At 68.3% G+C, this 55873-nt stretch carries 55 protein-coding genes (2 of these 55 only partly in view); 23 read left to right on the top strand and 32 right to left on the bottom strand.

Going from position 1 to position 55873, the window contains the following annotated elements:
* The 5 genes from DT074_RS08885 to DT074_RS08905 all read left to right on the top strand — a co-directional run.
* On the top strand, positions 1-74 hold the 3' end of the coding sequence (locus DT074_RS08885; protein WP_119419480.1) for a TRAP transporter large permease. Its footprint begins 1216 nt before the window's first position; 74 of the gene's 1290 nt are visible here — the last part of the coding sequence; its start codon lies off the left edge, out of view; it ends in the stop codon at positions 72-74.
* A gap of 106 nt (positions 75-180) precedes the next feature.
* The gene (locus DT074_RS08890; protein ID WP_119419481.1) at positions 181-1452 is read left to right on the top strand and encodes an MFS transporter; all 1272 of its coding nucleotides are present in this window, start codon (positions 181-183) and stop codon (positions 1450-1452) included.
* Positions 1449-2615: an acyl-CoA dehydrogenase family protein gene (locus DT074_RS08895; protein ID WP_119419482.1), complete on the top strand. Its 1167-nt coding sequence runs from the start codon at positions 1449-1451 to the stop codon at positions 2613-2615. The genes DT074_RS08890 and DT074_RS08895 overlap by 4 nt, the downstream gene beginning before the upstream one ends.
* Positions 2615-3787, top strand: a complete 1173-nt coding sequence (locus DT074_RS08900) for a CaiB/BaiF CoA transferase family protein (RefSeq protein WP_119419483.1) — start codon at positions 2615-2617, stop codon at positions 3785-3787. Before DT074_RS08895 ends, DT074_RS08900 begins: the two co-directional genes overlap by 1 nt.
* A complete protein-coding gene (locus DT074_RS08905) occupies positions 3784-4260 on the top strand; it encodes a MaoC family dehydratase (protein ID WP_119419484.1) in 477 nt (158 codons plus the stop codon). Before DT074_RS08900 ends, DT074_RS08905 begins: the two co-directional genes overlap by 4 nt.
* Positions 4261-4267: 7 nt before the next feature.
* Here the strand turns inward: DT074_RS08905 and DT074_RS08910 are convergent, their stop codons facing one another.
* Positions 4268-5338, bottom strand: coding sequence for a homoserine O-acetyltransferase family protein (locus tag DT074_RS08910; protein WP_119419485.1), 1071 nt, complete (start codon positions 5336-5338; stop codon positions 4268-4270).
* Between the two features lie 30 nt (positions 5339-5368).
* On the bottom strand, positions 5369-6016 hold the full coding sequence (locus tag DT074_RS08915) for a glutathione S-transferase family protein (protein ID WP_162914743.1): 648 nt from the start codon (positions 6014-6016) through the stop codon (positions 5369-5371).
* Between the two features lie 79 nt (positions 6017-6095).
* Between DT074_RS08915 and DT074_RS08920 the strand changes: the two genes are divergently transcribed.
* The 3 genes from DT074_RS08920 (at position 6096) to DT074_RS28685 (ending at position 7727) form a co-directional block, all read left to right on the top strand.
* Positions 6096-6764 (top strand): HAD-IA family hydrolase, encoded by a 669-nt coding sequence (locus DT074_RS08920; protein WP_119419486.1) that lies wholly within the window; start codon positions 6096-6098, stop codon positions 6762-6764.
* Between the two features lie 10 nt (positions 6765-6774).
* Complete coding sequence (locus tag DT074_RS08925) at positions 6775-7281, top strand: O-acetyl-ADP-ribose deacetylase (RefSeq protein ID WP_119419487.1); 507 nt, start codon at positions 6775-6777, stop codon at positions 7279-7281.
* A 104-nt stretch (positions 7282-7385) separates the two neighbouring features.
* Entirely contained in the window at positions 7386-7727 is a 342-nt protein-coding gene (locus tag DT074_RS28685) for a methyl-accepting chemotaxis protein (protein ID WP_119419488.1), read from the top strand.
* Positions 7728-7760: 33 nt separating this feature from the next.
* On the opposite strand, the gene DT074_RS08935 is transcribed toward DT074_RS28685, so the two are convergent.
* The 4 genes from DT074_RS08935 to DT074_RS08950 form a co-directional block, all read right to left on the bottom strand.
* Complete coding sequence (locus DT074_RS08935) at positions 7761-8207, bottom strand: hypothetical protein (protein ID WP_162914744.1); 447 nt, start codon at positions 8205-8207, stop codon at positions 7761-7763.
* Between the two features lie 41 nt (positions 8208-8248).
* Positions 8249-9757, bottom strand: coding sequence for a M81 family metallopeptidase (locus DT074_RS08940; protein WP_119419490.1), 1509 nt, complete (start codon positions 9755-9757; stop codon positions 8249-8251).
* A gap of 157 nt (positions 9758-9914) precedes the next feature.
* The gene (locus tag DT074_RS08945; RefSeq protein ID WP_119419491.1) at positions 9915-10337 is read right to left on the bottom strand and encodes a VOC family protein; all 423 of its coding nucleotides are present in this window, start codon (positions 10335-10337) and stop codon (positions 9915-9917) included.
* Positions 10338-10387: 50 nt separating this feature from the next.
* Positions 10388-10927 (bottom strand): SRPBCC family protein, encoded by a 540-nt coding sequence (locus tag DT074_RS08950; protein WP_119419492.1) that lies wholly within the window; start codon positions 10925-10927, stop codon positions 10388-10390.
* Positions 10928-11107: 180 nt separating this feature from the next.
* Here DT074_RS08950 and DT074_RS08955 point away from each other — a divergent pair, with 180 nt between their 5' ends.
* From DT074_RS08955 to DT074_RS08965, 3 genes are read left to right on the top strand one after another with little or no spacing between them, the layout of a single operon-like run.
* Positions 11108-12283: an acyl-CoA dehydrogenase family protein gene (locus DT074_RS08955; RefSeq protein ID WP_119419493.1), complete on the top strand. Its 1176-nt coding sequence runs from the start codon at positions 11108-11110 to the stop codon at positions 12281-12283.
* Positions 12280-13380: a CaiB/BaiF CoA transferase family protein gene (locus DT074_RS08960; RefSeq protein WP_119419494.1), complete on the top strand. Its 1101-nt coding sequence runs from the start codon at positions 12280-12282 to the stop codon at positions 13378-13380. Before DT074_RS08955 ends, DT074_RS08960 begins: the two co-directional genes overlap by 4 nt.
* A complete protein-coding gene (locus tag DT074_RS08965) occupies positions 13370-13876 on the top strand; it encodes a MaoC family dehydratase (protein WP_119419495.1) in 507 nt (168 codons plus the stop codon). Before DT074_RS08960 ends, DT074_RS08965 begins: the two co-directional genes overlap by 11 nt.
* Positions 13877-14014: 138 nt before the next feature.
* On the opposite strand, the gene ilvD is transcribed toward DT074_RS08965, so the two are convergent.
* The 3 genes from ilvD to DT074_RS08980 form a co-directional block, all read right to left on the bottom strand.
* Entirely contained in the window at positions 14015-15739 is a 1725-nt protein-coding gene (gene ilvD / locus DT074_RS08970; RefSeq protein WP_119419496.1) for a dihydroxy-acid dehydratase, read from the bottom strand.
* Between the two features lie 107 nt (positions 15740-15846).
* A complete protein-coding gene (locus DT074_RS08975; RefSeq protein ID WP_119419497.1) occupies positions 15847-16920 on the bottom strand; it encodes an FIST signal transduction protein in 1074 nt (357 codons plus the stop codon).
* 46 nt (positions 16921-16966) lie between these two features.
* Entirely contained in the window at positions 16967-17263 is a 297-nt protein-coding gene (locus DT074_RS08980) for a hypothetical protein (RefSeq protein ID WP_119419498.1), read from the bottom strand.
* A gap of 118 nt (positions 17264-17381) precedes the next feature.
* On the opposite strand from DT074_RS08980, the gene DT074_RS08985 reads away from it, so the two are divergent.
* Positions 17382-18644: an FAD-dependent oxidoreductase gene (locus DT074_RS08985; protein WP_119419499.1), complete on the top strand. Its 1263-nt coding sequence runs from the start codon at positions 17382-17384 to the stop codon at positions 18642-18644.
* Here the strand turns inward: DT074_RS08985 and DT074_RS08990 are convergent, their stop codons facing one another.
* The 12 genes from DT074_RS08990 to DT074_RS09045 form a co-directional block, all read right to left on the bottom strand.
* Positions 18645-19736, bottom strand: coding sequence for a potassium channel family protein (locus tag DT074_RS08990; RefSeq protein WP_119419500.1), 1092 nt, complete (start codon positions 19734-19736; stop codon positions 18645-18647).
* The gene (locus tag DT074_RS08995; protein WP_119419501.1) at positions 19736-20338 is read right to left on the bottom strand and encodes a pyroglutamyl-peptidase I; all 603 of its coding nucleotides are present in this window, start codon (positions 20336-20338) and stop codon (positions 19736-19738) included. Before DT074_RS08995 ends, DT074_RS08990 begins: the two co-directional genes overlap by 1 nt.
* Positions 20339-20368: 30 nt before the next feature.
* Positions 20369-21040: a thiaminase II gene (tenA, locus tag DT074_RS09000; protein ID WP_368744553.1), complete on the bottom strand. Its 672-nt coding sequence runs from the start codon at positions 21038-21040 to the stop codon at positions 20369-20371.
* A 4-nt stretch (positions 21041-21044) separates the two neighbouring features.
* Positions 21045-21239: a Fe-S cluster assembly protein IscX gene (gene iscX, locus DT074_RS09005; RefSeq protein ID WP_119419503.1), complete on the bottom strand. Its 195-nt coding sequence runs from the start codon at positions 21237-21239 to the stop codon at positions 21045-21047.
* Positions 21240-21261: 22 nt separating this feature from the next.
* Positions 21262-21597, bottom strand: coding sequence for a ferredoxin family 2Fe-2S iron-sulfur cluster binding protein (locus tag DT074_RS09010; protein ID WP_119419504.1), 336 nt, complete (start codon positions 21595-21597; stop codon positions 21262-21264).
* A 28-nt stretch (positions 21598-21625) separates the two neighbouring features.
* Positions 21626-23515, bottom strand: a complete 1890-nt coding sequence (hscA, locus tag DT074_RS09015) for a Fe-S protein assembly chaperone HscA (protein WP_119419505.1) — start codon at positions 23513-23515, stop codon at positions 21626-21628.
* 2 nt (positions 23516-23517) lie between these two features.
* Entirely contained in the window at positions 23518-24153 is a 636-nt protein-coding gene (gene hscB / locus DT074_RS09020) for a Fe-S protein assembly co-chaperone HscB (protein ID WP_162914745.1), read from the bottom strand.
* 80 nt (positions 24154-24233) lie between these two features.
* Complete coding sequence (locus DT074_RS09025) at positions 24234-24572, bottom strand: HesB/IscA family protein (RefSeq protein ID WP_119419507.1); 339 nt, start codon at positions 24570-24572, stop codon at positions 24234-24236.
* A gap of 9 nt (positions 24573-24581) precedes the next feature.
* Complete coding sequence (iscU, locus tag DT074_RS09030; protein WP_119419508.1) at positions 24582-24971, bottom strand: Fe-S cluster assembly scaffold IscU; 390 nt, start codon at positions 24969-24971, stop codon at positions 24582-24584.
* A gap of 44 nt (positions 24972-25015) precedes the next feature.
* The gene (locus DT074_RS09035; RefSeq protein WP_119419509.1) at positions 25016-26272 is read right to left on the bottom strand and encodes an IscS subfamily cysteine desulfurase; all 1257 of its coding nucleotides are present in this window, start codon (positions 26270-26272) and stop codon (positions 25016-25018) included.
* A 20-nt stretch (positions 26273-26292) separates the two neighbouring features.
* On the bottom strand, positions 26293-27432 hold the full coding sequence (locus tag DT074_RS09040) for a cysteine desulfurase family protein (protein ID WP_368744554.1): 1140 nt from the start codon (positions 27430-27432) through the stop codon (positions 26293-26295).
* A 23-nt stretch (positions 27433-27455) separates the two neighbouring features.
* Positions 27456-27908 (bottom strand): Rrf2 family transcriptional regulator, encoded by a 453-nt coding sequence (locus tag DT074_RS09045; RefSeq protein WP_119419510.1) that lies wholly within the window; start codon positions 27906-27908, stop codon positions 27456-27458.
* Between the two features lie 273 nt (positions 27909-28181).
* On the opposite strand from DT074_RS09045, the gene DT074_RS09050 reads away from it, so the two are divergent.
* Positions 28182-28835, top strand: a complete 654-nt coding sequence (locus DT074_RS09050) for an alpha/beta hydrolase (RefSeq protein WP_119419511.1) — start codon at positions 28182-28184, stop codon at positions 28833-28835.
* Positions 28836-28839: 4 nt separating this feature from the next.
* Here the strand turns inward: DT074_RS09050 and DT074_RS09055 are convergent, their stop codons facing one another.
* A complete protein-coding gene (locus DT074_RS09055) occupies positions 28840-29910 on the bottom strand; it encodes an anhydro-N-acetylmuramic acid kinase (protein ID WP_438503675.1) in 1071 nt (356 codons plus the stop codon).
* A gap of 38 nt (positions 29911-29948) precedes the next feature.
* Positions 29949-31910 carry an AsmA family protein gene (locus DT074_RS09060; RefSeq protein ID WP_162914746.1) on the bottom strand — a complete coding sequence of 654 codons (1962 nt, stop codon included), beginning with the start codon at positions 31908-31910 and terminating at the stop codon, positions 29949-29951.
* Positions 31911-32023: 113 nt separating this feature from the next.
* Between DT074_RS09060 and DT074_RS09065 the strand changes: the two genes are divergently transcribed.
* The 6 genes from DT074_RS09065 to DT074_RS09090 all read left to right on the top strand — a co-directional run bounded on the left by DT074_RS09065 (position 32024) and on the right by DT074_RS09090 (position 38456).
* On the top strand, positions 32024-32908 hold the full coding sequence (locus DT074_RS09065; protein WP_119419542.1) for a LysR family transcriptional regulator: 885 nt from the start codon (positions 32024-32026) through the stop codon (positions 32906-32908).
* A 94-nt stretch (positions 32909-33002) separates the two neighbouring features.
* Positions 33003-34082, top strand: coding sequence for an NAD(P)H-dependent flavin oxidoreductase (locus DT074_RS09070; RefSeq protein WP_119419513.1), 1080 nt, complete (start codon positions 33003-33005; stop codon positions 34080-34082).
* Between the two features lie 76 nt (positions 34083-34158).
* Entirely contained in the window at positions 34159-35181 is a 1023-nt protein-coding gene (locus DT074_RS09075) for a S1C family serine protease (RefSeq protein ID WP_162914747.1), read from the top strand.
* Between the two features lie 99 nt (positions 35182-35280).
* Positions 35281-36165 (top strand): alpha/beta fold hydrolase, encoded by an 885-nt coding sequence (locus tag DT074_RS09080; RefSeq protein WP_119419515.1) that lies wholly within the window; start codon positions 35281-35283, stop codon positions 36163-36165.
* A gap of 72 nt (positions 36166-36237) precedes the next feature.
* The gene (locus DT074_RS09085; RefSeq protein ID WP_119419516.1) at positions 36238-37404 is read left to right on the top strand and encodes a serine hydrolase domain-containing protein; all 1167 of its coding nucleotides are present in this window, start codon (positions 36238-36240) and stop codon (positions 37402-37404) included.
* Positions 37405-37451: 47 nt separating this feature from the next.
* Entirely contained in the window at positions 37452-38456 is a 1005-nt protein-coding gene (locus DT074_RS09090) for a TauD/TfdA family dioxygenase (protein WP_119419517.1), read from the top strand.
* Positions 38457-38494: 38 nt separating this feature from the next.
* On the opposite strand, the gene DT074_RS09095 is transcribed toward DT074_RS09090, so the two are convergent.
* The gene (locus tag DT074_RS09095) at positions 38495-39514 is read right to left on the bottom strand and encodes a methionine synthase (protein ID WP_119419518.1); all 1020 of its coding nucleotides are present in this window, start codon (positions 39512-39514) and stop codon (positions 38495-38497) included.
* Between the two features lie 222 nt (positions 39515-39736).
* Between DT074_RS09095 and DT074_RS09100 the strand changes: the two genes are divergently transcribed.
* A complete protein-coding gene (locus DT074_RS09100; protein ID WP_119419519.1) occupies positions 39737-41197 on the top strand; it encodes a PAS domain-containing sensor histidine kinase in 1461 nt (486 codons plus the stop codon).
* A 9-nt stretch (positions 41198-41206) separates the two neighbouring features.
* Here the strand turns inward: DT074_RS09100 and DT074_RS09105 are convergent, their stop codons facing one another.
* The 4 genes from DT074_RS09105 to DT074_RS09120 all read right to left on the bottom strand — a co-directional run bounded on the left by DT074_RS09105 (position 41207) and on the right by DT074_RS09120 (position 45870).
* Positions 41207-42442 (bottom strand): metal-dependent hydrolase family protein, encoded by a 1236-nt coding sequence (locus tag DT074_RS09105; RefSeq protein WP_119419520.1) that lies wholly within the window; start codon positions 42440-42442, stop codon positions 41207-41209.
* A gap of 35 nt (positions 42443-42477) precedes the next feature.
* Positions 42478-43524, bottom strand: coding sequence for a galactose-1-phosphate uridylyltransferase (gene galT, locus DT074_RS09110; protein ID WP_119419521.1), 1047 nt, complete (start codon positions 43522-43524; stop codon positions 42478-42480).
* Positions 43525-43554: 30 nt separating this feature from the next.
* Positions 43555-44796: a glycosyltransferase gene (locus DT074_RS09115; protein WP_119419543.1), complete on the bottom strand. Its 1242-nt coding sequence runs from the start codon at positions 44794-44796 to the stop codon at positions 43555-43557.
* Positions 44797-44865: 69 nt separating this feature from the next.
* Entirely contained in the window at positions 44866-45870 is a 1005-nt protein-coding gene (locus DT074_RS09120) for a 2-hydroxyacid dehydrogenase (RefSeq protein WP_119419522.1), read from the bottom strand.
* 267 nt (positions 45871-46137) lie between these two features.
* Between DT074_RS09120 and ppsA the strand changes: the two genes are divergently transcribed.
* Complete coding sequence (gene ppsA, locus DT074_RS09125) at positions 46138-48537, top strand: phosphoenolpyruvate synthase (RefSeq protein WP_119419523.1); 2400 nt, start codon at positions 46138-46140, stop codon at positions 48535-48537.
* 11 nt (positions 48538-48548) lie between these two features.
* Here ppsA and DT074_RS09130 read toward each other — a convergent pair whose 3' ends face one another.
* Positions 48549-49406: an LLM class F420-dependent oxidoreductase gene (locus DT074_RS09130; RefSeq protein ID WP_162914748.1), complete on the bottom strand. Its 858-nt coding sequence runs from the start codon at positions 49404-49406 to the stop codon at positions 48549-48551.
* Between the two features lie 255 nt (positions 49407-49661).
* Here DT074_RS09130 and DT074_RS09135 point away from each other — a divergent pair, with 255 nt between their 5' ends.
* Positions 49662-51551, top strand: coding sequence for a hypothetical protein (locus DT074_RS09135; protein WP_119419525.1), 1890 nt, complete (start codon positions 49662-49664; stop codon positions 51549-51551).
* Between the two features lie 22 nt (positions 51552-51573).
* The gene (locus DT074_RS09140; protein ID WP_119419526.1) at positions 51574-53208 is read left to right on the top strand and encodes an alkaline phosphatase D family protein; all 1635 of its coding nucleotides are present in this window, start codon (positions 51574-51576) and stop codon (positions 53206-53208) included.
* A gap of 16 nt (positions 53209-53224) precedes the next feature.
* Here DT074_RS09140 and DT074_RS09145 read toward each other — a convergent pair whose 3' ends face one another.
* From DT074_RS09145 to DT074_RS09155, 3 genes are all read right to left on the bottom strand, one after another.
* Positions 53225-54472 (bottom strand): pyridoxal phosphate-dependent decarboxylase family protein, encoded by a 1248-nt coding sequence (locus tag DT074_RS09145; protein ID WP_119419527.1) that lies wholly within the window; start codon positions 54470-54472, stop codon positions 53225-53227.
* Positions 54473-54573: 101 nt separating this feature from the next.
* Positions 54574-55005, bottom strand: coding sequence for a universal stress protein (locus DT074_RS09150; RefSeq protein ID WP_162914749.1), 432 nt, complete (start codon positions 55003-55005; stop codon positions 54574-54576).
* A 23-nt stretch (positions 55006-55028) separates the two neighbouring features.
* Positions 55029-55873 carry the end of a cation-translocating P-type ATPase gene (locus DT074_RS09155; protein WP_119419529.1) on the bottom strand. Its footprint extends 1651 nt past the window's final position, so 845 of the gene's 2496 nt are visible here — the last part of the coding sequence; its start codon lies off the right edge, out of view; it ends in the stop codon at positions 55029-55031.

The following is a 55873-nucleotide window of genomic DNA, read 5'->3' on the forward strand; positions in this document are numbered from 1 at the left end:
TCGTCGTCGCCGACGTCATCACCATCAGCATCCTGACCGCGTATCCGGGGCTGGTCACCTTCATCATCGACTGACGCCGCGTCGCAACCGCTCGCAGGGCATGCGCGCGCAGCATGCTGCCATGCCCCGCCGCCGCTCGCGCCGGGCGGTTCCGCGGCCTAGTTTGGCGGCGGTGACGGGATGCAGCAGCGCTCAGGGCCGATCCAACAGAATGTGACGGAGGCGACGGCCGGAGCCATCGGCGTGGTGGCGCTGGTGTTCTGCCTCGGCATGCTGGGCCAGGGGCTGAACGGTGCGTTTCCGGTCTTCGTGCTGCCGATCACCCAGGCGCTCGAGCTCGACCGCGCCGCCTTCGTCGGCCTCTACGCCATCAGCATGCTGGTGCTCGGACTCTCGGCGCCGGTGATCGGAACGGTGTTCGACCGCGTCGGCCCGCGCGCCCTGGCGCTCGGCGGCGTCGCCTGCATGGGCGGCTCGCTCACCGCCGCCGCCTTCGCCGATCGGCTCTGGCAGCTGCAGCTGACGCTCGGCCTTGGCTGCGGCCTTGCCATCGCGGCGCTCGGCTCGGTCATGCAGGCCGGCTTATTGACGCGCTGGTTCCGGGCGCGGCTTGCCACCGCCATTGCGGTCGGCTTCTGCGCCGGCGGGATCGGCGTGCTGATCTTCTCGCCCTTCGCGCAGCTCCTCATCGAATGGGGCGGCTGGCGCTTCGCCTATCGCCATATCGGCATCGGTTTGCTGGTGCTGGTGGTGCCGCTTGCGCTGCTGCCCTGGCGGCGCATCGCGGCCGGCAATCCGGCGTTGCCGCACCGCGTTCGGGCCAATGGCGCGCCGGCCGAAGGCCCGCGTCTCGGCGCGGCGATGCGAACCCTCGCCTTCTGGGCGCTGATCTGGTCCTTCGCCTTCACCTCGGTCGGCGTCTTCTCGCTGACGCCGCAGGTCGTCGCGCGCCTGGTCGAGGCCGGCTTCGCGCCGATCCAGGCGGCGTCGATCTTCGGCTTCACCACCATGCTGACCCCGGTCGGCATGATCGGCGCCGGCTGGCTCGCCGATCGCGGCGGGCGCGAGATGTCGCTTGGCCTCAGCTACACGGCGACCATCGTCGGCGTCATCGCCTTCGCGCTGATCGACGGCCCGGGCGATGTCGTGCCGCTCGCCGTCTTCGCGCTGCTCTACGGCTCCACCATGGGCTCGCGCGCGCCGGTGATATCCTCGCTGGCAAGCCAGCTCTTCGCCGGCCGCTCGTTCGGCCGCATCCTCGGCTCGATCAGCCTGGCGCAGGGCGTCGGCGCCGCCTTCGGGGCGCAGATGGGCGGCCTGATCCATGACTGGACCGGCAATTACCAGGCGCTCTGCGCCTTCTCGGCCGTCGCCTTGCTAGTCGCCGCCACCCCCATCTATGTTCTCGCCCGCCGGCTGCGACAACGACCGCCCGGTGGAGGAGCCCAATGAATTTCGAGTTTACCGAGGCGCAGGAGGCGATCCGCGACGCGGTCGCCAAGCTCTGCGCCAAGTACGGCCCCGATTACTGGCTGGCGCGCGACGAGGACGGCCGCTTCCCCGAGGAGTTCGTCAAGGATCTGGCCGCCGGTGGCTGGCTCGCCATCACCATGCCGCCCGAGCTCGGCGGCTCCGGCCTCGGCGTCACCGAGGCGGCGCTGATGATGCAGACCATCGCCCGCTCGGGCGCCGGCTTCTCCGGCTGCTCCGCCATCCACATCAACCTGTTCGGGCCGATGCCGGTGGTCGTCTACGGCACCGAGGAGCAGAAGCGGCGCATGCTGCCGCCGATGATGCAGGGCAAGGACCGCACCTGCTTCGGCGTGACCGAACCCGATGCCGGGCTCGACACCTCCAAGGTGAAGACGCGCGCCGTGAAGGACGGCAAGCACTACATCGTGCACGGCCAGAAGATCTGGACCTCGACGGCGCAAACCGCGACCAAGATCCTGCTGCTCGCCCGCACCAAGCCGATCGAGCAGTGCAAGACCGGCTTCGACGGGCTCTCGCTGTTCTTCACCGATTTCGACCGCAATCACGTCGAGGTGCGCGAGATCCACAAGATGGGCCGCAAGGCGGTGGATTCGAACCAGGTGTTCTTCGACGGCATGAAGGTGCCGGAGGAGGACCTGATCGGCAAGGAAGGCGAAGGCTTCAAGTACCTGCTGCACGGCCTGAACCCGGAGCGCATCCTGATCGCGGCGGAGGCGACCGGCCTCGGCCAGGTGGCGCTGGAGCGCGCCACGCAATACGCCAAGGACCGCGTCGTGTTCGGCCGGCCGATCGGGCAGAACCAGTCGATCCAGCATCCGCTGGCGGTGAACTGGATCGAGCTGGAAGCCGCCGAGCTGCTGACCTACAAGGCCGCCTCGCTCTACGACGCCAAGCAGAATTGCGGCGCCGAGGCGAACTCGGCCAAGTACTTCGCCGCCGAGGCCGCCTTCAAGGCGTGCACCCAGGCTGTCATGACGCATGGCGGCATGGGCTATGCGAAGGAGTTCCATGTCGAGCGCATGATGCGCGAGGTGATGATCGCGCGGATCGCGCCGGTCAGCCGCGAGCTGGTGCTCTCCTACGTGGCGGAAAAGGCCCTCGGCCTGCCGAAGTCCTACTGATGGCCGGTCCCCTGAGCGGCATCCGCGTCGTCGACCTGACGGCGGTGGTGCTGGGTCCCTACGCCACCCAGATGCTGGCGGATTTCGGCGCCGAGGTGATCAAGGTGGAGCCGCCGGAAGGCGACCTCAACCGCAACCTCGGCCCGCAAAAGACGGCGCTGATGAGCCCGATCCATTTGGGCGTCAACCGCGGCAAGCGCTCGGTCACGCTCGACCTGAAGAAGCCGAAGGCGCGCCAGGCGCTCTATCGCATGGTCGAGGGTGCCGATTGCTTCGTGCACTCGATGCGGCCGAAGGCGGCCAGGAGCCTCGGCATCTCCTATGACGACATTCGGAAGATCAACCGGGGCATCGTCTATGCGAGCGCGCTCGGCTTCGGCACCGACGGGCCGAACGGCGACCAAGCGGCGTTCGACGACATCATGCAGGCCGCCTGCGGCGTCGCCGCGCTGATGGCGGAAACGGTGGGCGAGCCGCGCTATGCGCCCACCATCATCGCCGACAAGTCGGTCGGCCTCGCCTTCGGCAATGCGATCCTGGCCGCCCTGCTGCACCGCCAGCGCAGCGGCCAGGGCCAACAGGTGGAAGTGCCGATGTTCGAGACCATGGTCGGCTACATCATGGTGGAGCATCTCTGGACCAAGACGACCGATCCCGTGGACGGCAAGGCCGGCTATCCGCGCGTGCTGGCGCCGAGCCGCAAGCCCTATCGCACCAAGGACGGCTGGATCGGCATCCTGCCCTATTCCGACGCGCAGTGGCGCAGGCTCGCGGAGCTGATCGGCCGGCCGGGCCTGCTGGAGGAGCCGGAATTCCGCACGCTCGCCGATCGCACGCGCAACGTGAACGAGCTCTACGGCATCCTGGAGCGCGGCGTGGCCGGCCGCACGACGCGCGAATGGCTCGAGATCTGCGATGCGAACTCGATCCCCGCCGCGCCGGTGAACGGGCTCAACGACCTGTTCAACGACCCGCATGCCAAGGCGGTCGGACTGTTCCAGAAGATGGAACACCCGACCGAGGGGCCGATGGTGACGGTGCGCCCGGCCGCGCGGTTCGGCGCGACGCCGCTGGCGCTCGGCCGGCCGGCACCGAAGCTCGGCCAGCATACGGTGGAGGTGCTGCGCGAGGCGGGCCTGAGCGAGACCGAGATCGAGGAGGCGATGCAATGAGCAACGAAGAGATCCCGACCGTCGGTCTCGGCTTCTACTGGGACGACCTGAAGCTCGGTCAGAAGTTCAAGACCGTCGGCCGCACCGTGACGGAAGCCGACATCACCAACTTCGTCGGCGTCACCGGCATGACCGAGGTGCTGTTCAACAACCTGGAATTCCTGCGCACCGAGAGCGCGATCAAGGGCCGCCCGGCGCCGGGCGCACTGACCTACAGCTTCGCCGAAGGGCTGCTGGTGCAGTCAACCATGCAGGGCACCGGCTTCGCCTTCCTCAACATGACCTTGGACGTCAAGGCGCCGGTCGTCGCCGGCGACACCATCCATGTCGAGTGCGAGGTGGTGGAGATCCGCCCCACCTCGAAAGGCGGCCGCGGCCTGGTGCGCACCATGAACCTGGTGAAGAACCAGCGCGGCGAGGTGGTGATGACCTACAACCCGCTCCGCATGATGAAGGGCCGGAAGGGGAAGTAGCGGCGCCCTACTTCGGCAGTCGCTCCAGGAAGGTGCGGAGCAGCGGGGCCCATTGCTCGGCATCGGCGTGACTGGCGAGATGGCCCTTGTCGGTAACCAGCTCCACGTAGGTGATGTCGACGCCGGCCTTGCGCAGGTCGGCGGCGTAGCCGGGGCCGATCGAGCCCGGGAACAGCTTGTCGTTCGGCGCGATCACGTAGAGCAGCTTGGCGCGGATCTTGTCGTACTCGCCGGTGATGTCGAAGCGGCCGATCGCCTTGCGCAGCACGACCAGCGAGTGGCCGTCGTAATTGGCCGCCCAGGCCTTGGCGGTGGAGCGGATCGCCGCCTCGCGCGCGGCGGGGTCGGGGATGGTCGGCGCCAGCAGCTCGCGCTGGCCGTATTGCACCAGCGTCTCGTAGCGGATCTCCTCCAGCACCTTGCCGATGCCGCCGTTCTCGTAATACCAGCCGTCGTTCCAATTGGGATCGGTGGCGAGGCGCGCCCGCGTTGCCTCCGCCGCATCGACGCCCGCCCGCATCTTCGGCGCCGTCACGGTGGCGACCACGCCGCGCATGAAATCGGGATAGGTGACCGACCACTGGAAGGCCTGGAAGCCGCCCATGGAGGGGCCCGCAACGGCGTGCAGCCGCTTCACGCCCAGGCTGTCGAGCAGCAGCTTCTGCGCCCGCACCGAATCACGCAGCGTCACTTCCGGAAAGGTCGGGCCATAGGGCTTGCCGGTGCGCGGGTCGATGGTGTTCGGCCCGGAGGAGCCATGCGCGGAGCCGAGCGCATTGGAGCTGACCACGAAATAACGATCGGTATCGATCGCCTTGCCCGGGCCGACCAGCGGCTCCCACCAGCCGAGCGCGTCCTCGGCCACGCCGCGCGCCGCCTTGCCGGGGGCAAAGCGGCCGGCGACATGCCCGCTCGATGTATAGCCATGCGTCATCAGGATGGCGTTGTCGCCGGCCGCGTTCAGCGTGCCGTGCGTCTCATAGGCCACATGGCATTCCGGCAAAGTGCCGCCGAGATCCAGGGCGAAGTCGCGCGTCGTGAACACGCGGCTTTCGACGGCATCGAGCTTTCCTGCCATTAACCTCTCCTCCGAACCTGCGAAGCGGGGCTAGCCCCGCTTCATCCGCTCGGCCAGCGCTTCCGCCATTTCCTTCAGCACGCGGGCAATGCTCGCATCCTTCTGCACCGCCGTCCAATAGGCGCCGACCTTGGGCGTCGAGGCGAAGGGCTCCGCCTCGCCGATGCGCGGCAGGATGGCGCTGATGAAGAAGAGCGTCGGCGCCACCATGCAATCGGCATGGCTGAGCTTGCCGCCGACGGCATAGGCGCCGCTTTCCACATAATGCTCGAGCAGGCCCAGGCCCTTCTTCGCCTCGGCCGCGCCCTCGGCGATCTTGGCGGGATCGCGCTCGGCGGCGCCGAGCTGACGGAAGATGGTGCCGAGGCCCGGCGCGATATAGAGATCGGCGATGCGGCCGATCAGCCGCGCCTTGGCGCGCCCCTCCGCCGTGCCGGGCGTGAGCTTCCCGCCCGACTTCTCGTCGAGATATTGCACGATGACGTCAGATTCGGGCAGCACCGTGCCATCGTCCAGCGCCAGCGCCGGCACCTTGCCGATCGGGTTGACCTGCTGCTTGTAATCGTCGGAGCCGAGCGGAGCCGGCGGCGGCAGGATGTCGACGTTCAGGCCGGTGGCGTAGAGCGCGATCCGGCAGCGCGACGCATAGGGCGACAGATTGGCGTTGTAGAGCTTCATCGGGGCGATCCCTCCCTTGCCGATGCGCGGGGTTATAGCCGATGATCGGCGCTTTCCGCAGTGAAACCACAGCAAAGTGATGTCCAGCCAACAGCCAATCCGACCTGCTCCGATCAAGGCCGTCTTCTGGGATTTCGGCGGCGTCATCCTCACCAGCCCGTTCGATGCCTTCAACCGCTTCGAGGCGGAGCGCGGACTGCCGAAGGACTTCATCCGCGGCGTCAACGCGCGCAACCCGCATACCAATGCCTGGGCGAAGCTGGAGCGGAGCGAGGTCGACCCCGCCGGCTTCGCCGCTTTGTTCGAAGAAGAGAGCGCCGCCCTGGGCCACCGCCTCTCCGGCCACGAAGTGCTGGCGCGCATCTCCGGCGACGTGCGGCCGGAGATGGTGACGGCGCTGAGGAAGGTGAAGGCCCGCTACCGGATCGCCTGCCTGACCAACAACGCCAAGGTCGGCGAAGGCCCAGGCATGACGCGCAACGTGCAGCGCGCGGCGCAGATCGCCGAGATCATGACCCTGTTCGACGCGGTGATCGAATCCAGCAAGGTCGGCATCCGCAAGCCCGAGCCGCGCTTCTACGAGATCGCCTGCGAGACCTTGGGCGTGCGGCCGACCGAGACGGTGTTCCTCGACGATCTTGGCATCAACCTGAAGCCCGCCGCCGCCATGGGCATGCGCACCATCAAGGTGACCGGCCCCGCCCAGGCGCTGGCCGAGCTGGAGGCCGTACTCGGCCATCCGCTGTAGGAGGTCCGCCATGAAGGGCATCGAGATCCACAGCGGCGACATCACGCGCCTCGAGGTCGATGCCATCGTCAACGCCGCCAACGAGCAGCTGGCGCCGGGCGGCGGGGTCTGCGGCGCGATCCACCGCGCCGCCGGCCCGGAGCTGGCGCGCGAATGCCGGCAGGCCGGCCCCTGCCCGACCGGCGATGCCCGCATCACGGCCGGCTACGACCTGCCGGCCAAATGGGTGATCCATGCCGTCGGCCCGGTCTGGCATGGCGGCGGCGCGGGCGAGGATGCCGCGCTGGAAGGGGCCTACCGCGCCGCGATGCGGCTCGCCGCCGAAAAGGGCCTCACCTCCCTCGCCTTCCCGGCGATCTCGACCGGCATCTTCGGGTTTCCCTTGGAGCGGGCAACGGCGATCGCGGTGCGCACGGTGAAGGAGGAGATGGCGAAGCCAGGCGCGCCGGGCCATGTCGTGTTCTGCTGCTTCGGCGCCGACGCGGAAGCGGCGTATTGGCGCGCCCTCGCGCAATAATCCGCAAAAAGCCGCCGCTTCAATCTCCGTTAACCGACCCCGTTTAGGAAGGAATCGCACCGCGATGTTCGCGGGCCCAGATACCCGCCGGGGGAATTGCGCGCATGTCCGTGTCTTCGCATAACGACAGCAGCCAGGGCCAGGACGCCTTCGGCACCGAGATCACCGGCCTGTTCGGCGACATCCAGGTGGTCGAGCAGGTGGCGAAGCAGATCGAGGCGATCGCCGCCCAGACCAACCTGCTGGCGTTGAACGCCACCATCGAGGCGGCACGCGCCGGCGAAGCCGGCAAGGGCTTCGCGGTCGTCGCCTCCGAGGTGAAGCAGCTGGCCGGCCAGACCCGCAAGGCGACGGAAGAGATCGGCGCCACCCTGGCGCGCCTGTCGGAGCGCGCCCAGCGCCTGCGCGACTTCACCGCCAACAGCGCCTCGCAGCAGGCCGCCTGATCTCCGGCTGATATTCCCGGACTGCCCGCGTCCTCAGCGCGGGCAGACCAGGTTCGCCTCCGCCTCGGCGCGCGCCGCCGGGTCCAGGCTCTTGCCCCCGCACTGCTTGTTGTACTTGTCCGCCGCGGCCGAATAGGCCGCCACGGCGGCGTTGTAATCGGGGATCTTCTCGTCGTTCAGCGCCCTGCGCGCCGGCTCTTCCTGCGCCAGCAGCGTGGTGAACTCGGCCAGCGCATTGGCATCGGCCGGATCGACCAAGGGCCGCCGACGCTCGATCTCCGTGCGGATGCGGGTGAGCTCGGCCTCGGCCGCCTGCATGGCGCCGCGCGCCACCGACATCTGGGCATTCTGGAAATCCACCGCCTGGCGCAGGCACAGGCAGTCGCGCACCGCCTCCGGCGAGACCAGCACATTCTGCGCCGCCGCGGGCGCGGCCATGGCCATCAGGGCGATAGCGACGGGGACCACAATCGATCGCATTCTTTTCTCCCTCAGGTCTCCCCCGCCCCTCACGCGCTCTTCTACGCGCCGCCATGTTCCGGCCCAAGGGGGCCGAGCCTGACCCCGGCGCGCAGGTTCTTGTAGGGCAGATTCGCCGGCCGGTCGACGAAGGCGCCGGGCGCCTCCACCACCAGGATCTCCTCGGCGATCGGGGCGAAATCGGCCCGGAAATGCACCGTGCTCTTGAGGCCGAGGATCTTCACCTCCTCCGGCTCGATGCCGACATGGCGGAACATCTCCTTGTCGGCCGCCTGCATGCGCCCGCTCGACACCACGACGCGGACGTCGCCGATCCGGAGGCAGGCGGTGGGACCGAGATTGGTCCGCGTGCCGCCATAGAACGGGCCGGTGCAGAGGAAGCGGCCGTCGCCCAGCGCCTCCACCGTGAAGCGGCCGCGGAACGGCGGGTCGCCGGCGCGGAACACCTTGCCGCCGATCTCGAGCTCGATCTCGGCGCCGATGCCGGCCGCGTGCGCGGCCTTCGCCGCCGCCGGGTCGTAGACCACGCCGAGCGCGGCGCCGCGGGCCTCCGCCGCGACCAGCGCGGCGAGCAGGCCGGTGGTGTCGGCGGTGCCGCCGGCGCCGGGATTGTCCTGTACGTCGGCCAGCACGACGGGCTTGCGCGCCTGGTTGGAGAGCCGCATGGCATGTGCCACCGCCGATTGCGGCGTCATCAGGCCGACGGCAAAGGCCTCCTCCTTGTCGACGATCGACTTGAGCACGGTATCGGCGGCGGCATCGGCGGCGGCCTGATCGTCGCCGTAGCAGAACACGGTCGGCCCGCATTCGCGGATATCGGCTGGCGGAAAGCCCGGCGTGTAGTTGACCAGCAGCACACCGTCCCGCTCCAGGCCGTCGAAGGCGTCGTAGATGCCCTTGGACGGCTCCGCCATGGTGCACTGGAAGGTGAGTGGCAGCAGGAACGGCACGCGGCGGAACGCCTTGGCCGGCACCGGCCGCCTGCCGGTCAGGACCTGGTGCAGCATGCGCGCGGTGCGCGCGCCGGTCGCCGCCATGTCGATATGCGGATAGGTGCGGTAGGCGCAGAGCAGGGTCGCATGTTCGACCATGCCCTCGGTCACGTTGGCATGCAGGTCCAGGCTGACGGCGATCGGCATATCCGGGCCCACTTCCGCCCGCACGCGCGCCAGCAGCTCGCCCTCGCCGTCCTCGTGATGCTCGGCCACCATGGCGCCGTGCAGGTCGAGATAGACCGCGTCGAACTCGCCGGCATGGGCGCGCACGCCCTCGACGATACCGCCGGCGATGCGCTCATAGGCATCCTCGGTGACGTAGGAGGACGGCACCGCCGCCGCCCACAGCACCGGCACCAGCTGGTGGCCGAGCCGCTGCGCCTCCTTGATGAAGCCGCCGGAGGAGATGTTCATCGGCGGCAGCACCTCGAACATCGCCGCGCCGCGGGTCAGGCCCGGCCAGCCCTCGCCGCGCTCGAAGAACTCGTACTCGGCCTTGACCGGCGCGAAGGTATTAGTCTCGTGCTGGAAACCGGCAATCAGGATGCGCGACAAGTGATGATCCCCCTCGGGCCACGAAGGCCGAGAGCCTAACGTCCCGTCGCCCCGCCGCAAGCAAGGCCAGCGCAGGCCTGCCAGCCGCCGAGCGCGGGCTCGGCGGCTTTCATCTCCTCCGCTCTGAGGGGCCGAGAGCGCAGCAGTTCCGGGGAGGCTACTGCGCCGGCTGGTCGACGATCACCATCCAGCTGACGCCGAACCGGTCCGCCACCACGCCAAACTTCGGCGAGAAGAAGGTCTTGGTCAGCGGCATCTGCACCTGGCCGCCGTCCGAGAGCGCGGCGAAGCGGCGATCGGCCTCCGCCTCGTTGGCGACGGAGAGCGTCAGCGAGATGCCCTGGAAGGTGCCGTTGCCGGCGCAGCTGCCGTCGGAGCCCATCAGCACCGTGTCGCCGACGCGGAAGCTCATATGCATGATCTTGTTCTCGGTGCCCGGCGGCATCGCGCCCGGCGGGGCCGGCTCCGGGCTGTCCTTGAAGCGCAGCACCATCTCCGGCTTGGCGTCGATCGCCTTGCGATAGAATTCGAGGGCCTCCTCGGCGCGGCCGTCGAACATCAGATAGGACTGGACGTGCATGCTGTCTCCTTTCCGTCTTTCGGGAATTGCGCTGCTGCACTCGGCGGCCGCTAGCCTTCGGCCAGCGCCTTCAGATTGGCGAGGCCGGTCTCGAATTCCTGGCCGATCATCCGGTCCATGTCGAAGAACATGGTCATGACCTTCGAGATATAGGGGCTGGGACCATAGATCGCCCAGGTGACGGTGGTGCTGTCGCCGGCGGGCTGCAGCACGAACTCGGCCATGTTGTGGGCCTCGAACGGGCGGATGAAGTCCAGCTTCATGAGAACCCGCGACGGCGGCACCGCTTCTGCGATCTCCATCCGACCCTGGCCGATTTCCTTGTTGCCGTCCCATTCGTAGGTGGCGCCCTTGCCCGCCTGAGGCCCGCTGAAGCTGCGCTTCATGCCGGGATCCTTCTTCTCCCAGGGCGACCAGGCACCATGCGCGCGCAGATCGTTGATCTGGGCGAAGATCTTCTCCGGCGGCGCCTTGATGCTGGCGCTGCGCTGAACCCGGAAGCTGTCGGGCTTGGTCGCGGCGAAGATGAGGAGGCCAGCCACCGTGACCACCAGAATGCCAGCAAACCCGAGCAGAACTGCCTTCAGCATCGAACCCTCCACCGCCGCCCGCTTGCGTCGGCGCTGTATATAACCGTGCGGTTAAATATATGCCGGGCCATGCTATGTCAAGCGTTGGCGGGCGCCATGCCGGCCGGTTTGACGCTGGATGCACCCGCACCTAGCCTCCGCTGCCAGGGGTCGCGTTTCGCGCGCCCGGGAGGACGCCAGATGGATGCCGAAATCGGCCGGCGCCGGATCGATCCGGCGGAAGAAGACGCGTTGCTCGCCAGCATCGACAAGTGGCTGGAGCGCGACGTGCGCCCGGTGGTCAAGGAATTCGACCACGCCGATGCCTATCCGACCGAGATCGTCGAGCAGATGAAGCGCTTCGGCCTGTTCGGCGCGACCATCGGCGCCGAGTATGGCGGCCTCGGCCTGCCGGCCACCACCTATGCCAAGCTGGTGATGAAGATCTCCAGCGTCTGGATGGCGATCACCGGCATCTTCAATTCGCACCTGATGCTGGCGCTGGCGATCGAGAAATTCGGCACGGCCGAGCAGAAGACGCACTGGCTGCCGAGGCTCGCCAGCGGCGAGGTCCGCGGCGGCCTCGCGCTCACCGAACCGGATGCCGGTACCGACCTGCAGGGCATCCGCATGACCGCCCGCCGCGACGGCGACACCTACGTCATCAATGGCACCAAGACCTGGATCTCCAACGGCATCGAAGGGTCCTGCTTCGCGCTGCTGGTCAAGACCGACCCGAACGCGACACCGCGCCATGCCGGGATGAGCCTGTTCATCGCGCCGAAGGGCAAGGGCTTCACCACCGGGCGGAAGCTGGAGAAGCTCGGCTACAAGTCGATCGATTCCGCCGAGCTGATCTTCGAGGATTTTCGCCTTCCCGCCGACCATCTGATCGGCGGCGTCGAGGGCAAGGGCTTCTACATGGCGACCGGCGGGCTTGAGCTCGGCCGCATCAACGTGGCGGCGCGCGGCGTCGGCATCGCGGAAGGCGCGCTTAGCCTGTCGACGCAATACGCCCAGCTCCGCAAGACCTTCGGCAAGCCGATCTGCGAGCACCAGGCGATTCAGCTCAAGCTCGCCGAGATGGCGACGCGAGCCCGCGCCGCGCGGCTCCTGACGCTCGACGCGGCCGAGACCTTCGACCGCGGCGAGCGCTGCGACATGGAGGCCGGCATGGCGAAGTACTTCTCGTCCGAGGCGGCGCTGGAGAACGCGACCGAGGCGCTGCGCATCCACGGCGCCTATGGCTATTCCAAGGAGATGGATGTCGAGCGGCTGTATCGCGACGCGCCGCTCACCTGCATCGGCGAAGGCACCAACGAGATGCAGCGCATCGTCATCGCGCGCCAGCTGGTGAAGCGGAATCCTGCCGCATGAAGCTCAAGGGCCTCAAGATCGTCGACTTTTCCTCCTTCCTGCCGGGGCCGTATCTCACCATGACCCTGGCCGATCACGGCGCCGAGGTGGTCAAGGTGGAGGCACCGGGCGGCGATCACGGCCGGCAAGTCGGCCTCTCGGACGGGCCGGTGACCGTGTTCTTCCGCAACCTCAACCGCGGCAAGCGGAGCGTGGTGCTGGACCTCAAGACGGCGGCGGGGCGCGAGGCAGCGCTCGCGCTGACCGAGCGGGCCGATGTGGTGGTCGAGACTTTCCGCCCCGGCGTCGCCGACCGGCTCGGCATAGGCTACGACGCGGTCGCCGCCCGCAATCCGCGCGTCGTCTATTGCTCGATCAGCGCTTTCGGGCAGCACGGTCCCTATCGCGACCGCCCGGCGCATGATCTGGCCCTGCAGGCGGTGAGTGGCGTGCTCTCCCTCACCCGCGGCCAGGACGACCAGCCCGCCATCCCGGCGCTCGCCGCCGCCGACCACCTGAGCTCGCTGCAGGGCCTTTCCGGCATCCTGATGGCGCTGCTGGCGCGGGAGAAGACCGGCCGCGGCGACTATCTCGACATCGCCATGCACGACGCGACCCTCGCGGCCTGCGCCAACCTGATGGGCCCGACTTTCGCCGAGAACCGCCAGCCGGTGCCGAAGCATGAGCGGACCACCGGCGGCGCCGCCTTCTACCAGGTCTATGCCACGAAGGACGGCCGCCACATCGTGCTGGCAGGACAGGAGCGCAAGTTCGTCGAGAACCTGCTGGGCGCACTGGGACGCTCCGATCTCGTGCCGCTCTGCGATCAGCCTGGCCCGCATCAGCAGCCGGTAACCGATCTCCTGCGCGGAATCTTCGCAGGGCAGACCCTGGCCGAGGCCATTGCCTTCCTGACACCGCTCGACGTCTGCTTCGGCCCGGTCAGCACGTTGCCCGAGGCCTTCGAGGACGCGAACGTGCTGGCGCGCGGCATGGTGCTGCGCGACGCGGAGGGCCGCCGCCACATCGCCCCGGCGATCCGCTTCCGGCACGAGCCGCCAACACCGGACCTGCGCGCGCCAGCGCTCAACGAGCATGGAGACAAAGATGGTCGCTGAATCCGTGAAGGTCGGCCCGAACCGCTACCGCGAATCCTATGGCCGCTATTACGAGGACTTCACCATCGGCGACATCTACGAGCACCGGCCCGGCCGCACCATCAGCGAGGCCGACAACACCTGGTTCACGCTCGCCACCATGAACCAGCACCCGCTGCATTTCGACGCGGCTTACGCGGCGAAGTCGGAATTCGGCAAGCCGGTGGTGAACTCCTGCCTCACGCTCTCCATCGTGGTCGGCATGAGCGTCAGCGATATCAGCCAGAAAGCGATCGGCAATCTCGGCTGGAACGACATCCGTCTGGTGGCGCCCGTCTTCAACGGCGATACGATCTACGCGGAAACCGAAGTGCTCTCGAAACGCGAATCAGCCAAACGCCCCACTCAGGGCGTCGTCACCGTGAAGACCACCGGCCGGAAAGCCGACGGCACAATCTTCATGACCTTCGAACGCACCGTGCTGGTGCCGAAACGCGGCCACGCGGTGGACGATTGACGGACCGCCCTCACCCTTCGAGACGGCCATGTTCCATGGCCTCCTCAGGATGAGGGCTACTCCCAGGTTTCAGTCGGTCACCTCATCCTGAGGAGCGCACCGTGGTGCGCGTCTCGAAGGGCGAGGTGACCGTCTGGATCACAAATCCGCGTAGACGTGGGTCTCGGCCTTGGCGCCGGGATGCGTCACCGCGCCCTTCTCGGCCGGGCCGACGAGCTGAGCATATTTCCAGAGCGCACCGGCATTGTAGTTGGTCTTGCGAGGGCGCCACTTCTTGGCGCGCGCCGCCAGCTCCTTCTTGGGGAGCTTGACGTTCAGCGTGCCCTTGGTGGCGTCGATCTCGATGATGTCGCCGTTCTTGAGCAGCGCGATCGGGCCGCCGACCGCCGCCTCCGGACCGATATGGCCGATGCAGAAGCCGCGGGTGCCGCCGGAGAAGCGGCCGTCGGTGATCAGCGCCACCTTCTCGCCGACGCCCTGGCCGTAGAGCGCCGCCGTGGTCGCCAGCATCTCGCGCATGCCGGGGCCGCCCTTCGGGCCCTCGTAGCGGATCACCAGCACGTCGCCGTCCTTGTACTTCCGCGCCTGGACGGCGGCGAAGCACGCCTCCTCGCTGTCGAACACGCGGGCCGGGCCGGAGAATTTGAGCCGCTCCATGCCGGCGATCTTCACGATCGCCCCTTCCGGCGCGAGATTGCCCTTGAGGCCGACCACGCCGCCGGTCTTGGAGAGCGGCTTCTTCACCGGATAGATGATGTCCTGGTCCTTCGGGATCTTCACATCCTTCAGGTTCTGCTTCAGCGTCTTGCCGGTGACGGTCATGCAATTGCCATCGAGCAGGCCGCCGTCCAGCAGCACCTTCATCAGCACCGGCACGCCGCCGATCTCGTAGAGGTCCTTCATCACGTATTTGCCGCCGGGCTTCAGGTCGGCGATGTAGGGCGTCTCGCGGAAGATCTTGCAGACGTCGTGCAGGTCGAACTTGATCCCCGCTTCGTGGGCGATCGCCGGCAGGTGCAGGCCAGCATTGGTGGAGCCGCCCGAAGCGGCGACGATCACCGCCGCGTTGCGGAGCGATTCCTTGGTGACGATGTCGCGCGGGCGGATGCCGCGGCGGAGCAGCTCCATCACCGCCTCGCCCGACTGGCGGGCATAGCTGTCGCGGCTCTCGAACGGCGCCGGCGTGCCGGCGGAGCCCGGCAGCGCAAGGCCGATCACCTCGGAGACGCAGGCCATGGTGTTGGCGGTGAACTGGCCGCCGCAGGAGCCGGCCGAGGGGCAGGCCGAGCATTCGAGCAGCTCGAGCTCCTCGTCCGACATCTTGCCGACGGCGTGCTGGCCGACGCCTTCGAACACGTCGACGATGGTGACATCCTTGCCGTGGAACTTGCCGGGCAGGATGGAGCCGCCATAGAGGAAGACCGACGGCACGTTGAGCCGCACCATGCCCATCATCACGCCGGGCAGCGACTTGTCGCAGCCGGCGATGCCGACCACCGCGTCGTAGCAATGGCCGCGCACGCAGAGCTCGATCGTGTCGGCGATCGCCTCGCGGCTGGCCAGCGAGGACTTCATCGCCTGGTGGCCCATGGCGATACCGTCGGTCACGGTGATGGTGGTGAACTCGAACGGCGTGCCGCCGGCGGCGGTGACTCCCTTCTTGGCCGCCTGGGCCTGGCGCGACAGGGCGATGTTGCAGGGCGCCGCCTCGTTCCAGGTCGACACCACGCCGACGAAGGGCTGGGCGATCTCCTGCTTGGTCTTCTCCATCGCATAGTAGAAGGCGCGCGCCGGCGCGCGGTCGGCGCCCACCGACACATGCCGGCTCGGCAGCTTCGCCTTGTCCCAGGTTCTCGCATCCATTCCGTCGTTCCTCCCGACCCTGAATTCCGGTTGCGCCGCAGGCCGGCGCGGGGCCGCGAGCATAATCAGGTCGGCCGCGCCTTCCTAGCCGGTCGGGTCCCGGCCGATCAGGTGAAGACGGAGAGCACCCCGGTATAGGTGTAGAGACGGGCCGAGGAGATCTCGCCGCCGGCGAAGAAGCCGACCACCGGCGCATCGCCCAGCGCCGCCTTGACGCGGCCGAGCTCGTGGCCGCCCTCGCCGAACAGATGCGGGCCACGGGCAACACAGCTGACATAGACGGCGCCCTTAGGCTTCCGGCCGTCGAGCCGCTTCTCGACATCGTCCAGCATGCGGTCGAGATCCAAGATCGCCGAATGCGCGTCGCGGGCGCAGAATTGCAGCCGCTGGCCCTGGCGCAGCAGGGCGCCGATGCCGAGCAGGCCGCGCTTCCGGTCGATCCCGGTGAAATCGCGCACCAGGTAATCCGGCCGGTCGGCATCGGCGATCGGCAGCGCGGCGGCGAGCGGGCGAGTCAGGATTTCCGGATCGGTCGCATGCGCGGCGCGCAGGTCGCTCTCCAGCACCGCGAGCGCCGGCTGGCCGTCGATCTCGATCGCGATGTTGCGGTCGCAGGCGGTCACTTCGTGCACGGGTCCGAACAGGTTGCAGCCCTGGGTCAGGCCGGTCGCCACCGCGACGGACTGGTTGAACAGCACGCCCGAGACCGGCTTGCCCGCCAGCCCGTCGGCGAAACGGATGCCGCCTTCAGCCGCCGCCGTCAGCCCGCCGACCAGGAAGGCGCCGGTCGCGTCCTCGAGCCGGGTCAGCTCCTCTGGCAGGCCCGGATCGGCGGGATCGGCATGCACGATGCCGAACCAGTCGGTGCCGGCGCGCGGCGCGCCGTCAAACACCTGGAAGGCGCCGGTCGGCAGGTCGGCCGCCATCGCCGCGATGGCGGGGCGGGCGAACAGCTCCTCGGCGCCGGCGGCGATGCCGGGCGCGACACAGCCGACCCAGTGCTCGATGCCCGTCTCGGCAGCCAGCCGGTCGCGGATCGCCACGGCGTTGGCCGTGTGCGTGTCCGTGAGGTAGAGGAACCCGAGCGTCGCCGGCCGCCGGACCAGGCCCGCAGCCACCTCGGCGACCGCCAGCGCCCAGTCCCGTTCGGTGGAGCAGCCGAAGGCGAAATCGTCGCTCATCGTCGTCCTCCGTCGATGGTGGCTTCGTCTGCGACCCGCGAGACGGTCAGAAGATCCCGCCGCTCCGCGTATAGCCCTTGGCCGACATGCATTCGTCGATCAGCCGACGCTCGCGGTTGCGGTACTCGGTCTCGAATTGCTGCCGCCGCAGGGTCGGCGAGAAGCGGTCATCCGGTCCGAGATCCTTCGACTGCTCGAACACGTCCTCGCGCCAGCGGATGTCGCGCCGGCTCTCATATTGCGCGAGCGCCCGGCATTCGCGCTCGTCGGTACGCGTCTGCTCGGGTGTGGCGCTCGCCCGTTGCCAGGCACCCCGGTCGGCACAGGCGGCCAGTCCTGCCACCGCGCACGCAAGCCATAGAATCTTTCGCATGTTGGATCAGAGACTAGTGCCCCGGGGGAAGCACGGCAAACGCGGTCGCGGGATGGACGCAAGCGGCCGCAACCGCTAGGCAGGGCGCATGCCGAGCGAGATCGCCCCTCGAATCGCCATCGTCGGCGCCGGGCCGGCCGGCCTCTATTGCGCCGACGGGCTCTCGCGCAACCTGCCGGAGGCGCGGATCGATGTATTCGACCGGCTGTTCGCACCGTTTGGCCTGGTGCGCTATGGCGTCGCGCCGGACCACCAGGGCACCAAAGCCGTGACGCGCCTGCTCGACCGCCTGATCGCCAAGGGCAATCCGCGCTTCCTCGGCCAGGTGACGCTCGGGCGCGACGTCGCGCTGGACGAGCTGCGCCGGCACTATCATGCGGTCGTGCTGGCGACCGGATGTGCCGTCGACCGGCGGCTCGGCGTGCCCGGCGAGGACTTGCCCGGCGTGATCGGCTCCGGCGCCTTCAGCCGCTGGTACAACAGCCATCCCGATGGCGGCACCTGTCCGGCCGAGCTCGGCGCCGTGCGTCGGGCCGCCGTGATCGGCAACGGCAACGTCGCCATCGACGTGGCGCGCCTGCTGGCCAAGTCGTCGGCGGAAATGGCCGCCAGCGACCTGACCGAGGGACCGCGCGCCGCCTTTGCCGCCTGTCCGGTCGAAGAGATCGTCGTTGTCGGACGGCGCGGCCCCGTCGAGGCGAATTTCACCACCGCGGAACTGGCGGAGCTCGGCCGCCTCGCGCGGGCCATGCCGGTCGTCGAGGCGGACGACCTGCCGACGGAAATCGGCGAGGCCGGCGGCGACCGCCGGACGAAGGAAGCCAATCTCGCGACCTTGCGCGGCTTCGTGGACGTTCCGGTCAAACCGGTGCGCATCCGCTTTCTGTTCCATCGCGCGCCGATCGCATTCGAGGGCTCGAGCCACCTGTCGGCGATCCGCCTGCGTCGCGCCGATGGCGGCGAGGAGAGCTTGCCGGTCGATCTCGCCGTCACCTGCATCGGTTATCGCGGCGAAGCGATCGACGGCGCGCCGTTCGATGCCGAACGCGGCATCGTTCCGAATGTCGAGGGGCGCGTGGCGCCGGGCCTTTACGTCGCAGGGTGGGCGGCGCGTGGCCCCTCAGGCGTCATCCCCACCAACCGCACCGACGGCATGTCGCTGGCCGGGCGGATCGCAGCGGATATCGCCGCCCTGCCGGCACCGGCGGATGACGGCGATCTCTTCGACCGGCTGCGCGAGCGCGGTGTCGCCGTCGTCACCTACGACGACTGGCATCGCCACGATCTGGCCGAGATCGCCACGGCACCGCAGGGTGCGCCGCGGCGCAAATCGCCCGTCCTGCTGCGCTGATCAGGCCAGCGCCCTGCGGACGCGCTCGGCCGCGTCGTGCTGGCCTTCGTGGGTGACCACGAACAGCGCGGCCGCTTCCACTGCCTTCCTGTCCACCGGGTTCATATGCACCTTGCCGGCGGCGTCCTGGAAGGCGAGCGGCGTGCCGATGCCGCCGCCGACCAACCGCATCACCAGATCCGTCCACTCGCCGCGCCAGGGCGCAGCGAGCTCCACCCGGCGGCATTCGTCGCCCTTGACCGTGAACAGGTCCTCGATGATCGCTTCCGAGCCCGGGGCCACCAAAGCGCGGACCAGCATGCCGGGATAGGCGCGCATCGGCCGCACGATGGAGCGCGCGCCGGCGCGGCGCAGCCGGGTACGGTCGGTGTCGTCGACGCATTCCGCCACGATCGGCGCCGTGCAGCCGGCCTGCACCAGCCGGTCCACCGTGTCGAAGGTCTCGCCGTCGCAGGCGGGATCGGATTGCGCGCGGGCCAGCACGAGGACGGCATGGGCCGCCTTCGCGTTGACCGCCGACAAGGCCTCGCGGTCGCCAGCGGCGCCGCTCCAATGCACGACGCCGAGATCGCCCAGCACCCGCGGCAGGGCCTGCTCGCCATAGCAGGTGGTGAGCAGCTGGATCGACTTGGTCGCGATATCCGGCGTCTCGCGGATGGATTCCACCAGCCGCTCGAAGAACGCCGTGGCATGCCGGTCCGGGCTGCCGATGACAAGGATGTGGTCTTGCATGTTCCACCTCCAGGCGCCGCGCAGCTTGCGGTCGGCCTGTTCCGTCTTGAGCTCGATCAGATCGTTCACTGCCTTGGCCAGCACGAAGATGGCGCCGGCATAGAGCAGCACCATGGTGGCGATGCGTCCTTCGACCGTCTTGGCGAAGAAATCGCCATAGCCGACCGTCACCACCGTGGTGGCGGTGAGCCAGACCGCGTCGAACAGCGGCAGGCCTTCCAGCAGCATCATCGCCGCGACATGGGCGATAAGGATCAGCACCAGGTAGAGGGCGAGCCGCGCGAAGCGGCGGTTGCCCTGGGCGACGAAGGTGCGATAGCGCCCGCTCTGCCCGCGCAGGCGGAAGAAGAAGGCGAGCATCAGGCGCCGGCGCCGGCCGCCGCCTGCAGCGCGGCACGCGCCGCCGCGACCAGGTCGTCGAGCCCGAGATTCGACTTCGCGGTCGGGTCGATCACCTGCGGCACATGCAGGAAGCCGATGCGCGTCGCATGGCCCTTGGCCGCCGCGTGATGCAGCGCCGCGTAGAGCACGTGGTTGCAGACATAGGTGCCGGCATGGTTCGACACCTCGACCGGCAGACCGAGTCGCCCGATCGCCGCCCGCATGGCGAGCACCGGCAAGGTCGCTGCGAGCGCAAGCGGCCCGCTCGTCACGATCGGCCGCGCCTCGGTGGCGAAGCCGGCATTGTCGGGCAGCGCGGTGTCGTCGAGATTGAGGCCGATGCGCTCGACGGAGATCACGCTGCGGTTGGACGCCACGCCGATCGAGAGCAGGAGGTCGGGGCGATGCGCGTCCAGCAGGCGGCGGATCTCGGCACCCGCCGCGGCGAAGACGGTCGGCAGTTCGGCGGTGACAAGGTCGAATCCGGCGACGCCTTCGGCGCCGAGCCTGCGCACGATCAGGCGCGACGGATTCTCGGCATGCTCACCGAACGGCTCGAAGCCGGTGACCACGACCTTCATGACGGACAGCCCCCCACTGGCTCTGGCCCTCTACAGACTCTGGTCGATCCCCATCTGCCAGAAACCCGCTTCCAGCCTACAGGCTTGCGCGAAGGTCTCCACCAGTTTCGGCCAGCGCGCCTCGGTCAGGCGGCGCGCGCCGAGACGCGCGATCTGCCCCTTCGCACCCTCGGCGACCTGCTGATACTCGGCCCCGGCATACATGGCGATCCAGGGCTCGTAGGGGTTGCCGGCCCGGCGTGTCCGTGGATCGGCGGCCAGCGCCTTGGCGATCTCACCATAGCCGATCACGCAGGGCGCCAGCGCCACCTGCAGGTCCAGCACGTCGCCCGCCATGCCGCGCTCCAGCACGAAGCGCGTATAGGCCATGGTGGCGCGCGCCTCGGGCTCCGCCGCCATCTGCGCCTCGCTCAAGCCCCAGCCGGCACAGAACTCGACATGCAGCTTCATCTCGACATTCAGGATGCCGTGCAATGCCGCCGCGGCGCCGCGCATGTCGTCGAGATCGTCGCCCTTGTAGACGGCCAGCGCATAGGCGCGGGCGAAATGGATCAGGAACAGATAGTCCTGCTTCAGGTAATGGCGGAAGCAGGCCTCCAGCAGCGTGCCGGCGGCCAGCTCGCGGACAAAGCGGTGTTCGGTATAGGCCCGCCAGTCGTACGCCGCGGCGTCGCGCAGGCGATCGAACAGCGGCGGGCTCACAGGACTAATCCCGCTCGTCGAGCCAGGCGGCCTGGATGGCTTCCAGGATCTTCTCGTTGGAGCGCTTGGGATCGTCGTCGAAGCCGGGCAGCGCGCAGACCCATTTGTGCAGATCGGTGAAGCGCAGGTTCACCACGTCCGCCTCGGGATGCGCCTCCTCCAGCTCGATGGCGATGTCGCGGATATCGGTCCACTTCATGGCGCCCCTCCCCGCCCGCCGCCTAGTCGCCGACCATCATGTTGCGGGTCGCCGCCGGCAGGGTGACAGTGAGGCCGTCCAGCTCCTCCGACATGATGATCTGGCAGCCGAGCCGCGAGGTATGGGTGAGGCCGAAGGCGAGGTCGAGCATGTCCTCCTCCTCCTCGGTCGCGTCCTTCAGCCGCTCGTAATCCTCCTGCGAGACGATGACGTGGCAGGTGGAGCAGGCGAGCGATCCTTCGCAGGCGCCTTCGAGATCGATGTTGTTGCGGTGCGCGATCTCCAGCACCGAGAGCCCGACCGGCGCGTCCACCTCGGTGCGCTTACCGTCCGGGCTGATGAAGGTCATCTTCGGCATAATTCGCTGTCGTTCCTCTCGGTCGAAACTAGTCGGCGGCGCCGCCCATACGGCGCTCGAGATCGTCGAGCGCCCGGCCGGAGAGCGCGGTACGGATGCCGCGATCCATCCGCCGGGCGGCGAATTCCTGGCTCGCCTGGTCCAGCGCCTCCTGGGCGGCGGCGATGGCATGCCTGTCGGACCCTTCTATGGCGCGGTCCAGCACCGCCGCCAAGCCCTCGATGCTGCCGCCTTCGGTCGCATCCAGCAGGTCTGCGTCCACCTTCAGGGCGGCCCGAAGGGCGAGCAGCAGGCGGCGGCCTTCCACCTGGGCCTCGACCAGCAGGCGGCGCTCCATGTCCTCGGCGCCGTGTTCCATGCTGTCGCGCAGCATGCCGATCATCTCGTCCTCGGTCAGACCGTAGGAGGGCCTGACCTCGACCGATTGCGAAACGCCGGTCATGCGCTCCTCGGCCGACACCGTCAGGATGCCGTCGGCGTCGACGGCGTAGGTGACGAGGATGCGCGCCGCCCCGGCCGCCATCGGCGGGATGCCGGTCAGGGTGAAGCGGGCGAGCGAACGGTTCTGCTCGGCAAGCTCGCGCTCGCCTTGCACCACATGGATCGCCATCGCCGTCTGGCCGTCCTGATAGGTGGTGAATTCCTGCGCCTGCGCCGTCGGGATCGGCGAATTGCGCGGCACCACCTTCTCGATCAGCCCGCCCATGGTCTCGATGCCGAGCGAGAGCGGGATGACATCGAGCAGCAGGGTGTCGGAACCATGCGTCAGCGCCTCCGCCTGCAGCGCGGCGCCGAGCGCGACCACCTCGTCCGGATCGATATCGCCGAGCGGCTCGCGCCCGAACACCTCGGCGACGCGCCGGCGCACCAGCGGCACGCGGGTCGAGCCGCCGACCAGCACCACGCCCTTGATCTCCGCCGAGGCAAGATCGGCATCGTGCAGCACCGCCTTGGCCGCCGCGATGGTGCGATCGACCAGCGGCGCGATCATCGCCTCGAATTCGGCACGGGCGAGCTTGTGGCGGGTCTTGGCTCGCGCGAGGTCGAGCTCGATCTCGGCTTGGCTCGCCTGCGAGAGCTGCTCCTTCACGCCGCGCGCGGCCTCCAGTAGCCGCTTGGCGTCGCCCGGCGCGAGCTGCGGGCCGCCACGCTCGGCGGCCAGACGCTCGGCGATCAGGTGATCGAAATCGTCACCGCCCAATGCCGCGTCGCCGCCGGTCGCCAGCACCTGGAACACGCCTTTCTCCAGCCGCAGGATGGAGACGTCGAAGGTGCCGCCGCCGAGATCGTAGACCGCGTAAGTGCCCTCGGCGCCCTTATCGAGGCCATAGGCGAGCGCCGCCGCGGTCGGCTCGTTGACCAGGCGCAGCACCTGCAGGCCGGCCAGCCGCGCGGCATCCTTGGTCGCGGTGCGCGCGGCATCGTCGAAATAGGCGGGCACGGTGATCACCGCCTGCGTCACCGGGCGGTCCAGCGCCAGCTCGGCGCGATTCTTCAGCGCGCGCAGGATATCGGCCGAGACCTCGACAGGGGTCACCACGCGGCCACCGACCCTGAGCCGCACCATGCGCTCGGCCTCGCCGGGCTCGACCGTGAACGGCAAGGTGCCGGCCAACGCCTTCACGTCACCGTATCCCCGGCCCATCAGCCGCTTGACGGAACGGACGACGCGGTCCGGATGCTCGCCGATCAGGGCCCGCGCCTCGTGGCCGACGACTGGCTGGCGGCCGTCGAGATAGGCGACAACGCTCGGCAGCAGCGCCTCGCCATGCATCAGGCGCAGCACCTCGGGCCTGGTGTCGCGCGCGATCGCCACCAGCGAATTGGTGGTGCCGAGATCGATGCCGACGGCGAGCTCGCGCTCCGCCTCGTGCGGCAGCGGCGTCTCGCCCGGCTCGTGGATTTCGAGGATCTGCATACTCACCGGTCGAACCTCCGACGGCGCTCGCGCGCCTCGTCGATCAGCTTGGCCGCGTAGCGCAGACGGAGCGCCAGCTTCTGGGCCGCGGCGAAGTCGCCGGCGGCGAAGGCGTGGCCGAGCTTCCGCTCCAGCGCCGCCGAATTCGCACGCGTCTCGGCCAACAGCGCGTCGACGGCGGCGGCGGCGGCGGCTTCCGACAGTCGCTCGCGCAGCTCCATCGCCTCCATCAAAAGCTCGGGATCGCTCACCGTCTCGGCGCCGTCGGCCCGCACCGGGCGGCCGGCCAGCGACAGCAGGTGCTCGGCCCGGCCGAGCGGGTCCTTCAGCACCTTGTAGGCCTCGTTCAGCGCGGTCGCGTGGCGCAGCGACAGCGCCTTCTCCTTGGCGCTCCGGGCCGCGAATCGGTCGGGATGGAACTGGCGCTGCAGGGCGAAGTAGCGCCGCTCCACATCGGTTGCATCGATGTCGAAGCGGGGCTCGAGGTCCAGCCGCGCGAAGTGGTCGCCGGCGACCGGTTCCTGCACCAGGCCGCAAGTCGGGCAGAAGCGCTCGCGCGCCGGCACCGGCCCACGGCAGGACCAGCAGGCCCTGACCGCCTGCGCCTCTCCTCTCGCTGTCGCTTCCGCCGTGGTCACTTCACCGGCTCCTAATGCAGGCGGGGGACCGTGCCGGCCACGGCCCCCCGCGATTTGGTCCATTCGCCCAGCCCTAAGGGCTAGACGTGGAAGGATTCCCCGCAGCCGCAGCGACCCTTCTCGTTCGGGTTCGAGAACACGAAGCCCCGCTTCAGCTTGTCCTCAGTCCAGTCCATGGTGGTGCCGAGCACGAACATCAGCGCCTTGGGATCGATCAGGATGGTGACGCCGCCCGCCTCCACCACCTCGTCCCACTTGCCCTTCTCGTCCGCGTATTCGAGCGTGTAGGAGAGCCCGGAGCAGCCCTTGGTGCGCACGCCGATGCGCACGCCCGCCGAAGGCTTGCCGCGCTTGGCGAGCAGCGCCTTGACGTGCTCCGCCGCCGCCTCGGTGACCGTGATCGGTGCCGGTAACGCCATGGTGGCCCCTCAGGCCTTGCCGTCGCGCTTGGTGCGGAAATCGGCGATCGCCGCCTTGATGGCGTCCTCCGCCAGCACCGAGCAATGGATCTTCACCGGCGGCAGCGCCAGGTGCTGCGCGATCTCGGTGTTCTTGATCTTCTCGGCCTCGTCGATGGTCTTGCCCTTGACCCATTCGGTGACGAGGCTGGACGAGGCGATCGCCGAGCCGCAGCCGAAGGTCTTGAACTTGGCATCCTCGATGATGCCGTCGGCGCCGACCTTGATCTGCAGCTTCATCACGTCGCCGCAGGCCGGTGCGCCGACCAGGCCGGTGCCCACGCTGGTATCGCCCTTGTCGAGCGAGCCCACGTTGCGCGGGTTCTCGTAGTGATCGATCAGCTTTTCGCTATAGGCCATGACACGCTCCCGATGCGTTTAATCTTGTGTTTCCGTTCGACCGATCAATGGCCGGACCACTCGATCGACTTGAGATCGATGCCCTCCTGGGCCATTTCCCAGAGCGGGCTCATCGAACGCAGCTTGTTCACCTTCTCGACGATGGTCTGCACCGCATAGTCGACTTCCGCCTCGGTGGTGAAGCGGCCGAGGCCGATGCGGATCGAGGTATGCGCCATCTCCTCCTCGACGCCGAGCGCCCGCAGCACGTAAGAGGGCTCGAGCGAGGCGGAGGTGCAGGCGGAGCCGGACGACACGGCAAGGTCCTTGATCGCCATGATCATGCTCTCGCCTTCGACATAGGAGAACGAGAGGTTGAGGTTGCCGGGGATGCGCTGCTCGCGATCGCCGTTCAGGATCACCTCGGGCACCTGGTTCATGATGCCCTGGTAGAACCGGTCGGCCAGCATGCGCAGGCGCTCGTTCTCGGCGCCCATCTCGCGCTCGGCGATGGCGCAGGCCTCGCCGAGACCGACGCAGAGCGGCGGCGACAGCGTGCCGGAGCGGAGGCCGCGTTCCTGCCCGCCGCCGGAGAACAGCGCCTCGAGCCGCACGCGCGGCTTGGAGCGGCGCACGTAGAGCGCGCCGATGCCCTTCGGCCCGTAGATCTTGTGGCCCGAAATCGACATCAGGTCGATGTTCATCGCCTCGACGTCGAGCGGGATCTTGCCGGCGGCCTGCGCCGCGTCGGTGTGGAAGAAGGCGCCCTTCTCGCGGCAGATCCGGCCGATCTCGGCGAGCGGCTGGATCACGCCGATCTCGTTGTTGACCGCCATGATGGAGACCAGCGCGGTCTTCTCGGTCACCGCGGCGCGGAGCTCGTCGAGGTCGATCAGCCCGTTCTGCCGGACCGGCAGATAGGTGACTTCGAAGCCCTCCTGCTGCAGGTGGCGGGCGCTGTCGAGCACGCATTTATGCTCGGTATTCGCCGTGACGAGGTGGTTGCGCTTGCCCTTGTAGAACCGCATCACGCCCTTCAGCGCGATGTTGTTCGATTCGGTGGCGCCGGAGGTGAACACGATCGACTTGGCGTCGGTACCGATCAGATGCCCGACCTGGGCGCGCGCCTTCTCCACCGCTTCCTCGGCATCCCAGCCGAAGGAATGGCTGCGCGAATGCGGGTTGCCGTACTTCTCGGTGAAATACGGCATCATCGCGTCGAGCACCCGCTTATCCATCGGCGTGGTCGCCTGATAGTCGAGGTAGATCGGCAGCTGGATGTTCGGCTTCAGCTTCGCTGCGGTAACCTGGGTGTCGTTCATCGACCGGTGCTCCCTCGATTTCAGGCCGCGGCGCGCGCGGGACCAGACCCGGCGCTGCGCGCGACGAATGTGGTCCAGGCGTCGGCCATGCGCTCGCCGTCCGCCGCTTTGCTGTTCCAGCCGAAGCTGATGCGGATGGCGGCGGTCGCAGCCGCTTCCGTCGCCCCCATGGCGCCGAGCACATGGCTTGCCTGCACCTTGCCGGAAGAACAGGCGGCACCCGCGCTGATCGCGATACCGGCCAGATCCATGGCGATGACCTGGGTCTCCGACTTCTGGCCGGCAAGGCTGACACAGCTGGTATTCGGCAGCCGCGGCGCATTCTCGCCCCAGACGACGAGGCCGGGCATCGCCGCCTTGAGCCGTGCTTCCAGGCCATCGCGCCAGGCTCGCGTCGCCTGCAGGCGCGCGGTCGTGTCGCCGATCAGCTCGGCCGCCGCGCCGAAGCCGGCGATGCCGGGCAGGTTCTCGGTGCCGCCGCGCAAGCCGCGCTCCTGTCCCCCGGCGACCAGCGGCGCGATCTCGCTTCCCGACGCCAGGACCAGCGCCCCGACGCCCGGCGGCCCACCGATCTTGTGCGCGCTGACGCTCGCGCTGTCGGCGCCGAGCGCGGCAAAATCGAGCGGGATCTTGCCGAAGGCCTGCACGGCATCGCAGTGCAGCCGTGCGCCGTGCCGCCGTGCGGCCGCCGCGATCTCCGTGATCGGCTGGATCACGCCGGTCTCGTTGTTGGCCAGCATGACCGCGACCAGGACGGGCTTCGGCGCCTCGCCCAGCAGGCGCTCCAGCGCCGCCAGATCGGCCACGCCGTCACGCGTGACGGGAAGGATGAAGACCGGCAGGCCGCGCGCCTGCGCGGCGGCCCGCACGCTCTCGTGCTCGATATCGCCGACGATCAGGCTCGCTGCCGGCAGGCCGCGCAGCGCCAGATGATTGGCCTCGCTGCCCCCCGAGGTGAACACGACATCCGCGCCGCCGGCGCCGAGCGCCGACAACACGGCCGCACGGGCGTCCTCGACCAAGCGCCGCGCCGCACGCCCGGCGCGATGCACCGAGGACGGATTGCCGCCGGCTTCCGCCGCCGCGACCATCGCCGCCAGCGCTTCGGGCCGGATCGGCGTCGTCGCGTTGTGATCGAGATAGGCGATGTCGGTGTTCACGGGACGAACCTCGCGGGCCTGCCTCAGGCCGCCTGCGACACCGAGGCCGGCCCCTGCAGGGTCAGCACCCGGCGCTCGACCACGTCGGCGAGCGAGACCGAGTTGAGATAGAGATGGATATGCTGGCCCAGCGCCTCCCACAGGTCGTGGGTCAGGCAGCGCCCCGGATTGCCCTGGCATCCACGGCCGCCGTTATCGGCACAGGCGGTCGCCTTGAGCGGCTCGTCCACCGCCAGCACGATATCGGCGATGCGGGTGTCGTCGGCGCCGCGCGCCAGCACATAGCCGCCGCCCGGGCCGCGCACGCTCTTGACCAGCCCGCCGCGGCGCAGCTTGGCGAAGAGTTGCTCTAGATAGGAGAGCGAGATCTCCTGCCGGGTGGCGATATCGGCCAAGGTGACCGGCCGGCCGGCCGAATGCACGGCCAGATCAGCCATTGCCATGACCGCATAGCGGCCTTTGGTGCTCAACTTCACGGCGCGACCCCGACCAGCGCCCCGTGCATCGCCGAAAACCTTGAAACGGCGAGGCTCGGATCGCTATCTTGCGGCAACGGCGAAGGCCGGCCCGATGCCGGAGCGCCGATTGCCTGTCTGGAAGGATACCTAGGATTCCCGACTGGGCTAGTCAAGTATCGAGTCGCCATCCATTGTCACGGCAATGACTTACGGGGTCTGCAAACCCCACTGCGTCGATGGGCTTTCTGCCGTGGAGACATCCCGCCGCGCCCTGAAGGTACGAAATCGAACATGCCCGATGTGATCTTTACCGGCCCCGAGGGTCGCCTCGAAGGACGCTACCAGCACGGCAACAGCGAAACCCGGCAGAATGCGCCGCTGGCGCTGATCCTGCATCCGCACCCGCTGTATGGCGGGACGATGAACAACAAGGTCGTCTATACGCTGTACCAGACCTTCGCCAAAAACGGCTTCTCGGTGCTGCGCTTCAACTTCCGTGGCGTCGGCCGCAGCCAGGGCGGCTATGACCAGGGCCAGGGCGAGCTGTCGGACGCTGCCTCGGCGCTGGACTGGCTGCAGGCCTACAACCCGAACGCCTCGCAATGCTGGGTCGCCGGCTTCTCGTTCGGGGCCTGGATCGGCATGCAGCTGTTGATGCGCCGGCCGGAGATCGCCGGCTTCATCTCGGTCGCGCCGCCGGCCGGCAAGTTCGATTTCGGCTTCCTCGCGCCCTGCCCCTCGTCCGGCCTGATCGTGCACGGCACGGCCGACGACCTGGTGCCGGAGCCCGAGGTGGCGAAGCTCGCCCAACGGCTCGCCAATCAGAAGGACATCACGGTCGAGTACCGGACCATCCCCGGCACCGGCCATTTCTTCGAGAACAAGCTCGAAGAGCTCGGCGGCATGGTCGACAAGTACCTCAAGAAGTCGCTGAAGCCGAAGTGACGGCCTAAGCGGCTGGATGCATCCGGCCGCCGGTCATCGGCGCCGGCACGCCAGTCGTGCCCGGAAAGCTGATCGGCAGGCCCAGGCGGTGACGCACGGCCATGAAGGCGAAGGCCTCCGCCTCCAGCGCGTCGCCGCGCCAGCCCACCGCCTCCACCGGATCGACGGCGACGGCCAGGGCGGATCGCAACGCTTCCATCAAGGCGACGTTGTGCCGGCCGCCGCCGGTGACCAGCCAGCGGCGCGGCGGCGCCGGCAGGTGCGGCCGCGAAGCGGCCACGGTCGCGGCGACGATCGCCGCCAGGGTGGCCGCGCCATCCGCCGCCGATAGCCCATCCGCCATCCGCCAGGTGAAGTCGTCGCGGTCGAGCGATTTCGGCGGCGGCGCGGCGAAATAGGGCTTCGCCAGCACGGCCTGCACGCGCGCCGCGTCGATGCGGCCCGCTTGCGCCAGCGCGCCGCCGTCGTCGCGGGCGGCACCGGTCTGCCGGCGCACCCAGTCGTCGATCGGCGCGTTGGCGGGACCGGTGTCGAAGGCGAGCAATGCGTCTCCTTCACCGATCCAGGTGACATTGCCGACGCCGCCGAGATTGAGCACCGCCACCGGCTTCGGCAGGTCGGCCGCCAGCGCGGCGTGGTAGACCGGGGCCAGCGGCGCGCCCTGCCCGCCGGCTGCGACATCGGCCGAGCGGAAGTCGTTCACCACCGGCAGGCGGAGCCGCGCGGCCAACCGCGCGCCGTCGCCGATCTGCCAGGTCCGGCGCTGCTCCGGCCGATGCAGGATGGTCTGGCCGTGAAAGCCGATCAGGTCGATCGAGGCGCGGTCGATCCGGTGCTCGGCCAGCAGACGCTCCACCGCCTCCGCATGGCGCTCGGTCAGCTCGCGCTCCACGGCGGCGACCGGGCCTGTCCCGCCGAGCGTGCCGCGCAGCCGGTCGCGGAATGCGTCGTCATAGGGCAGCGTCGTCCACGGACCGAATTCCGCGACGCGATACCCGTCCGTCGCGATCAGCGCCGCGTCGACGCCATCCATCGACGTGCCGCTCATCAGACCGATTGCACGCAACTCCGCCACGCCGGACTCCCCGCATCGCCGGGAGATTGTCTAGCGCATCACTGCGCCGGCGTCGCGTTGAGAAGCGCGCCGCAATTGGTGTCCTCCCCGGTGCCCGGATCGATGAAGGCCAGCACCGAGGCGAGCGGCGTGAGGATCGCGCCGAGCGCCACCGCGGCCGCGCCGCGGGCGACCGCGGCACCGGGCTTGATGCCCGGCTTTGGGCTCTTGAACGTGCCCTTGAGCTCGATCGGCGTGCGCACCGAGAGTGGCGACCAGTCCTTCGGATCGGCCATCAGCTCGAGGTCCAGGGTCTCGTTGCGCAAGCTGATGGCGCCCCTGCCGGTCAGCACAGTATCCGTCGTGTCGAGCACGATGGCGCGGGCGTCCATCACGCCCTTCTGCACGGCGAAACTGGTGACCATGCAGCGGACCTGTACGGTCTTCTCCTTCCTGCCAAGGAAGGCGAGCGTCTCAGCGATGTCGAGCCCGGCCGCCTCCATCGCCAACTGGCTGATGGCGCCGCCACCCATTGCCAGCCCGACCGTACCATTCGAGGTCGCGAGAGATTCACGGACCGTATCGCCCGCGCCTTCGAGCTTGATGCGCGCGCGCACCCTGCCGGATGCCACGTCCTTGAGACCAAGCCGCGCCATCAGCTGGTCCAGGCTCATATCCGACATCTTCACGTCGTAGGACGTGCGCACCGGCCGGGATCGGGCATCGATGACCACCGCCGCATTCGCCGTACCGCCCGAGAAGCCGAACCTGAAAGGCGCGAGCTTCAGCACGCTCTGCTTGAGGTCCACCGTCAGATCGACCGGCGAGATCGGAACCGGGATGTTCTTCACGGCCTGGGCACGAAATCGTACGTCGGCGTCGAACTTGGCGAGCCGCTCGATATCGAGCGGCGCATTGGGCAGGACGCGCGGGCTCGCCTTGAGCCGGGCAGCCGCCCGGCGCTGTTCCTCGGTCGCCGGCTGGCCTTCGGCCAGGCCCGGCGGCAGGCCGAGGATGGGACCGAGGTCATAGAAGTCGAGCGAACGCGAAGCAAGGTCGGCGGTGAGATGCTGGCGCGCGCGCGTTGCGTCGACCTTGACCCAGCCGGCGATGTCGCTGCTGCCGATCGTGCCGGTTGCATCGGCAAAGCTCCACACCTCGCCTTCCTTGCGCAGGCGCCCCTTGATCGCATAGGGCGGCGTCTCCGGCGCGGTCATGCCGAGCGCTGCGAACAGCTGGCGGACGCTACCGCCCTTCAGCGAAAGCTCGACGTCGACGCCGCGGGCGCGCAGCGGCTCCGTCATCGTGCCCTTGCCTTCGAGATGCGTATCTCCGAGATCGGCGGTCACGGTGACTGGATACGGCTCGTCATTGTCGCGCAGGGCGAGGATCGAACCGCCGACGATCGCGAAGGTGAACGGCCGGTCGTCGACCGTGCCGGTGCCCTTGATCTCCAGGTGCGGCTGGTCGGCCTTGGCTTCGCCCTCGACCGATGCCGCCTCGGCCTCGATGCCGAAGCCGCTCGCCGCGTCGCGATAGACGACCCGACTCTGCTTGATGTCGATCCGCTCGATCACCGGCAGATCGCCACGCTCTTCGGGAGCCACGGCATCGGCGGCCGGATTGGCCTGCCAGTTCTGCCGCCCGTCGGCGGCGCGCTCGAGCTCGATATCCGCCCCGGTCAACTCGATGCGCGGCAATCGCAGGCGGCCACGCAGCAGATCCAGCGGCGCGAGTTCGACGACGAGCCGCTCGATCTGCGCCATTTCCGGCCGGTGCGCCCATTCCGGATTGCCGAGACGCAGGCCCGAGACACGTAAGGTGACGATCCGGCCGAGATCGATGTCCAGGTCGCCGTCGATCGCCACGGCGTAACCCAGGCGATCGCCGAGCTGCGTGGAAAGCGGATCCTTCAGCCAGGCCCAGCCGAAAATCATCGGCACGGCGAACAGCGCCCCGACCAGAAGCGAAGGCAACGCCACCACGCCGGCGAGCGCCCAGGCCCACCATTTGCGCCGCAAGATCGGCCTCCTGATTTCAGCGGAATTGGCATCCCAACGTCGCGCGACGGCCATTGGTTGCCCCGACCGGCCGGCGGCGTAGTTTGGTGGCGGCCAAGGTGGAGCGAACGGACATGGACGCCAGCGATCTCAGGCTGTTCGAAGCGGTGGCACGGACCGGCGGCATCGGCCGCGCGGCGGCGGCGCTCAACACCGTGCAGTCGAACGTCACGCAGCGTCTGCGCGAGCTGGAGGCCGAGCTCGGCCAGACGCTGTTCCACCGCCACAGCCGCGGCGTCACCTTGACGCCCGCCGGCCAGCGCCTGCTGCCCTACGCCCGGCGCGTGCAGGAGCTGATCGACGAAGCCATGCGCGCCGCGCGCGACGACGGCATGCCGGCCGGGCCGCTCGCGATCGGCTCGCTCGAGACCACGGCCGCGCTCCGCCTGCCGCCGGTCCTGGTCGCCTATGCCGGTGCGCATCCGGCCGTCGACCTTGCGCTGCGCACCGGCACCACCGCCGAGTTGATCGCGCAGGTGCTCGACCGCCGGCTGGAGGCCGCCTTCGTGTGCGGCCCTGTCCGCCATCCCGAACTGATCGAGCGCCTCGCTTTCCGCGAGGAGCTGGTGCTTGCGGCCCCGGCGGCGCTGGCCACGCTCGACGGTCTCGCCGCTCTGGGCGAGCGCCGGTTACTGGTGCTGCGCGCCGGCTGCTCCTACCGGCAGCGGCTGGAAGACATTCTGGCGCGCCGCGGCATCGTGGGGACCAAGCTGCTGGAATTCGGCACCGTCGACGCGATCCTGGGCTGCGTCGCCGCCGGCATCGGCTTGACCCTGCTGCCGCGCGGCATCGTCGAGCCGGCCCGCCGGCGCGGCGGCATCGCCCTGCATGCCCTGCCGCCCGGCGAGGCGATGGTGGAGACGGTTTTCATCCGGCGCAGCGACGGCTTCGTCTCCAGCGCGCTCGCGGCATTCCAGGACGGGCTGCCTGTGGCCGATCTCGCCGCCGCCGCCGACTGATCACCAGAACAGATTGCTTGAATCACAAAGAACCATTTTTCGCGATGTGCCGGCCTCTCTAGCGTCCGGTCTCCCGTCTTCCCCGGAGTCCGCCATGCCCTTCGTCACCGCGCTGACCGAACGCCTCGGCCTGACGCACCCGATCATCCAGGCGCCGCTGGCCGGCGGAGCCGACAGTCCGGACCTGATCGCCGCGGTGGGCGAGGCCGGCGCGCTCGGCTGCCTCGGCGCCACCTACCTGACGCCGGCCCAGATCCGGGCGACGACAGCCGCGATCCGCGACCGGACCCGGCGCCCGTTTGGCATCAACCTGTTCGCCCCGGCGGCCCAGCCGGTGCCGCCGAACGACATGCGCGCCGCCGTCGCGCGGGTCGCGCCCTATTATGCCGAGCTTGGCCTGGCTCCGCCGCCGGCGCCGACCGCGACGGCCAATCCCTTCCCGGAGCTGTTCGCCGCGGCCCTGGAAAGCGGCGCGCGTGTCTTCAGCTTCACCTCCGGCCTGCTCCCCGACGATGCCATTGCGGCGGCGAAGGCACGCGGCATGTTCCTGATCGGCACCGCCACCACGCCGGAGGAGGCCAAGGCGCTGGAGCGCAGCGGCGTCGACGCCGTCGTCACCCAGGGCGCCGAGGCCGGCGGCCACCGGGCCACTTTCTCCGGCGCGCCGGAGACCGGCCTGATCGGCACCCTGGCGCTGGTGCCGCAGGTGGTGGACGCAGTGACGATTCCCGTGATCGCTTCCGGCGGCATCATGGACGGCCGCGGCCTCGCCGCCGCGCTGGCGCTCGGCGCCAGCGGCGTGCAGATGGGCACCGCCTTCCTCGCCAGCGCCGAAAGCGGCGCGCCTTCCGCCTACAAGCAGGCGATCTACGGCGCCCGCGCCGGCGATGTGCGCCTGACCCGCGCCTTCTCCGGCCGGCCGGCCCGCTGCATCGCCAACCGCTTCACCACCGAGATGGAAGCCGCCGAGTCCGGCGCCATCCTACCTTTCCCCTGGCAGAACAACCTGACCAAGGCGCTGCGCGCCGAGGCGGCGAAACAGAACCGGGCCGAGTTCCTGTCGCTGATGGCCGGCCAGGGCGCCGCGCTCGCCCGCGGCGAGGGCGCCGCAGCCTTGATCGAAAGGCTCGACACCGAAGCCACCCTTGCCCTGAATCGACCGTTGCGAAGGTAGAGCTTTATTTAGGAATTGCTCTTTTTTAGTATCCCCGCAAGGCGAAACTGCGGGGGCTCCGATGCAGTGGGGATGGATGAAGGCGCTGGCCGTGGTCGGGCTGGCTGGCTGTACGGCATCGGCGGACGTAATCGGCAGCGTCGGCTCTTCGGGAACGCTGTACCGGGGCCGGGCGGTCGGCTACCAGGACGGCACCGGGTCGATTGACATGACCAGCGCAGACGGAGCCCGTTGCACCGGGCAATTCCGATACCAGGGGATCTCAGGCGGCACCGCCCGCATCTCCTGCAACGACGGAAAGTTTGGCATCGTTCAGTTCACGTCCCTCGGAATGGCGTCCGGCTACGGCTATGGCACGGCGAATGACGGTAGCCCGATCAGCTTCACCTATGGCCTCTCGGAAGAGGAAAGTAAGAGGTACCTGCCAACGACAAAGGCCGCGTCGGCAGCGACTCCAAAGAAGAAGGCTAGCGGCAGCGGCTCGGGCTTCTTCGTCAGTCAGTCTGGACACATCCTCACCAACGATCACGTCATTGGAGATTGCGCGCAGCGGGTTGTGCGCCTGCCGGACGGAGCCGTGGTCCGCGCTGCTCTTGTTGCCGCCGATCCGCGCAACGATCTCGCGGTGGTAAAGGTCGACCGCGCGGCGCCGGCGGTCGCTGCTTTTGCCGATGCCCCGACCTATCGGCCGGGCGATTCGGTCACTGTGTTTGGCTTCCCGCTGGCGCCCGACCTCGCATCGACCGGCGTCGTGACCACTGGGACCGTCAGCGCGCTGGCCGGACTGGACAACGATACCGCCAACTTGCAAATCAGCGCGCCAATTCAGCCCGGAAACAGTGGCGGTCCGATGTCCGATGCCAGTGGCGCCGTGATCGGCGTGGTCGTCGCCACGTTGGATTCCAGGCAGGCACTTAAGCGGATCGGTCACGTGCCGCAGAACGTCAACTTCGCGATAAAAGACGTCGTGGCAAAGGACTTCCTCAGGTCGCACAACGTGCCCTTCCTCGAGCGCAAGCGCGGCCCGGACCTGTCGACCGGTGATATCGGCGAGGCGATGCGGAACTACACCGTGCTAATGGCGTGCATCAACGACTGAGCGCCCGGCGCATGGCTTGCATGCGCCGTCGCGCTTGAACCGGCGGGCCGGGTTCTCTTTGATGCCGGTCCCTGCCCTGCCCGCGTTGCCCGATCCCAAATGCGTCGCTTCACCTTGCGGTCTGCCGTCGGCGAGACCACCGGCATCGCCTTCGGCACCGAAGGCTCGCCCGATCTGGTCTTCCTGCATGCCACCGGCTTCAACGCGCTGACCTATCGTTCCTTGCTGGCGCCGCTCGGACAGGATTTCCGCGTCGTCGCGCTGGACCTGCGCGGCCATGGCCTGTCGCCGCTGCCGGCCGATCCCGACGCCATGGACACCTGGCGCATCTATCCGCGCGACTTCCTGCGCATGCTGCCGGCGCTGATGCAGGGCGGTGCGCCGCCCGTCCTGGCCGGCCATTCCATGGGCGGGGCCACGGTGCTGACCGCGACCGCGGCGAAGCCCGGCATCGCCGAGCGGCTGGTGCTGCTGGATCCGGTGCTCGCCACCCTCGACGCGGTGCGCCGCGCCCAGCGCATCCCCGGCCTGGCGCAGCGCATCCCGCGGCTGCCGATCGCGCAAGGGGCGGCGCGGCGACGCGCGGAATTCGCGTCCAAGCAGGAAGCCGCCGGCGCCTATCGCGGCCGCGCCATCTTCGCCAGTTGGGCCGATCCCTTCGTCGACGATTATGTCGAGGACGGTTTCGTGCCCGACCCGCATAACGGCGTGACCCTGGCTTGCGCCCCCCAATGGGAAGCGGCGACCTTCGCCGGGCTGCGCCACTATGCGGCGCCGCTGCTGGCCCGCGTCAAATGCCCGGTCACCATCCTGAAGGCGGCGAGCGAGGCGGCGGTGCGCGTCGACGACGCGCTGCTCCGCCGTTTCAAGCCCGATGTGGCAATCGAGACCGTACCGGACTCCTCCCACTTCCTGCCGATGGAGCAGCCCGACCTGGTGCGCATGCGCCTCCGCGCCGCCCTGGAGACGCGCGCCGGCCGCTAGTTCCGCTTGCCAAGCCCGGCCGTTCGGCGCCCAATATCGCGGTCGCAGAAAAGCACCATAAGGGAGGCGGAAATGGGTCTCGAGACGCATATCGATCCGCTGTTGCGGCAGGCCGTCGACCAGGGCGCGGTGCCCGGCGTCGTCGCCATGGCGACCGACCGCGACGACATCATCTATGCCGGCGCCTTCGGCGAGCGCATCAAGGGCTCCGGCACCGCGATGACCGCCGACACGGTGGTCTGGATCGCTTCCATGACCAAGGCCATTACCGGCCTTGCCGCCATGCAGCTGGTCGAGCGCGGCCTGCTCGACCTGAACGGCCCGGCGAGCCGCGTGCTGCCAGAGCTCGGCAAGGTGCAGGTGCTGCAGGGCTTCGACACCGCGGGCGAGCCGGTGCTGCGGGCGCCGACCCGGCAGATCACGCTCCGCCACCTGCTGACCCACACGGCCGGCTTCGGCTACGAGATCTGGAACGACGAGATCGGGCGCTATCAGGAGAAGACCGGCATCCCCGGCATCACCACCTGCGAGAACGCGGCACTCAAGACGCCGCTGCTGTTCGAGCCGGGCGAGCGCTGGAACTACGGCATCAATATCGACTTCGCCGGCAAGATGGTGGAGGCGGTGAGTGGCCAGACGCTCGGCCAGTATCTGAAGCAGAACGTGTTCGATCCGCTCGGCATGGCCGATACAGCGTTCAGGATCCGGCCCGATATGCGCGAGCGGCTGGCCAAGATCCACGAGCGCAAGGACGACGGCAGCTTGGCGCCGGTCGATATCGAGATCCCGCAGGAGCCGGAATTCGAGATGGGCGGCGGCGGGCTCTACGGCACCGTCGGCGACTATCTGAAATTCGTGCGGATGATGCTGAACCAGGGCCGCGTCGGCGCCCGCCAGATCCTGAAGCCGGAAACCGTGGCGGCGATGTCGAGGAACCAGATGGGCGATTGCCGTGTCACCCTGCTGAAGACGGAGAAGCCCGGCCTTTCCAACGATGCCGAGTTCTTCCCCGGCATGGAGAAGACCTGGGGCCTGAGCTTCATGATCAACACGCAACCGGCGCCGACCGGACGTTCGGCCGGCAGCCTGGCCTGGGCCGGCCTCGCCAATACCTATTACTGGATCGACCAGGCGAAAGGCGTCGGCGGCGTCTATGCGACGCAGATCCTGCCCTTCGCCGACGTCAAGTCGCTGCCGCTCTTTCTCGACTTCGAAACCGCCGTGTATCGCAATCTATGACCAGGCGTGAACCGCTGACCGGCCCGAGCGTCTGGACGGGGCCGGAAATGAAAGCCTCGCGCCGCTGGATCCGCGACCTGGATCCGGCGGCGCTCACGACCCTCGACGCGGCGCTGGCCCGCGTGCGCCATTTGCCCTGGGCGGAGGTGACGCGGGCCAACTTTCCCCTGCCCGGCCTGGAAGCGCTGTTCGACGATATCCGGGACGAGCTCGAAGACGGCTGCGGCATGGTCAAGCTGCGCGGCGTGCCGGTCGACCGCTATGGCGAAGACGACCTGCGCCGGCTCTATTTCGGCCTCGGCGTCCATGTCGGCATGCCGGTGTTCCAGAACCGGCGCGGCGAGCTGATGCGCGCCATCCGCGACGAAGGCGCCGAGGTCGGCCGCCGCTACGGCCAGATCGAGACCAAGAGCGGCGAAACGCCGTTCCTCTCCTCCTATGCGCGCACGCTGACCAACGGGCGGCTCCGCTTCCACACCGATCGCACCGACGTGGTGGCGCTGCTCTGCGTGCGCCAGGCGGCGGCGGGCGGCATCAGCAAGATCTGCTCGACGCCGGCGATCCACAATGCGCTGCTGCGGCACCGGCCGGATCTTCTGGACACGCTGTTCCAGGATTTCTGGCGCAGCCGGCACGGCGAGGAGACCGACGATCCGGCGGTGGTCTATCCGCTGCCGATCTTCGGCGTCGAGGCGGCCAAGTTCACCAGCCACTACTCGCTCACCTATATCGAGGCGGCGGAGATGGCGCCGGGCGTGCCGAAGCTCTCGGCCGCGCAGCGCGAGGCGATCGACCGGCTGATGGCGCTCGCCGAGGAGCTCTGCTTCGAGATGACGCTCGATCCCGGCGACATCCAGTTCCTCAACAGCCACGTCACCTATCACGGCCGCACGCCGTTCACCGACGACGCCACGAGCGGCCGCAACCGGCTGCTGCTGCGCCTATGGCTCACCATGCCGAACAACCGCCCGCTGCCGGCCGGGCACGAAGTGCTGTGGCGCGCGATCGCCGCCGGCGCCCCGCGCGGCGGCATCGGCCAGGTGCCGGCCTAAAGCCCGCCCTCGCGCTGCTGCAGCGTGGGAGAGGGCTTTCAGCCGTAGCGCTTGCGCGCAATTGCGGTGCCGGCGCCGAGGGCTTCGAGCTTGGCCAGCGCGATCTCACGCTGCATCGGCGCCAAGCCGCAATTGCTGCAGGGGTAGAGCCGCTCCTTCGGCACATATTTCAGCGCCTCGCCGATCGTGCCGGCCACCTCTTCCGGCGTCTCGACGATCTCCGTCGCGACATCGATCACGCCGACCAGCACGTCCTTGCCCTGCAATAGACCCATCAGCCGCGGCGGCACGTGGCTGTGGATGCATTCGAGCGAGACCTGGTCGATGCGGCTCCTGGCCAGCACCGGGAAGGTCTGCTCGTACTGCGTCCACTCCGACCCGAGCGTGCGCTTCCAGTCGAGATTGGCCTTGATGCCGTAGCCGTAGCAGATGTGCACGGCGGTCTTGCATTTGAGGCCGGCGCTCGCGCGCTCCAGCGCCTCGATGCCCCAGCTGCGCACCTCGTCCATGTAGACGTTGAAGGCCGGCTCGTCGAACTGGATCACGTCGACGCCGTCGGCTTCGAGGCCGCGCGCCTCCTGGTTCAACAGGTCGGCGAAGGCCATCGCCATCTTCACCTTGTCGCCATAGTGACGGTCGGCGATCGTGTCGACGATGGTCATCGGCCCGGGCAGGGTGAATTTCAGCTTCTTCTTCGTATGCGCCCGGGCGAAGCGCGCCTCGGTCTGGTGCGCGCGGGATTTCAACGTCAGCGGCGCGATCACCTGGGGCACCTGCGCGTCGTAGCGGTTGTTGCGGATGCCCATCGTCACCTTGTGCTCGAAATCGATGCCGGCGACGAATTCCAGGAAGCCGTGCACGAAATGCTGGCGCGACTGCTCGCCGTCGGTGACGATGTCGAGCCCGGCATCCTCCTGCGCCTTGAGCCAGAGCAAGGTGGCGTCCCGCTTCGCCGCGGCAAGCTCCTCCCCCGCCGCCTTCCAGGCCGGCCACAGCTTGTCGGTCTCGGCGAGCCAGAACGGCTTCGGCAGGCTGCCGGCGATCGAGCATTCGAACATGAGTGAACCCTCCCTGGTCGTGACTGCATTCTCGGGCCGCGAGCCCGCCTTTGCCAATCACGGTGGCGGCCCGACGGCGATCGGAAGGCATATTTCCTCGGCCGCCGCGTTCGGTGTTAAGAATCTCAACTACCGGTTTTCCCGGCTGTGGCGGGAAATCGCCGAGAGCGGATCAATCGGGCGCCGCGCTGCGATCGCTGCGGGGCGAGGGGGTCAGCGGAGATGACGATTCGACGCGCGCTGGTCGGGGCCATCTTCGTCCTGCTGCTGCTGCCCATTGTGGCTCTGCTGGCGCTGATCGATCGCCAGGCCGAGGACGCCATGGGCGAAGCTGCCGTGATCGCCGGCGGAACGCTGCTGATCGGGCTCGCAGGCGCCGCCGCCATCGCCCAATGGCTGGCACAGCCGCTCGATCGCCTGGCGGCCAACGCCGTCCTGCTCGGCGAAGGCAAGTTCCGCCAGCTCGCCCCGCCCTCGAGCCGCATCGCCGAGGCCCGCGCCACCGAGGAGGCCTTCGCCCGCATGGCCAAGGCGATCCGCGAGCGCGACGAGGACAATCGCGACATGCTGTTCCAACTGCGCCGATTCAGCGAGGGCGTGGGCCAGAGCCCGCTCGCCATCTTCTTCACCGAGCCGGACGGCCGCATCTCCTATGCCAACGAGGCGCTGACCCGCCTGACCGGTTTCGATCTGATCGACGTGATGAACGAGCCGCCGGTGATGTTCTGGAAGGCCGACGACGCGGCGGCCCAGTTCGCCGCCATCCAGGGCTCGATTTCCAGCGGCATGGTCTGGCGCCGCGAGATCGCCAGCATCACCAAGTCGGGCCGTGGGTTCGATGCCGTCATGACGGTGGCGCCGATCCGCACCGCCTCCGGCAAGGTGGCCGGCTGCGCCGGCATCCTGGAGGACATCACCGAGCGCAAGCGCAACCAGGAATCGCTGCGCAAGTCGATGGAGGAGGCGAACCGCCTGGCCCGGGCCCGCTCGATGATGCTGGCCAATATGAGCCACGAGCTGCGCACGCCGCTCAACGCCATCATCGGCTTCTCGGGCGTGGTCGAGGGGGAGCTGTTCGGCCCGCTCGGCGATGCGCGCTACCGCACCTATCTGCGCGATATCCGCCAGGCGGGTGAGCATCTCCTGGCGCTGGTCGGCGACATCCTGGACGCGGCGACGCTCGAAGCCGGCGAGATCGAGCTGCGCGACGAAACCGTCGACCTGAAGGAACTGGTGCAGGCAGCTTTGCGCATGATCGAAGGCGCCGCCCAGCCGCGCGGCCTCACCGTCACCGCCCATCTCGACCCGGCCGTGATCGTGCGCGCCGACCCGGTGCGGCTCCGGCAGGTGCTGCTCAACATCCTGTCGAATGCGGTGAAGTACACGCCGCCCGGGGGGTTGGTGGAGATCTCGCTCGCCGCCGGCGCGGCCGGGGCCGAGATCCGCGTGCGCGACAGCGGCATCGGCATCGCGCCGGAGCGGCTCGACTGGGTGCAGCAGCCTTTCGCCCGCGAGACGGTGGATGCCTTCGTCGCCAAGCGGCCCGGCGTCGGCCTCGGCCTGCCGATCGGCAAGGCGCTGATGGAACTGCACGGCGGCATGCTCGAACTGACCAGCGCACCGCAGCGCGGCACCGAGGTGACGCTCCGCCTGCCGCCGGAGCGGCTGGTGCAGGGTGCCTGATGCGGCTCGCTAGAAAGCCGCGCGGGCCTCGATGCGGGCGAGGCTGCCGGCGAGCACCGGCGCGCCGGTGGCGGGCCGGCCAGACTTGAACACGCCGCGGTGGTTGGCGCGGCGGGCCGCCATCTTGATGTCGGCGACCGGATCGCCCTCGACCAGCAGGAAATCGGCCGCCTGGCCCTCGCGCAACGCCCCGAGTTCCGGCAGATCGCAGAGATCGGCCGCGGCCGAGGTGCCGGCCTTCAGCGCGTCGAGCGGCTTCATGCCGTTATCGACCATGTATTCGAGCTCCAGCGCGTTCTCGCCATGCAGGTTGAACGGCGTGCCGGCATCGGTGCCGAGCGCGATCCTGCCGCCCGCCTTGTAGAAGGTCTGGAACGAGCGCTTGTGGACCTCGAACACGCGCTCGGACTTCTCCACCGCCCAGGGGGGGATGCCCTTGTCCTTGTTGCCGATGATGTTCAGCACCGCGGCGAGCGTCGGCACCAGGAACGTGCCGCGCTCCAGCATCGCCTTCAGGCATTCCTCATCGAGGAAGATACCGTGCTCGATCGACGACACGCCGCCCAGCACCGCGTTGAGGATGCCCTCCGCGCCCTGCGCGTGGCTGGCGCTGCGCTTGTGGAAACGCCGCGCCTCCTTCAGGCCGGCCGCCATCTCCTCTCGGGTGTAGTGCGCGTCCTCGGGATTGACGCCAGGCGTCATCACGCCGCCGGTCGCCATGATCTTGATCACGTCGGCGCCGGCATGGATCTGCTCGCGCACCGCCTTGACCACCTCGTCGACTCCGTCGGCGATGCGTCCCGTCCGGTTGCCGTGCCCGCCGGTCATGCAGATGATCCGGCCCGAGGCGCGGATCGCCGGGCCCGTGAATTCGCCGCGCTTGATCGCGTCGCGCACCGAGAGCTCGATATAGTTCCTGCCGCCGCAATCGCGCACCGCCACCGTGCCGCCCTTGAGCGTGACCTGCGCCCGCTCGAGCGTCTTCAGCGCGAGCTGGGCGTCGGAAAGCTTCAGCTGCGCGGTGCCGGGATCGCCCTCACCGCCGAGGCAGAGATGCACGTGGCAGTCGATCAGGCCGGGCATCAGGGTGCCGCCCGTCGTGTCCACCCGCTCGCCCGCGAAGCCGGCGAACTCGCCCTTCGGCGCCACCTTCTTCACCTTGCCCCCTTCGACCAGCACGGCCGTACCGGCCGGGCGCATCGCCTCGCCGTCGAATACCTTGCCGCCTTCAAATAACGTCTGCATGGCCCGTCCAAAGCTCCCCTCAAGGAAAGGCCGGACTATAGCCGGATCGGGCCCGGCGCGCTGCCATCCTCGGCGCGAATCGTCGGCGCCGGGCCGACCGTGCGGAGGCGCTCGGCATCATCCTCCGGCAGGGATGGGTTGATCGGCATGCCGGACGCCCGCTCAAAGCCGCCCGGCACGGTGAGGACGGGAACGATGCGCAAGCGCCAGTGCTGATCCGGGAGCAGGTTTTGCCCCGGCAGGACCGAGTCCAGCACGAGCTGGAAAGGCAAGGTTCCATGCGCGAGCTTCAACCGGATGAGCAGATCCCGGAGCAGAGGTCCGATCTCGCGCATCTCTGCATCGCTCGCTCCGGCGAACGACGCGTGATGCCGCCTTGGAGTCACCCACATTTCGCAAGGAGAAGAGGCGGCGAAAGGCACGGTGGCGACGAAATGCTCCGTCTCCCGGATCAGCCGTGTGCGGCTCCCACGTTCAATCTCCATCTCATCGCAGAGAACGCAACGGCCGTGGTCCCTATGCCAGGCCTCTGCCCAGGCCAGGCGGGCGCGTATCTCGGGCGGCGTAACCGCCAGCGCCAGCAACTGGGCATGCGGATGCACCAGCGAGGCGCCGCTGGAGGCGCCCTGGTTCCGAAACAGGACGATGCATTCGATGCGCGGGCGCGCAAGCTCGGCGAAACGGCGCTTGTAGGCGGCCGTGACGATGCCGATCTCATGATCCGACATGCCGGACAGTTCGACATCGTGCCGGGCGCTCTCGATCACCACCTCATGATAGCCGTAACCGGGCAGCGTCCTGCCGTCATGGCGCGCCGGCAGCGGCGCCGCGTCGGGTCGCAGCGCGGGAAACTTGTTCGGAACGACGCGTAGTTGCCAGCCCGGCGCCGTTTCGCATGGCACCTCGTCGATGATTCCCGGAAGCCGCGCCTCGGCGCCCGGGCAGAAGGGGCATTCGGGATCGAAAGACTTCCGATTGGGCCTGGTGCCGCCACGTTCCGCGCCTTGTCGCGGCCGAAGCCTGCGCTCGGGCGCGACGATGACCCAGGCTCCCGACGTCCTGTCCTGACGCAGCTCGCTCATTGGATGCTCGCGTACTGCATGGTCGGCCGGCTAACGCTCCGTCGCTCCCCTCAGCCGGAAATTCGGCTCGAATGACCCGATCAGGTCCAGCCAATCCTCCATCAGGCGCGACATCAGGAATCGCTGCCGGACCGACTCTCGCGCCGCCTGCCCCATCCTGTTGCGCAATGCCCGATCGGCGACGAGCTGCACTATCCTCTCCGCGGCCTGTTCCACGTTTTCGACCAGATACCCGCTGACGCCGTCCTCGATCTGGTGCCGAATGCCGCCGACCCGGCCCCCGATCACGGGCGTGCCTTTCCACATCGCCTCCGCAACGGTCAGGCCGAACCCTTCCCGGATCGACTTCTGCAGCACCACGGCGGCCCGGCGCTGCAGCGCGTTCACCAGGGCGGAGTCCTGCACGGAGAGGATCCGTATCCGCTCCTCCGCGCAATTGTGCAGCGCCTCGAAGACTTCCTGGCCTTCCGGATCGTCCGTCGCGACGTTGCCGACCAGCACCAGCGTGCAGTCGACCTGCTTGCGCGCTCGCCGGTAGGCTTCGATCACCCCCTCCGGATCTTTCCAGCGGTCGAATCGGGAAACCTGCACGACGAGCGGCCAGTCGGTCGGAATCCCGTAATGCGCCAGACGCTCGTCGATCTCCTCTTCCGAGAGTTCCTTGTTCGTGGTGGAGAAGGGATTGATCGCCGGCATGATGAAGCGCTGCGGCGTGGAGAGCCTCTGCGCATATTCCGGAAGCGACACCACGACGGCGTCGTAGCGCTCTACCTTGGGTGCCAGATAGTCCCACAACTCCGCGTTCGGCGCCGAAAGATCGACATGGCATCGCCAGATCCACGGCGACTTCTTGCGGAAATGCTGGATGATCGGCAGTGGCTGCGGGTCATGCACGATCACGACGTCATGATCGAGGTGCATCCTGACCGCGTTCTCGTACACGACCTCCTCATAGACCTGCTTCTTCTGCTCCGTCAGGTTGATGGCGGCCCCCTGCAGGGCGTTGTGCATCTTCTTGGTGACGCTGAAGAAGTCGGGACGGCCTTCGATCACGCGCCAGCCGGTCTTGATGCCGGAAGCGTTCATCAGCAGCGTGAGCGAGGAAAGAAGCTCGGCCACGCCGCCGCCATAATAGGTGGAGTTGACGTTGACCACGTGAAGATCGCGCATCCGGCCGGCCTTGCCGAGTAGGCGCGCGACATGCTCGGCGCCGATCAAAGGCTCGTAATCCTCGATCGATCTCAGCTTGTAAGGCGGTGCGGCATCGATCATGTCCATGTTCCATTCTCCCACAGCCGGTGCGGCCCTTGCACGCGGCGATCCCGCGCACAAGCGCTTCGCTCAGGCGAGCTTCTCGACCGAAACCTCGTGCAGGGCGCGGCCGCTGCGCTCGAACTCGGTGATGTTCGCAAGCGTCGCCTCGGCGATCGCGTGCATTGCCTCCGCGGTGAAGAACGCCTGATGTCCGGTAATGACCACGTTCGGGAATGACAGCAGACGGGCGAACACGTCGTCCTGGATCACCTTGTCGGAAAGGTTTTCGAAGAAGAGATCCGCCTCTTCCTCATAGACATCGAGGCCGAGGCTGCCGATACGGCCGGATTTCAGGCCCTTGATCACCGCGCGGGTATCGACGACGGCGCCGCGACTGGTATTGATCAGCATCGCGCCCTGGCGCATCTGCGCGATCGCCGCGGCGTCGATCAGGTGGCGGGTCTTCGGCGTCAAGGGGCAGTGCAACGAGACGATATCGGCGTCCCGCAGAAGCTTGGCCATCGGAACGTAGGAGACGCCGAGTGCGACGCAACCCGGATCGGGCTTCGGATCGAAGGCCAGGAGATGACAGCCGAATCCGGCCATGATGCGCGCGAAGGCGGCGCCGATCTTGCCGGTGCCCACAATGCCGACCGTGCGGCTGTGCAGGTCGAAGCCGAGCAGTCCGTCGAGCGCGAAATTGCCCTCGCGGACGCGTGCATAGGCACGGTGGATCTTCCGGTTGAGCGTCAGAATCAGCGCGACCGTATGCTCGGCCACGGCATGCGGCGAGTATTCCGGCACGCGCGCGACGCAAATCCCGAGATCGCGGGCCACCACCAGATCGACATTGTTGAATCCGGCACAGCGTAGCGCCACCAGCCGCGTTCCTTGGGCCGCCAGCACGCGCAGCACGCCCGCGCCAAGGTCGTCGTTGACGAAGCCACAGACGGCCTCTGACCCGCCGGCCGCGGCGGCTGTTTCCGGCGTCAGCCGGGAATCGAGAAAAATCAGGCGGTGTCGGCCCGGCGGATTCGCTCTCGAAAGGAATTGAGTGTCGTAGGGTTTGGTGCTGAAAACCGTCACCTTCATCGCAGATCCTCGCTGAAATCGGGCGCCGACGGCGCCGATCCAAGTCGCTGCCCCCGCAATGATCTCGTCGGGGCGCGACCGCCGGCACCCTGGCCGTCCTCGGATCGCTGCGGCTGATCTGTGTCAACCAGAACGGGCCATGCGCCAGCTATCTTGTCAGCAGACAAGCGGCACCGGAACGGCTCGATTCCGAGAAACCGCCCGGCGCCTTCGACGATTGTTCCGCGGCGCGGCCACCGAGCGCGCAATTGTCCCTGAGGAGGCAGCATGGCCGAAAGCCCAAGCCACGTAATCTGGTTCAACGATCTGGAGCGAACCGATGTTGCCCGCGTGGGCGGCAAGAACGCATCGCTCGGCGAGATGGTGCGCCATCTGGGCAAGGGCGGGGTCGTGGTGCCGCCGGGCTTCGCCACCACCGCCGAGGCCTATTGGCGCTTCATCGCCGCCAATCGATTGAAAGAGGTCATTGCCGCCGCGCTGGACGATCTCGCGCAAGGCAGGGCACCGCTCCCCGAGGTAGGACAGACCATCCGCCGCGCCTTCCTGCGCGCCGAATGGCCGGATGACATGGCGCAGGCCATCCGGGATTCGTATGCGGAACTCTGCCGGCGCATCGGCCGCGCCGAGGCGGATGTCGCGGTACGCTCCAGCGCGACGGCCGAGGACCTGCCCGATGCGAGCTTCGCCGGTCAGCAGGAAACCTTCCTCAACATCCGCGGCGAGACGGCACTCCTCGATTCTTGCCGGCGCTGCTTCGCCTCGCTCTTCACCGACCGCGCGATCACCTACCGGCAGAACAAGGGGTTCGACCACCTCAAGGTCGCGCTCTCGGTCGGCGTGCAGGCGATGGTGCGCTCCGATCTCGGCGGCGCGGGCGTGATGTTCAGCATCGACACCGAGACCGGCTTCGACAAGGTCGCGATCATCGACGCCGCCTGGGGGCTCGGCGAGAACGTGGTGCAGGGCGCCGTCGATCCCGACGAATACCAGGTGTTCAAGCCTCTGCTTGGCCAGCCCGGCCTGAAGCCGATCATCGAGAAGCGGCTCGGCGGCAAGGCGCAGAAGATGATCTATGCGACCGGGGGCGAGCGGCCGACCCGGAACGTGCCGACCTCAAAGGCGGAGCGCGCCGCCTACGTGCTGTCGGACGACGAGATCCTGACGCTCGGCCGCTGGGCTTGCGTGATCGAGGCGCACTATGGCTGCCCGATGGACATCGAATGGGCCAAGGACGGCGCGACCGGCCAGCTCTTCATCGTCCAGGCCCGGCCGGAGACGGTGCAGTCCCGCCGCCAGGCCGGCGAGTACCGCACTTACCGCATCCTCTCCAAGGGCCGCCGGCTCGCCACCGGCCTCAGCATCGGCGAGGCCGTGGTGACCGGGCGGGTCTGCCTGATCGAAAGCCCGCGCGATATCGATCGCTTCGTCGACGGCGCCATTCTGGTGACGCAGAACACCGATCCCGACTGGGTGCCGATCATGAAACGCGCCGCGGCCATCGTGACCGACCGGGGCGGGCGCACCTCGCATGCCGCGATCGTCAGCCGCGAGCTCGGCCTGCCCGCCATCGTCGGCTGCGGCGACGCCACCCGGCTCCTGCACGAGGAGCAGGAGGTGACCGTTTCCTGCGCCGAAGGCGACCAGGGCTTCATTTATGAAGGCATCGCGCAATTCGAGACGGAGGTGCTCGACCTCTCCGACGTGCCGCCCACGCGGACGCAGATCATGCTCAACCTCGGCAATCCGGCCGCCGCCTTCCGCTGGTGGCGGATCGCCGCCGACGGCGTCGGCCTGGCGCGCATGGAGTTCGTGGTCGGCAACCACATCAAGGTGCACCCGATGGCGCTGGTGCATTTCGACACGCTGCAGGACGCCGAGGCCAAGCGGCAGATCACCGAACTGACCGCAGGCTTTGCGGACAAGACGGATTATTTCGTCGACCGCCTCGCCCGCGGCCTCGCCCGCATTGCAGCGGCGCAGCACCCGAAGCCGGTCATCATCCGGATGAGCGATTTCAAGACCAACGAATATGCCAACCTGATCGGCGGCGCCGCCTTCGAGCCGAAGGAGGAGAACCCTATGATCGGGTTCCGCGGCGCCTCGCGCTACTACTCGCCGCGCTACCGGGATGGCTTCGCGCTCGAGTGCCGCGCCATCCGCCGCCTGCGCGACGAGATGGGATTCGGCAATGTCGTGGTGATGATCCCGTTCTGCCGCTCCACCGCCGAGGCGGATCGCGTGCTCGAGGTGATGGCGGCAAACGGCCTGAAGCGCGGCGAGAGCGGGCTGCAGATCTACGTGATGTGCGAGATCCCCTCCAACGTCATCCTGGCCAAGGCCTTTGCCGAGCGCTTCGACGGCTTCTCGATCGGCAGCAACGACCTGACGCAGCTGACCCTCGGCGTCGACCGCGATTCCGAGGCGCTCGCCGAGCTGTTCGACGAACAGGACGCGGCGGTGAAGTGGATGATCGAGAGCGTGATCCGCGCGGCGAACAAGGCCGGCGCCAAGATCGGCCTGTGCGGCCAGGCGCCGAGCGACCACCCGGAATTCGCCGAGTTCCTGGTCGAATGCGGCATCGATTCGATCTCGGTGAGCCCGGACAGCTTCCTCGCGGTGAAACGCAAGGTTGCCGAGGCGGAAGCGCGGCTGCGCGCGAAGGGCTGACCGCCGCGCGCCTACCCCTCCGCCACCTCCTTGAAGCGGCGCAAGGTCTCGATCTGCTCGTCGAAGCGCGTCATCCGGTACATCGGATAGAGCATCACCATGTCGGCGCCGAGCTTGCGCCAGCCATCGGCGGCGGCGGCCCAGCGCTGCGGGTCAGGCTCGTTCATGCGGAGCCAGCCTTCGATGCCGAATTTCGCCGGGTCGCGGCCGAAGGCCTTGAGATGGCCACGGAGCGTGGCGAGCTTCGCTTCCGCCTGCGCGTCCGGCGCGATGATCGGCATCCAGCCGTCGCCGAGCTCGGCGGCGCGCTTCACGACAGCGTCGGAGGCGCCGCCGAACCAGACCGGGATCGGCCGTTGCACCGGCGGCGGCACGATGTTGACCTCGCACAGCTCGTGGAACCGGCCGGAAAAGCTGACCAGGTCCTCCGACCACAGCTTGCGCAGCACCTTGACCTGCTCCGCCTGGCGCGCCCCGCGCGTCTTCCACTCGGCGCCGAGCGCCTCGTACTCGACATGGTTCCAGCCGACGCCGATGCCGAGGCGGAGCCGGCCGCCGCTCAGCAGGTCGACTTCCGCCGCCTGCTTCGCCACCACGCCGGTCTGCCGCTGCGGCAGGATGAGCACGCCGCTCGACAGCCGGATCTGCTTGGTCACCGCGGCGAGGAAGGCGAGCGTGGTGAAGGTCTCGTGGAACGGATCGGTCTCGTTGTAGAGCGGCGACCAGCCGTCGCGCGCCGTGGCGCCGAACACATGGTCGGGCACCTCGATATAGGCATAACCCAGATCCTCCGCCGCCTGCGCCCAGTCGCGCATCTTCGCCGGATCGCTGCCGATATCGCGGGTGGGGAATTGCGCGTTGAGACGCATGGAGACCTCCCTGTGCTCGGGCATCTGCGCGGGCCCGATCCGTTCGCATTATGTGCCGGACCGCCGCCGGGCGCGAGCCGCCTGCCCCAACATTGTCATTATCGCCGCCGCGCCGGACGTGAATAGATGTCGGCACCGCACGGCGATTTTCGTTGCCGTGCCGGCATCCCTGGGGGGATTTCCAATCGTCGGTCCCGTTCCCGCCTGAAAGGCCAGCCGCCGGCTGGCCGGTCCGCTCATGCCGAGGAGGCACCCATGGCCGCTGGTGACGATCTTCCGCTCTCGCTGGAAATCCCCTGGCAGCTTGCCTCCACCACCCAGCTGCTGACCGCCGGCGAGCCGGACGAGACCACCATCACGTTCTTCACCTTCCGGCCCGATGACAAGGACCTGCTCGGGGCCTTCCCGGGCCAGAGCATCGTCTTCCTGAAGGTCGCCGTCTCCATCTCGCCCGCGGCCTTTCCGCCCGGCACCGCGCCGCCGATCGCCTCGGCGCTCGGCGAGGGCATCCCCTGCTTCCACATGCTGCTCGATCTCAACGTCCGCAAGGAGAATGGTCAGCTCGGCACCGACCGCCCCTACTTCCACGCCGCGGCCCCGCTGCGCCGGCAGATGCTGCAGACCGGCGTGATCGGCACCGATCTGTTCGAGGGCGAGGCGAACAGCCAGTTCGTCGGTCGCAGCGGCAGCCAGGTGCACGAGGCGACTTCGAGCCATACCCGCACCTCCTCCCGCGCCGGCGGGATCAACGTGCTCGGCATCGGCGTCTCCGCCCGCACGTCGACGACCGACGTGACCGGCACGCGCGACGTGACGCAGGTCACCGACACGACGACGCGGGAAGCCTCGCAGGAGCGGCGCGAGCTGGTCAGCCACATGACCAAGGTCGAGAACATCCTGACCCTGCTGAACGCCAAATATGTCGGCACGCCATATCTGAGCTTCTCGCTCTCGCCGCAGCCCTTGCAGCAGCTCTCGGCCGACGCCTCCGACCCGAGCCTCTGGTTCGGCCAGCTGCTGCAGCGGCGCTCCAGCGGCATCGAAGGTGTGCAGGAATTCACCGCGGTGATCCTGGTGCCGGAGGGCGAGGATTTCTGCGTGCATGCGAGGCTCCGCCGCGTCTGCGTGCTGGACGATCCGCCGGGCCCGCCGAACTTCCAGGAGCCGTTCAGCTTCACCGGCACGGCGCTCGGCCGGCTGCTCAACTATCTGTTCGACACCTTCCCGATCGGCACGCCGCTGGAGGAGCTGGATGTCGATCTGCTGCAGGGGCTGCCGCAGCCGGAGCTGTTCCCGCGCCCCGCCGTCGAGATGTGGGTCATCAGCCCGGCCGGAGCGATGCTCGCCGACATCCTCTCGCCGCGGCCGCAGACGCTGTTGCAGATGAGCCGCGCGACGGTGAGCTACAAGACCTTCCTGGAGCTCTGGCTCGAGACCCTGCGCAGCGAATACGAGCGCGACCTCAACCGCTCGCCGCTCGAACGCGGCGTGCTGGTCGGCGAGGACCGCGAGCTCGATACCTGCTTCGCCTTCGCGGAAGGCAACGCCTTGAAGATCCTGAAGATCGCGACCAATGTCGGCCCGCTTGCCATGCTGCCGCTGCGCCCGGGCGATCTCGATTTCGGCAGCCTGCGGCCGACGGCCCGCCCTTCGCGCCAGGGCATCAAGGCGCAGGCGCTGGAGACCGTCACGCGCTGGAATGCGCTGGAGCTACGGCTGGCGACGCTGCTCGCCAATCACCGCGGCGGCTTCGCCAAGGGGCCCGGGCGGCTGAAGGATCCGCGCATCGCCGGCGTGCTGGTGCAACGCTGGGCCAAGCTCGCGGCCGATGATGCGGCCAATCTCGACTTCGCCGCCGCGGCGAACCTGCTGAAGCTGAACGACGCGCATCGCCGCGCGCTGAAAGCCGCCGGCGCCACCGACCTCAAGACCATCGCCCAGGCCGTCAAGGCGGCGGAGACCATCGACCGCTACAACCAGGATCTCGGCCGCCGCCCGAAAGAGGCGAAGGCCGACCGCGCGGCGCAGCCGGCGCCGATCGGCTTCCCGATCTCGGCGAAGCTGGCGGCGGAGATCCGCAAGCTGGTCGCCGACACGCTGCCGAGCGGCGAGGACTCCGCGAAGCCCGGCCGGCGCCGCCGGTAGCACGATCGGCGAGGCGCGGCGCGTGAACGGCATCGAGCTCGGCCCGGTGGTCGGCCATACCGATCACCAGTCGACCCGCATCTGGATCCAGGTGTCCGACGATCCGCGGAACTACAAGCTGAAGATCGCCGGCGTCGGCACCTTCGACTTCGTTCCGACGGAAGCAGGGCCGCCTTTCGAGTTCCGCACCGCCATCGCCAAGGCGACCGGCCTGCGCCCCGACATCACCTATCGCTATGGCGTGCAGCGGCTGGGGCGCTTCCTCGGCAACGGGCGCGGCAAGGTCCGCGCCATGCCGGACCCCGCCTCGATGGCGCAGATCACCTTCTGCGTCATCTCCTGCAACGTGGCGGAGAGCGACGGCGCCTGGAAGGCCTTCGCCAAATTCGTCGAGCAGTCCAAGCCGCAATTCATCCTGATGATGGGCGACCAGCTCTATCTCGACGAGGACGGCGTCGATGTATTCCGCACCAAGCTGAATGCCAGCCCGAAGGCGCGCCGCAAGGCCATCGTCGAGAAGTACAGGATCAACTGGTCGCGCGAGTTGGTGCGCAAGGTGCTGGCCAACACCCCCGTCTACATGATGTGGGACGACCACGACATTCGCGACGGCTGGGGCTCCGGCGCCTCCGACAGCGAGACGCTGGTGGCGCGGCACCCGCGCGGCACGCGCATCTTCGACAAATGCGATGCCTATTATCGGGATTGCCGCGACATCTACTGGCACTTCCAGGCCTGCCACAATCCGCGGCCGAGCGACGGCGTCGATCCCGCGCTGCCGAACTACATCGACGGCCCGCCCGCCTCGCCCGCGCGCTACGCCATGCCGTTCGCGTTTCGCTGCGGCCGCGCGGTGGTGCTGATGCTGGACAGCCGCGGCGACCGCGACGGCTTCCGCGGCACCTTGCCGATCCTGGGCACCCGACAATGGGAATTCATCGACGACGTCCTGGAGAACATGGCGACAGAGGTCGAGGCGCTGGTGGTGATGACGCCGACACCGATCGCCTCCATCGACCCGAACGGGCAGACGATGACCTTGATGGGCGACCGCACCGACGACGTAGAGGCCTTCAAGGCCGGCGACGAGCAGAACGCGCTGTTCCCGCAGAACGGCGGCAACCTGCATGTGCTGCCCGCCCTCGCCAATGTGCATCTGTCACGGGTGACGAGCGGGCTCGGCTTCGGCCAGCTCAATCTCGGCCGCTTTAAGATCACCAATATCGACGAGGCGCGCGATCAGTGGAGCCACAAATTCGCCCGCAAGGAGCAGGTGCGCCTGCTGCGCAGCGCCGGCCGCGCGTTGCGCGTCAACCGCGCCGCCGGCACGGCCCGCGGGCTGCTCTTCGTCTCCGGCGACATCCATGTCGGCGCCCGCTTCACCATCACGTCAGCCGATCCGCCCTATGAGGCGCTGTCGCTCACCTCGTCGGGGATCAGCACCATCTTCGAGCAGCAGCCGATGGTGCATACCCTGCTCGACACCTCGTTCGACGTGGCGCCCGGCATCCATTCCGAGCTGCTGGAGATCGTCACCGACGTGAATTTCGGCATCGTCCACGTCATCCCGACCGGCGGCGGCGCCGAGATCCAGGGCGTCGTCGCCCATGAAGGCAACTCGCTCGCGATCGGGCTCGATATCAGCCTCTTCCTCTAGGACGCCGCGGCCGGCGTCAGTAGGTCGCCCTGATTCCCGACGTCGCCGGGCCGCTCTGCCGCACCACGCCGACGGCCGCGCGCACATCGTCCAGGTATTCCTGCAGCACCGGCGCGTGGACCAGCGACATCATGCGGTGGATACCCTTGGGTCTCTGCACCAGGCCGGGCAGCCACCCCTTCTCCGCCATGATCTCGGCGACGCGGAAGACGTCGAACTCGTCGGACCCGTAGGCGACGATGGAAAGATCCGGCGCGCCCAGGATCTTCAAGCCGGGAATGGCGCCGATGCCGGCCCGGTAGGCGTCGACGAAGGCCATCAGCTCGCGGGCGATCCGCTGGTAGCCCTCGACGCCCAGGAATTGCAATGTCGCCCAGGCGCCGGCGATACCGCCGGCCGGCCGGGTGCCGACTATGGTCGGCGTCAGGAAGCGGCCGTTCGGCCAGACGGTCTCGTCGAAGAACTGGAACCGCGCCTTGTCCGCCGTCCGGTACAGCACGGTGGACGACGGCTTCGGGCAGAAGCCGAATTTGTGCAGATCGGCCGAGAGCGAGCTGACGCCGGGCACGCGGAAATCGAAATCCGGGATCGCCCGCCCGATCATGCGCACGAAAGGCGCGAGATAGCCGCCGACGCAGGCATCGACATGCAGCCAGACCGCGCGCCGCTCCGCGATGGCGCCGAGCGCCGCGATCGGGTCGATCATGCCGTAGGAGAAGTTGGGCGCGGAGCCGACGAGCATGATGGTGTCGTCGTCGATCAGCGCCTCGATGGCGGCAAGGTCCATGCGCAGGTCCGGGCCGACGGGCGCGCGGCGAACCTCCAGGTCCATCAGCTTGGCGCCCTTGTTGAAGGCGGGATGCGCCGTCTCGGACGCGACGATGTTGCCGCGATGCTGCGCCGATCCTCTCTGCTTGCGCGACCAGTCGCGGCAGGCCTGGATCGCGGTGACGATGCTCTCGGTGCCGCCCGTCGTCATGAAGCCCTGCGCATCGGCCGGCGCCCCGAACAGGTCGAGCGCCATGTCGATCACCTCGGTCTCCATGCGCTTGACGCTGGGATAGGCCCGCGTCGCGCCGAGCGCGTTCTCTGAGAAATATTCGAAGAACCCCGCCTTGCCGATCTCGTACACCGCATCGTCGGCCTTGAAGTAGAACAGCGGCACGCGGCCGTGCTGCCAGTCGGCGTCGCCGTGCTTCATCGCCCGCATCTCATCGATGATCGCCGTGTGCGACCGGCCCCGCTCGGGCAGTTTGGTGCGCATGGAAAATCGTTCCTCCTTCAGTGAAAGGGGCGCCTCGCGAAGACGAACAACGAAGCGCGGTCACGCGCGCGGCGCCTTCCACACGGTGTCGAGCGTCGTACCTAGCCCGCCTTTCGTAGCACGAGGACGGAACACGTTGCATGCCGGGCCACATGCGCCGCGTTCGGACCGATCAGATAGTCGCGCATCTCCGGCCGGTGCGATTCCATTACGATCAGATCGCAGTCGACCTCCCGGGCAAGGGAGAGAATCTCGCCCGCGATGCTGCCGAAGCGAACTTCGTGCTCGCCTCCAGCCCTCTCCAATCCGTGTTCCGCAGCGATGGATACCAGCTTGTCGCGAGCGGTTGTGAACATGCCTTCAAGTTGAAGGGGGAAGTAGATACCCTCGAACATCGAGCGAGTGTCGCGCACCACGGTCATCAGTGTGACGTTGCCGCCGCTCGCGGCGGCAAGCTCTCTCGCCTGCGGTATCGCGAATTCCCAACTGCTCTTGTGGGCGAGGTCGATCGGTACGAGTATCGATCGGAACATCGGCATCCTCCGCTGTGTCCGTCCTACGAGATCCGACCAGCAGTCGCCGGTAGCGGCTGCCGTGGCCTCGTCTTCAACGCCAATCTGACCAGCAACGCCGCCAACCCGGTCGTGACGCCCCCTGCAATCGCAATCGACCAGTCGGTCAGATGCAGCGGACGGAGGTGGACCAGGGCCGAAAGCGCCGGCACCTGCACCAGCAAGCCGAGGCTCGCCAGGCTGCCTGCGACGATGAGTCTGGCCGCTGTTGAGCGCAGGCCACTCAGGACGAGCGTGATGGTCGCACCGGCCACGATCAGTCCGCTCAACGCCACCGCACGGGCATGTTCGACATTCTGAATGTCGGTCAGGGCGTAGCCATAGCCGAGGACGACGACAGCCGTCACGGCGGCGCCAACGAAACCCATCAGGGGCCATGCCCGTCGGGGAAAGAACCGTGGCGGACCATTCCGTTCGACCGGCAACAAGCGGCGCGAGACGGGCAGGTTCTGGAATACCAGCAGTGCCGTCGGGTGGATGATCAGTTCCAGCCACACGATATGGATCGGCAGATAAAGCAACGGATAGCCCAGCAGCGGGATCAGCGCCGCACTGAGCACGAGCGGAATGTGCACCATGAGGAGATAGGCGAAGCTCAGCTGCAGGTTCAAGAACAGCTGTCGGCCTTCGGCGATCGCGCGCACGATGGTACGGAAATTGTCGTCGAGGAGAACGATTGCTGCCACTTCGCGCGCGCTGCGCGTGCCTCGCTCGCCCATGGCGATGCCGATATCCGCCGCCTGCAATGCCGGCACGTCGTTCACGCCGTCGCCCGTGACCGCGACGATTTCGCCCTGCGACTGCAAGGCACGTATCAGTTCGAGCTTCT

The sequence above is a fragment of the Desertibaculum subflavum genome (genome assembly GCA_003576705.1).
GTDB lineage: Bacteria > Pseudomonadota > Alphaproteobacteria > Ferrovibrionales > Ferrovibrionaceae > Desertibaculum > Desertibaculum subflavum.

What these genes read in the sequence shown, in the direction of transcription:
- DT074_RS08990 (WP_119419500.1), bottom strand. Translation starts at nt 19,736, where the DNA reads ATGCTCGCCTTCTTCTTCCGCCTGCGCGGGCAGAGCGGGCGCTATCGC.
- DT074_RS09025 (WP_119419507.1), bottom strand. Translation starts at nt 24,572, where the DNA reads ATGGCGTTACCGGCACCGATCACGGTCACCGAGGCGGCGGCGGAGCAC.
- DT074_RS09150 (WP_162914749.1), bottom strand. Translation starts at nt 55,005, where the DNA reads ATGTTCCGATCGATACTCGTACCGATCGACCTCGCCCACAAGAGCAGT.
- ppsA (WP_119419523.1), top strand. Translation starts at nt 46,138, where the DNA reads ATGGCCGAAAGCCCAAGCCACGTAATCTGGTTCAACGATCTGGAGCGA.
- DT074_RS08935 (WP_162914744.1), bottom strand. Translation starts at nt 8,207, where the DNA reads ATGCGATCGATTGTGGTCCCCGTCGCTATCGCCCTGATGGCCATGGCC.
- hscA (WP_119419505.1), bottom strand. Translation starts at nt 23,515, where the DNA reads ATGCAGATCCTCGAAATCCACGAGCCGGGCGAGACGCCGCTGCCGCAC.
- DT074_RS09130 (WP_162914748.1), bottom strand. Translation starts at nt 49,406, where the DNA reads ATGCGTCTCAACGCGCAATTCCCCACCCGCGATATCGGCAGCGATCCG.
- DT074_RS09100 (WP_119419519.1), top strand. Translation starts at nt 39,737, where the DNA reads ATGACGATTCGACGCGCGCTGGTCGGGGCCATCTTCGTCCTGCTGCTG.
- DT074_RS08995 (WP_119419501.1), bottom strand. Translation starts at nt 20,338, where the DNA reads ATGAAGGTCGTGGTCACCGGCTTCGAGCCGTTCGGTGAGCATGCCGAG.
- DT074_RS09115 (WP_119419543.1), bottom strand. Translation starts at nt 44,796, where the DNA reads ATGATCGATGCCGCACCGCCTTACAAGCTGAGATCGATCGAGGATTAC.
- DT074_RS08925 (WP_119419487.1), top strand. Translation starts at nt 6,775, where the DNA reads ATGAAGGGCATCGAGATCCACAGCGGCGACATCACGCGCCTCGAGGTC.
- DT074_RS09035 (WP_119419509.1), bottom strand. Translation starts at nt 26,272, where the DNA reads ATGAACGACACCCAGGTTACCGCAGCGAAGCTGAAGCCGAACATCCAG.
- DT074_RS09120 (WP_119419522.1), bottom strand. Translation starts at nt 45,870, where the DNA reads ATGAAGGTGACGGTTTTCAGCACCAAACCCTACGACACTCAATTCCTT.
- DT074_RS08900 (WP_119419483.1), top strand. Translation starts at nt 2,615, where the DNA reads ATGGCCGGTCCCCTGAGCGGCATCCGCGTCGTCGACCTGACGGCGGTG.
- DT074_RS09075 (WP_162914747.1), top strand. Translation starts at nt 34,159, where the DNA reads ATGAAGGCGCTGGCCGTGGTCGGGCTGGCTGGCTGTACGGCATCGGCG.
- DT074_RS09095 (WP_119419518.1), bottom strand. Translation starts at nt 39,514, where the DNA reads ATGTTCGAATGCTCGATCGCCGGCAGCCTGCCGAAGCCGTTCTGGCTC.
- ilvD (WP_119419496.1), bottom strand. Translation starts at nt 15,739, where the DNA reads ATGGATGCGAGAACCTGGGACAAGGCGAAGCTGCCGAGCCGGCATGTG.
- DT074_RS08915 (WP_162914743.1), bottom strand. Translation starts at nt 6,016, where the DNA reads ATGAAGCTCTACAACGCCAATCTGTCGCCCTATGCGTCGCGCTGCCGG.
- DT074_RS08960 (WP_119419494.1), top strand. Translation starts at nt 12,280, where the DNA reads ATGAAGCTCAAGGGCCTCAAGATCGTCGACTTTTCCTCCTTCCTGCCG.
- DT074_RS09070 (WP_119419513.1), top strand. Translation starts at nt 33,003, where the DNA reads ATGCCCTTCGTCACCGCGCTGACCGAACGCCTCGGCCTGACGCACCCG.
- DT074_RS09065 (WP_119419542.1), top strand. Translation starts at nt 32,024, where the DNA reads ATGGACGCCAGCGATCTCAGGCTGTTCGAAGCGGTGGCACGGACCGGC.
- DT074_RS08965 (WP_119419495.1), top strand. Translation starts at nt 13,370, where the DNA reads ATGGTCGCTGAATCCGTGAAGGTCGGCCCGAACCGCTACCGCGAATCC.
- DT074_RS09105 (WP_119419520.1), bottom strand. Translation starts at nt 42,442, where the DNA reads ATGCAGACGTTATTTGAAGGCGGCAAGGTATTCGACGGCGAGGCGATG.
- iscU (WP_119419508.1), bottom strand. Translation starts at nt 24,971, where the DNA reads ATGGCCTATAGCGAAAAGCTGATCGATCACTACGAGAACCCGCGCAAC.
- DT074_RS08920 (WP_119419486.1), top strand. Translation starts at nt 6,096, where the DNA reads ATGTCCAGCCAACAGCCAATCCGACCTGCTCCGATCAAGGCCGTCTTC.
- DT074_RS08895 (WP_119419482.1), top strand. Translation starts at nt 1,449, where the DNA reads ATGAATTTCGAGTTTACCGAGGCGCAGGAGGCGATCCGCGACGCGGTC.
- DT074_RS28685 (WP_119419488.1), top strand. Translation starts at nt 7,386, where the DNA reads ATGTCCGTGTCTTCGCATAACGACAGCAGCCAGGGCCAGGACGCCTTC.
- DT074_RS08950 (WP_119419492.1), bottom strand. Translation starts at nt 10,927, where the DNA reads ATGCTGAAGGCAGTTCTGCTCGGGTTTGCTGGCATTCTGGTGGTCACG.
- DT074_RS09080 (WP_119419515.1), top strand. Translation starts at nt 35,281, where the DNA reads ATGCGTCGCTTCACCTTGCGGTCTGCCGTCGGCGAGACCACCGGCATC.
- DT074_RS08890 (WP_119419481.1), top strand. Translation starts at nt 181, where the DNA reads ATGCAGCAGCGCTCAGGGCCGATCCAACAGAATGTGACGGAGGCGACG.
- DT074_RS09135 (WP_119419525.1), top strand. Translation starts at nt 49,662, where the DNA reads ATGGCCGCTGGTGACGATCTTCCGCTCTCGCTGGAAATCCCCTGGCAG.
- DT074_RS08955 (WP_119419493.1), top strand. Translation starts at nt 11,108, where the DNA reads ATGGATGCCGAAATCGGCCGGCGCCGGATCGATCCGGCGGAAGAAGAC.
- galT (WP_119419521.1), bottom strand. Translation starts at nt 43,524, where the DNA reads ATGAGCGAGCTGCGTCAGGACAGGACGTCGGGAGCCTGGGTCATCGTC.
- DT074_RS09085 (WP_119419516.1), top strand. Translation starts at nt 36,238, where the DNA reads ATGGGTCTCGAGACGCATATCGATCCGCTGTTGCGGCAGGCCGTCGAC.
- DT074_RS09050 (WP_119419511.1), top strand. Translation starts at nt 28,182, where the DNA reads ATGCCCGATGTGATCTTTACCGGCCCCGAGGGTCGCCTCGAAGGACGC.
- DT074_RS09090 (WP_119419517.1), top strand. Translation starts at nt 37,452, where the DNA reads ATGAAAGCCTCGCGCCGCTGGATCCGCGACCTGGATCCGGCGGCGCTC.
- DT074_RS09010 (WP_119419504.1), bottom strand. Translation starts at nt 21,597, where the DNA reads ATGCCGAAGATGACCTTCATCAGCCCGGACGGTAAGCGCACCGAGGTG.
- DT074_RS08945 (WP_119419491.1), bottom strand. Translation starts at nt 10,337, where the DNA reads ATGCACGTCCAGTCCTATCTGATGTTCGACGGCCGCGCCGAGGAGGCC.
- DT074_RS08905 (WP_119419484.1), top strand. Translation starts at nt 3,784, where the DNA reads ATGAGCAACGAAGAGATCCCGACCGTCGGTCTCGGCTTCTACTGGGAC.
- DT074_RS08910 (WP_119419485.1), bottom strand. Translation starts at nt 5,338, where the DNA reads ATGGCAGGAAAGCTCGATGCCGTCGAAAGCCGCGTGTTCACGACGCGC.
- DT074_RS08975 (WP_119419497.1), bottom strand. Translation starts at nt 16,920, where the DNA reads ATGAGCGACGATTTCGCCTTCGGCTGCTCCACCGAACGGGACTGGGCG.
- iscX (WP_119419503.1), bottom strand. Translation starts at nt 21,239, where the DNA reads ATGAAGTGGACCGATATCCGCGACATCGCCATCGAGCTGGAGGAGGCG.
- DT074_RS09145 (WP_119419527.1), bottom strand. Translation starts at nt 54,472, where the DNA reads ATGCGCACCAAACTGCCCGAGCGGGGCCGGTCGCACACGGCGATCATC.
- DT074_RS08985 (WP_119419499.1), top strand. Translation starts at nt 17,382, where the DNA reads ATGCCGAGCGAGATCGCCCCTCGAATCGCCATCGTCGGCGCCGGGCCG.